Here is a 56,770-nt window from a genome sequence, read left to right on the forward strand (position 1 = left end):
GAACTCGCGGTTGCTGTTGCTATTTCACTGTTTGGTTTGAATTCGCCAGCGGCACTGGCCACGGTAGTGGGTGTACTGGTTGAAGTCCCGGTCATGTTGTCATTGGTCGCCTTGGCGAACAGAACACGGCATTGGTTTGCCTACACGTAACTTAACTCCAGAAGACTCAATAAACCAAAAAAAACCGGCGCTAGGCCGGTTTTTTTATTTACGGAAAGATCACACCAAACTTTTGCTGACAACCTCATAAACATCTTTCGACAAATCAGCAACGAATTGAATACGTTTAAGCTCTTCAATCATTAACGCTTGTCGTTGTTGCGTTTGCTTTTTCCATCGCGTTAACGGCGTTAACAATCGCGCAGCAATTTGCGGGTTTAATGCATTCAATTCAATAATTTGATCCGCTAAGAATTTGTACCCCGAACCATCAATGGCATGGAAGCAGACAGGATTATTGGCGAAAGCACCGATTACAGAGCGAACTTTATTCGGGTTTTTCATTGTGAACGCCGGATGCTCCATTAACGCTTTTACCTGCTCCAAGGTATTTGGATGAGCTTTAGACGCTTGAACCCCAAACCACTGATTCACCACTAACGCTTCCTCTGACCACTGCTGATAAAATTCAGCCAATGCTTTCGAAGCGTAACTTTCTGCCAATTCAGAATCCGAGTGAACCAAAGCACTCATTGCAGAGAATTGATCAGTCATATTATTGGCCGAGCTAAATTGCTCGTAAGCAACACCAAACCATTGCTCCTGACCACTGGCGACCAAATACGATAAACACATGTTCCGAATTGAGCGTAAGCCAATTTGTTCAGCATCAGCCTTATAATCCACCGTGGCCGGTGTTTTCTGCCATCGCTGCGCAAACGACCCACACAATTCTTCAGCGAGAGTCTTTTTCAATTGAGCACGGCACTGATGAATCGCATCAACATCAATTTCCTCAGCCAATTCCGCTAAATACGATTCGCTCGGCAAACTCAACATATTCGCGACCATGGCTGGATCAAGATCATCGTCTTTTAACAATCGGTCGAACGCCGCGACTAAATTAGGATCCACAGCAACTGGCTTTTCAGATTGAAGACCCGACATCAATTCTTGAATAACCTGAACACACAACTGTTGACTTGCTTCCCAGCGATTAAAACCGTCTTCATCGCTAGACATGATCTTAATGAGCTGATCGCGGGAATAATCGAACTGCAATTTTACCGGAGCCGATAAACTTCTCAGCAGCGAAGGTACAGGTTTTTCAGAAACGTTGGAAAACTCTATACATTGAGTTGACTCAGTAATTTCAACAACCGTATCCGTGACACCGGAAATTCCCAAATCACTAATTTCCAACGGTAAAGGTCCAGACTCACCCAAAAGCCCCAAACGCACAGGAATTAAATACGGTTTTTTATCCTCAGATTTAGCTTCCGGCGTATCAGGACAAGATTGAGCGAAGGTTAACGTGTACTTTTGATTTTCAGCGTCGTAATTATCAGCAACGTTTAGAACAGGCGTACCAGCTTGACGATACCATGTCATAAATTGGGTAAAATCTTTACCGCTGGCTTTACTCATTGCACTGATAAAATCATCAATCGTCGCTGCCGTGCCGTCATTTTCGGCAAAATAAATATCTGAGCCCTTTCGGAAAGTTTCAGCACCTAATAAGGTGTGAATCATTCGAACAACCTCAGCGCCCTTCTCATAAATAGTTAACGTATAAAAATTAGATATTTCAATAAATGACGGCGGCTGTACCGGGTGAGCCATTGGGCCCGCATCTTCGGCGAATTGCAGCGTTCGCAAAACATTAGCGTCTTCAACACGCTTGACCGTTCTCGATCCCATGTCCGCAGAAAATTCACTGTCACGGAAAACAGTAAACCCTTCTTTTAAACTTAGCTGGAACCAATCGCGGCAAGTCACTCGGTTGCCACTCCAATTGTGGAAATATTCGTGAGCAACAACAGCTTCAACCCGCTGAAAACCAGTATCGGATGTAGTTTCTGCTTTCGCCAATACACAAGAAGTATTGAAGATATTTAATCCTTTATTTTCCATTGCCCCCATATTGAAATCATCAACGGCAACAATCATGAAAATATCGAGATCGTATTCTCGACCATAGACGTCTTCGTCCCACTTCATGGCATTTTTTAACGACGTCATTGCGTGGTCGCACTTATCCAAATCTTTGGGCTCAACAAAAATTTTTAACGCAACGTCACGACCTGATGATGTGGTGAAGGTATCGTCTAGCACCGACAAATCACCCGCCACCAAAGCGAATAAATAGGCCGGTTTTTTGTGCGGATCGTGCCACGTAACAAAGTGACGATTGTTATCCAACTCGCCTTTTTCAATCGGATTACCGTTGGATAATAAAATAGGATACAGCGCTTTGTCGGCCTCAACGGTGGTTGTGAATTCACTCATTACATCGGGTCGATCGAGGTAATACGTAATTTTTCGAAAACCTTCCGCCTCACATTGCGTGCAAAACATGGAGCGCGATTTATAAAGACCTTCTAAAGAGGTGTTTTCTTGAGGATTAATTTTTCCAATGCACTCAAATTCGAAAACATCCGGCACGGAAAAAACCGTGAGCGATTCTGGATTAACCTGATATTGTTCGTCGGTAAGTTCTTCACCGTTTATCTTCAAACTCTGAATTTCAATATCTTGACCATGAAGCTCTAACGCCGCACTTTTATTTTCTGACTTAGCGTTTCTTTCGAACTGTAATTTACTGGTTACCAGAGTTTCTGTAGGTTCTAAATTAAAATGAAGTTCAGTTTTGGTTATTTGAAAATTAGGAACTTGATAATCTTGTAGACGAATTACCTTGGGTTCTGCATCTCTCATCATCTAATCCTGTATTCGATTATGGGTTTTACAATCATTTAATGATTGGGAATAAGTGATTGTTTTGACTGGGGCGTTAGCGTTAAAGCACTACGCTAACACTTGAATATTGAGGTTGTAACCTGTGTATTTGCGTAAATTAATGACGCCAGTATCAAAAATTAAATACTGGCCCTTAACACCTTTCAATACACCTTCGGCTTCTGGAATTTTATCCAAATTAAAACTGGTAATTTTTTTAGGGTATTCAGCCACAGGAAAATCAAGCGTCACCACGGTGCTGTTGGATAATCGCTCAAGACAATCAGCACCAAATCGATCTTCAAGTTCGGCCAATTCATGGGCACATTTTTCGAATAACTGATCTCTTAGAGATTCCAAATCGAGGGGTTCAGCTTTATTTTTCAGCATGTTTCGCCAATTGGTTTTATCGGCAATATGTTCACGCAAGGCATCCTCAACAAAGCCCGCCTGTTGCCGCGTTGCAACACGCATAATTGGCAGTGCTTGTTCAGCCCCCTGATCAATCCAGCGCGTAGGAATTTGTGAAGCGCGTGTAATCCCAACTTTAGCGGCTGTGGTATTGGCTAAATAGACAATGTGATCAGTCATGCAATTTCGCTCACCCCACTCGGCATCACGACAGGTTCCGGCGAAATAGTGACAACGCTCAGGGCTCATAATGCATTGATCGCACTGCGGCAGAACTTTCATGCACCGAAAACAATGACCTTGAGAGAAGCTCTTCTTGGTTTTTTTACCGCAAGCAATGCAATGAATTGCACCAGGAAACGTGATTTTTAACGTTTTTCCGATGCAGTCATTCAAAGCAAAACTGTGTTCATCAAGCGCAATTTGGTATTCAACTTTGCCATCACTGGCCAATTTCGCGGGCATTTTCTTACAGCTGCCCGATAAATCATGAAAAACGCCCATGTATCAAGACCACTTCAAAGGCGCGGGTTCTTCAGGCTTTGACTCCGTTTTCTTGGAACCACAAGCAGCTTTTGGCGGCACGTAACCGGTTCTCTCTTGCTCCGGGAAATGCTCCTGCTCGTAGGCGATAACCAATTGTAGGCTGTTTTCCTTCTGCTCTTTGGTTAACTTTTGGCCATTTGGCCATTTTCCCAATTCAATCGATCGTTTGAGGTTCTCGTATATTTCAGGGGTAACGGTTTCTAGCAAGTCTTGAATATTCATATCAACCTAACATCAAATTTTTAGATCACTGATCTCAGTGTCTTAATTATTAGAATCGTTCGTCTCTCGTGAGGAACTTCTGTTTAATCTCGAATGGATAAAACCGAAGATAATACCACTAATTACACCGCCTAAATGAGCGCCATTGGCGACTTCTGCACTGGCAAATAAGGTAATGATTGGTGTAAAGCCCAAAGCCAAAAATACCAACAAGAAAATAATCATCGGTAAGGGAATACACAGATTTGAGCGCGGGTGGTTTATCTGCCACATCCAGATGTAACCGACAAGCGCATAGACAATTCCCGACAATCCGCCAAAAAAGGCAATCCCATACCAACTGGCCTGCAATAAATTCGACAAAACACCGCTGACTATCGACAAGCTCAGCAACACAGAGCTTCCTTGTATGAGCTCTATTTTACGGCCTAAAAACCAAAACAGCGCACAGTTAAAAGCCACATGCATGAAATCAAAATGAATAAATACCGGCGTAAACAGCCGCCAAAGTTCACCATTTTGAAGATCTTGATAAACCGATACCAAATCTTTTTGAGCAATAATAACTTCGTGAAACGTCAAAAGATTCAAAATCGGCCCGGCTCCCGATTGCGCTAACTTAAACAGGAAAAACCCGAGAATCCCTAAACTGACAAAACTAACAGTCACCGGAAATTGCCGTATATCACGCCAATAGGATGCCCAGTCTATCATTGGCGTTGATCGGCCACCTGAGATACCAGAACCGCTATTTCCTGACGGGTTCATCATGGATGTTTCAGAGCTACGATCCAATCGGTCAAAAACTTCTGGGCCGTCATCAGACATAAGATCAACAAGCTGCTTAACCTTTTCGACATCCTCTGGATCAACCAACCAAAGCACCTGTAACCCTTTGGTTTGCTCTTCGGTAAAGCGGTGAATAATGCCCTCTTGCGTCAAATATCGATCAAATGGCATTAAGTCGTAGGAAAGAGGAAATGCGACAGCGGCAAACCAAGCACTCATACGCTCGCCTCGGTTATCGACGGTAATGTAGGCATCAGTGGATCGGTAGCTTTCGCCAATTGCAGGTGGATAGGTATCCCAAAGAAAGGCTTGATGATAGGCCCCTAATTAAAGTTCTGTTCGTTGAACCTATTGACAAAATCCCTACTCGCAAGTTCTTTTGTCCGCATTTTTGTATCTTAGAGTGCTTGCGGACAAATTCAAAATAACAGCGTAAGAATTTTGAGAAGTTATTTCCAATACTAAACGTATTGAACCTAATCTGGCTCGGGGTCTCGCCACTCGGGAGGATCAACGTAAATCCAGGTGAACTTTTCTTCGTCTAACACGGGTTCACCGTCATAACGGTAAGCCACTAAGCGACCAAATTTAACGGCGCTGTAGTCTAGACAAGCAATATTGGGCCGAATGGGTTTCGGCTTACCCTGCAACCAGTAGTGACCAATAAACAGAGGAACTTCGTTTTGAGCGTAGGTGAGCAAGCGGGACTTCTCGTCTGTTGACAGAGCCTGGTCTACCAAATCTTCTGGCAGCGGGTCTGGCTGAAAGACGACGTCTGAGTAGGTTTGAGGATTTTCCGACCAAAACTTGGTTCTAAAAAATCTGCGTTGATAACCGTCTTTACTGGTAATCACTCGACCGTCGGGCAACGGTAAATCGGTGCCTCGGGTCAGACGATCCATCAACCGACCCTCAAAGGATTGGCGATCGACCGATCGGGTGATAAACCGTGTATTAACCTTATTTGTGGCGTACTTTTGCAAGTACTCCTTGATCAATTTGTGGTCCCAACAGGCGTGAACCACTCGAAAATGCTCAAAATCAATGAATAAGGGCAGCGTCTTAAACCACTCGATGTATTCTCGCCACTCTTCTGGGTATGCAGCAAATTGCTCCAGCGTCTCGGCAATCAAGCGGTTGTGGTGTTTATTGTGTTCGCGAAGATACGCCCTGCCCAGCGATTCTGGAGCCGGCGTGCAGTAACCGACCGCGTTGTACTCATGATTTCCCATGATGCACACCGCAGACTCACCTTCAACCATGCCATACACAATTGCCAGCGCTTCTCGAATGTGAGGGCCTCGATCGACAATATCGCCCAAAAATACCGCTAAACGGTTTTTGTGTTGCCAGTAACCAGACTTCTCGGAATACCCTAATTTAGTCAGCAAGCGCCGCAAGGTCTCAGCACATCCGTGGATGTCACCTATTATGTCAAAACCATCATATCTGTCGTATTCGTACGTCGTTAACATGGGACTGCTTGCTGAATCTGAAGTCGGTGTTATTTCTGAGTTTTACAGAGCTAAGGTAAGATTTTATAACCAATTATACTATCAAGTACCAGTGATAAGATCGGTAAGCACTACATTATCAACGCCCGACGACTTAGCGTCGAGCGCTTAATGATGAACTTTAGTCGCAAAGCTTCAGATTAACTCGGGGTGTCTCTATTATTCATCGTCAGATGCGAAAGAATCTGTAGGAATGTGGCTCCCCCAACCCAATTTTCGACGGCATGTCTCATAAAAATCATGGTTTGCAGGGTGCACCAGCGTGAGCTGATTGGCTTTTTTGCTGACTCGAACCTCGTCTCCGGGCTGAGTAACAACGTGAGCTTGGCCATCGCAAGTAATGTGAGGAAACGCTGTGTTCTCTGAACCGACAATCAACCGCAGCGAACTTTGCCCCGAAATAATCATTGGACGACTGCTGAGCGTATGAGGATTAATCGGCACAAGCTCGATTGCATCAAGCTTTGGATGCATCAACGGGCCGCCACCGCTTAAAGCGTAAGCAGTTGAACCTGTCGGCGTTGAAATGATAATGCCATCCGACCGCTGGCTGTAAACGAAGGTATCGTCCACGTAGAGCTCAAACTGAATCATGCGGATGAACTTACCAGGGTGCAAAACAACATCGTTTAACGCCGTACCCCGGCTTATAACTTCACCGTCACGTACCACGTCCATTTCCAAGAGGAACCGGCTCTCGCATTCGTATTCACCGTTCAAAACAGCACTGACTTCCTGTTCAATCTCGGCCGGTGAAATATCGGTTAGAAACCCTAATCGTCCACGATTAATTCCCAATAACGGCGTGCTGTGGTCACAAACAGCGCGCGCGGCTCCGAGTAAACTGCCATCGCCACCGACAACAATCACCAGATCCACAACTGCACCCAAGGATTGTTTATCGACGTGTTTTGCTTCCAAATTGACAACACTGCTTGCTGTATCTGAATCTAACACCGATTCAAAACCGTTCGATTTCAGAAACTGATATAAACGAGCGACGGTTTGAGCGGCTAATTCACTACCAGGGCGTCCAATTAAGCCAATGGTTTTAAAAGCTTGCTTCATTATTTCAACCTAAATACAGGCATAGAGGTTCAATCCTCCGGTGAAACCATTTCTTATGATCAAGTGTTTGAATATCGCCTTTCACACACTTTTTCTTATTAGCGATCAGACCGTTGGTATTCAATACTCAAATACTTCTGCATAACCTAATTGGTAGAATTTGCTACAAATCAGTATGCAATTACCCGCAATTGTAAAAGCAAGTATAGTGTTTTACCAACAATAAAGATTTTACGACGATAATTACGATGCTCACGTTAAGACAACGACAACTGCTGTGGATGATTTTTTCACCAGAATTACTCTCTCTAGCGCCGTCAGGTGACAGCCAGCCATTTCAGCTAACAAGCGATTGTCATCAAATCAAATCACTGATTGATAAAACATTATGCAATTCAGAATTACTCAACCTAAAACCCACAATTCGGTTAGGCTTGCTGTTTGAAGCGCTCTTGCACTTTTACCTGTCAAATCTGCAAAACACAACCAACACAGAAACTACTCACCTGTTCAATCACATTATTACTCGCTTGCAGCTCAGCACTCGCACAAAACCTAAAAGAACCCTAGGCGAATTCGATTTTATTTATTCTGATAACAGTACAGCCAATACATACCACCTAGAAACAGCGGTTAAATTTTATTTAGCGGATTGTCGCGTACCAACAGATTTATCGGAAACCCCTACCTGGATAGGCCCCAACAGAAATGATCGGCTGAATTTAAAAATCGACAAACAATTTAATCATCAGCTTGAACTGAGCCATCGACCAGAAGCCAAACAACTGCTAAGCGAAAATGGCATAACGGACAATATCAAGAAAAAATTTTTACTGAAGGGAAGAATTTATTTACCTTATTCCGATATTTTTACAAAACACGAGCAACAATCGAGCTTGCTTCCAAAAACGGTAAACCCAAATGCGGAACTGGGATACTGGGTAAATATTGGAGAAATAAATGAATTATTAAAAAATCTTGATTACGCTAGAATTATTAATCGCCAAGAATGGCTAGCTTACGAATCGTTTTACTCGGAATTTTTATTTAAAAACTGCCAGCAATTAATTCAAGAAAAATTGGGAATACCTCGCGACCTTCCTATCAATAAGGAAACCAACGTTTCTATTACCGAACACTATGTAAATTTACATAACACATCTAGCAATAAAACATTTGTAAATCAACTCAGAGATAAGCTAGTTTACGAAAAGAAGCCTTTTCAAATTTGCGGTATCAAGCACTCACAATTGAATGATAACTTCCAAATGAATTATTACTTCATTGTTCCCGACGATTGGTCAGCAATCACCGAACCTTCATGCAACCAATAAGATTGAGTAGTGATGTAATCAAGCGGCACTAGATCTTTTTCAGATTTAGAAATCAAACCCCTGAGACCTTCAGCTAAAGACATTGCTTTAAAACCCAACTTACTCAGTGCGGATGCTCCGGCATCGCTGCGGAATGCGGTATCCGAATAGAGCACATATTGAATGTCTTTATCCAAACGGGGAATGTGCAACGGCAGTAAATCCAAAGAAATATTCACGGAATTTTTGAGGTGGCCAAATTCGTACTCTGGCGCTGTTCTCACATCTATAAGTACGTAACGCTGCTTTGAATCTAATTTGTTCAGGTTTGACAAAATTAAATCACTGCTAACTTGATCAGAAGATTCTTTTTTCATTAACGGAAAAAAATCATCTTTGGATAAACGCATAAGCACACCGTTTTCAATCATCGTTACGGTTGCATTACGTTGAGTTTTATTCACTAGAGCATCTTCACCAAAGCATCGCCCAGGCCCCAAATAAGCGACGGTCTTTTGGGTATTGGTCTCAGGGTCTATGACATCAACCCGCGCTTGACCTTCCTTGATGAAAAAACAAGCGTTACCGATTTCACCCTGGCGCACCACAATATCGCCTGAACTCACCACCTTGGGAGTTAGCTTGGAGAATATTTCAGAAACGTTGGTGGGAGGTACTTTAAAAAATAAATTCGAATCTAGGATAAAGTTTATCCATTGCGCATCTTCATCACGACTGGGATCACCTGCAATTTGTACCCGTTGAAATTCTGCCATTTGGCTCCAGCACAATTGTTTGCGAAGCTCATCTAATGGAAAAATAATTAATTCGGAATCGATGATTGCCGATATTTTTGCCGGCAAAAAATGCTGGTAAGCCAGAGGTAACAAGTTACCATTCGCATTGACTGTTTGTTCACTACCGTCAGCGTGGCTTATGACTACCTCACCAGAAAAAAGATAGATAAATACGTCACCGCCAAATTCACTCGATTCAACGGTAGATCCGGTAAACAAGAAATGGCTTTGTACCCTTTCCACCAAATATTCCAAGTGTTGTTCTGGAATACCCTGTAAAGGTACAAAAGAATGCAAGCTCTCAATTTTCGTTTTCATATTGCTTAGCGCCACAAAAGTAATGTGCGCACTATTCCACACCTTAATTCAATCTTAGCGTCCCTGATCCATTTTGATTTGGTCAGATAACTCAACCAATAGAAGCTTAATCACACGTGATTATTGAATTGGTCATAACCACGTCGCCCCTGTATTCCTCCCGTATGAATGACGATTACTCGTTCACCCTCACGTATTATCCCGCGATCAATGCGTGCCTTAATCGCAAACAACACTTTAGCGGTGTATACAGGATCAAGCAAGATTTGATGCTCGTTTTCAAAGCATTTTATAAATTCTACAAGCTCGTCAGTTATTTTTGCGTATCCGCCGAGATGATAATCATGATGAACCTGCCATTTTATTTTTGAGGCAGGTTCTAGTTCTGCAACAAACGCTGAAATCGCTTGTGTTAAGGTATTCTCACCTTTTAGTGCACTGATTCCGTGAACTTCAAATGTAGGATCTAAACCACAAATAACGCCTGCCATTGTTGTGCCGGTGCCACAAGCGAGATAAACCTGTACCGGAGAACAATTCTGTCTTTCATTTGTTTGAACGAGCGAATTCCACTGGCGCCTTATTGACTGACCAATCAAAAAACACCCCTTAACTCCGGCTGAATTTGCACCACCTTCAGGAATTATATAGGCGTTGGAATAACTGTCTTTCAACTTTAATTGATACTGTTCAGAATCTTTTTGCTTCCACGTATTTTTAGAAACAAAAATAAGCTCCATTCCTAAATTACGACAGTCAATTAATGTAGGGGTTAGATTGTCAGCATAAAAACCCCGAATAATTCCAACTGTAGTAATTCCTAGCAACTTACCCACTTGTGCAAGAGCATGAATGTGGTTCGAATAAGGGCCACCAAAAGAAATTAAATAATCTGGCGTTTGATCGCGTTCAACTAAATTATAAATTAGCTTATACCATTTATTCCCAGGGCACGCCGAATGAATTAAGTCTTCTCGCTTAATCCAGACACTGACACCACGCTCTTCGGCATAACGCCAAGGCAACTCTTGCAGAGGAGTACTCTTAATAAATGACAGTAAGGAATCGTTCACGGGAAAAATAATAAAATAAATGTTATTCGAATAAACCCGCCAACTATCACATTGACAAATCAATCCAATGATTTTCTATTTTTATAAATACTTAAATTCAATTAATCAAAAGCTATTAGAGTCTGAATTTAAAACCAAACAACCCTTTCAGCTAAATTGACCCAAAATAGAAAACAAAAACCGCCATAAGCATTTTTGAATTTTAGAATGCTTATACTAGCACATAATATTGAATTAAATAAAAATAAGAATTAAGAAAACTATTCTTTTATAGAATAACACTCGAAATGGGATGTTATACGGTAGACGTCATTAATAATTTTAAACGAGAGTCAATAAAATTAAATTGAAAACAGAACTCAATTCACACTTGAAAGAGTTCTTTTTGACGCATCTCACAATTTTTATTATTTATTGTTCACCGCATTGAGTTTAATCACATTATTGTGACAGTGATCACTGCAACGATCACTTTCTCCTGGATGAAAATCTAACGGTGAGGTAACTCGGGTAATAGGCACACCACAGACACTGCCGTCTTTTTGAAGCGCTTGACAGGTAGGCGTTTTGAAATGAGCCAGCCAAGCTTTGTAGGTGGGTAAAGAAACACCGCATTTTTGCGCTGCAAATTCGTCCGGATTCGACATGTAACTGGCAATCTCATCTTTGGAGACATTCAGATGCCCCAAACCAGTTTGATACGCGACAAAGCTAATACCGGCATCGACAATATCTTGCAGAACGTCTTTGCTTTTGTCTTCTTGCAGTTTATCGCGTTCGCGCTGTGCTTGAGCCAATTCGTCGGCGAGATTTTTCTGATGCTCAGAAAGATACATCAGCTCAATCTCACGCATTTGCAATTGTTCTTTTAAATCTTTTGTCGCTGCCTGGATTTTGGTTTCGGATTCAACCTCAAAATGACGATTCAAAATGGATATTTGCTCGTCACCTACATTTTTTACGCTCTTTAATTTTTCTTCGAAGTATTCCCGAACATTAGCCATCTTTAATGATTGGTTATCAATCGTAAGTTTTAATTCAGAAACAAATCGTTCTTGAGCGGCAAGATCGGTTTTCAGCGATTCGATTTCAGACTTATGAAGATCAACCCGACGTTGATGCTCCAAATTCAGTTGATCAATTCTTTGCTGATGCCGATTTTTTAACGTAGCTAATTGTAAACGTTGTTTTTTGAGCGTGTTAGCTAATCGGTTACGGAAACTTTTTTGATACTTTTCACGCAACTCATCTTCGATTTCTAATATTGAAGATTTTTCGTATCGACGCTCGTCGACAGCGTTTAATGTTGGAATATTTTCCTGAATCGGTTGAACCGCAATCGGATTCGGCTGCACAGGCGCCTGCGGCACATAGGTTAAACCCAACCGATTTTTCGCGATTACCTTTTTTAAGGCAGCAAAATTATTGACCCCCGGCGTCATATCCGGGTCCCATAAACTTCGCTGCAACCAGGGCAAAGAACATTGAGTGTAGCAAGACAGTTTTATCGGACCTGCACCAAGATCAGGACCATGGGCAGCACTCTCAACCAATTGAGAGAGAGGAACATTCCAAGATTTATCAGGAAAACCTTCTCTATCAAAATTGATTCGAAAAAAAACCGCTGCTTCTATCAATAACTGAGGATTGATTTCTAAATAGACCGCCGTCGATTGTGACTGAGCCAGTTCAGGAAGTGGAATAAACGAATCAAGCACTGCTTCAAACTCAGAAAACAGCATTTCCCTTTGCACTTTATTGTCTTTCATAAAGACAACGGCTTGTGCATTTTCAACAATGGAATGATTCATGGACCACCGAACTAGGTTTACAGCACACATCAAACTTAGCGCTGATTAAGAATTTACCCTTAAATTATATAGTGATTAAGCGACTATGAAAGTTAGAAATACAAAAGAAGTCAGCATATTAGCAAAAAAAAATTGCCAATCTTCAACTTTTTAACCGATTTTACTTTCACGTAATAAATACAAATCACTAATGAAGGACAAACCACAATTACTAGAAATTAACACGTCACTCACATTAATTGATGGTAACGAGTTAACGTAAAGTAATGTGAGATGATTACGCTAAATATTATCAACCAGCAGCTATCATAATGATGTGACTGATTCAACATTCACAATAAATATTTTTATGCAGCGCGTCACATTATTCAGTATAGCCATAAAAGCTCGACTGGTTACCCTAATATCGGCCAATGACAGCAGATAGATTCACACCAAAACTCTTAGAATACTCAAAGAACCGCACGATGAATTCATTGCACGCTTAGATAATGGCATTTTCCGTAAAAACTAAAATTATTGCATTTAAGCGCCAATGATTTGGCTTAATAAGACAATTAGAATAAAGCGCGGATCAAACTCAGGATGAGCTCGGCATGCACCATTTGAATTCACTTTGACAGAAAGCACACCCAAACGAGAATTAGAGGTATTTTGAAATTAAATCAGAAGAGCAACAATGAAATGAAAAAGAGATTAGATAAAGCGCGAACTCAAAAAGCCCAGACTAACATCATCAGAGAAAAACATTAATAAAGAATACTGCATTACAACGGCGATTCGCTGAAACTGAAACTTCAGTTTCAGCAATTAGTGGTATTACATCTCATCACTATCAACAATGTACTCATCATCGTCGTCGAGTGAGAAATCAATTTCCAGTAATTCTTCCATATAATCTTGCATGTTTAGTTTCCTTCTAATGATCTAGTATTTTTATACTTTTCTTATCTTTAAATATCGATTAATTCTGATCAGGCTACTCAAAGTAAGTTTCATCAAGATGTCAAGAGTGTGAACTGGATATTTCAATTCGCCAAATTAGTCGAAATATTCAACAAAAGTGGTAATTTATCGGCGTTTTTTAACAAAGGTTGAGTAACAAACGGCAAAATAGCGGCAGAAATTTGGGCAGAAATGAACCAAACCCTCAAATGAGGCCTAACCTATCGCAAGATCTATATAAGACAAGATCTGTAAGAAGAGGATCTGGGATGCTAGAAAGATAGAACCAGCCGCTACAAACTTGTCGAAAGTAGCGGCTAAATACTGAGTTGCTTTAACTCATTTTTGGACTCAGTTATATAGGAATGACATATTTGGGAGACTTATTGTTTAAGCAACGATTATTTAAATAACATAGTTTCCAGTTACTGAGTTTCCTGATAAGCCCACTGCAACCAAGGCATCAATGCTTCCAAATCCGAAGCTTCAACAGTGGCTCCACACCATATTCTCAAACCATCCGGCGCATCTCGGTATGACGCAATGTCGTAGGCTACATTTTCTGAATCCAGCAAAGCAACCATTTTCTTTATTTGCTCTGCCGATGCATCAAGCTTTAAGCAAACACTTGTATTAGATACCGTTGCTGAATCTTCCGCTAGAAAATCTATCCAAGGCGTAGCATCGACAAAACCCTTAATCACTGCCAGGTTTTGCTCACTCTTACGAATTAAAGAAGCCAAGCCACCCAAACCAGACACCCAATCTAAAGCATCCAAATAATCCGCCACACACAACATCGAAGGCGTATTAATGGTAGAGCCTTCAAAAATCCCTTCGATTAACTTACCACCCTTGGTTAAACGGAAAATTTTAGGTAACGGCCAAGGCGGCGTGTAAGACTCAAGTCTTTCAACAGCACGCGGACTCAGAATAAGCATTCCATGAGCGCCCTCGCCTCCGAGTACTTTTTGCCAAGAATAAGTAATCACATCCAATTTATGCCACGGAAGCTCCATAGCAAATACCGCGGATGTAGCGTCGCATATGGTTAATCCGGTGCGATCATCAGCGATCCAATCACCGTTGGGCACCTTAACGCCAGAAGTCGTGCCATTCCAAGTGAAAACCACATCGTGTTGAAAGTCGACCGCGCTTAAATCAGGAAGCGAACCATAGTCAGCCACCCTAGTTTTGACGTTATCTAACTTCAATTGCTTGGTAATATCAGTAACCCAGGTGCTACCGAAAGATTCCCAAGCCAACACGTCAACAGGTCGTTCGCCCAACAAATTCCACAACGCCATTTCAACGGCACCGGTGTCTGACGCAGGCACCACACCGACTCGGTAACCCTCCGGCAAACCTAAGATTTTGGCGGTATCAACGCATGCGCGGTTTAAAGCTGCCTTTCCTAATTTACCACGATGAGAACGGCCTAACGTCGAAATATCGAGCTGTTGTAAATCGTAACCGGGCCGCTTACTGCAAGGACCCGAGCTAAAATGCGGGTTCTGTGGTTTAACTAGAGGTTTAGGCAAACTCATGATAATTCAAAATCCTCGATGAAAAATTGTACACGCCCCGGCTTATAGCTAAACCTTGGCGATGGAACTACAGGTTGGCGATAGTATTCGTATGCGATAAAGCAAGCAAGAAAAACCCGCTTAAGCTGCGTACTACTGGTAGCATAAAGCGCGTGGATCGACCGATACAAACTGAACGTCGCGTAATTGTAAGCTAACTTATAATAAGTACCTTGAGAAATACCTGTGTTGAAGCCTTCGCCTATTAAAACCTTCAAAATTAGCCAATTTATTGAGGCATTTGCCTACAGTCGCCAAGCCATTGAATTGGTGTGGAGCACCTCGCGCAAGCTAACAATTGTATTAATGATTGCAACCTTGTGTGCAGGCTTATTGCCGGCATTAATTGCCATACTAGGACAGTACATCGTCGACTCCGTTGTCAGCGCTCATGAATTACGATTAACGGATGACGCCGAGAAAGCACAAACTACCGCTATTTATTGGGTGCTGGCAGAGGCCTGTGTCATTGTTGTGCTGGCCGCGAGCCAAAGAGTAATTTCTGTTTGCCAATCGTTATTGAGAGCCCAGCTGGGAGAAAAGGTCAATGTGTTGATCTTGGAAAAAGCCCAGACACTATCGCTTTCACAATTCGAAGATTCAGAATTTTACGACAAGTTAACCCGAGCACGCAGAGAAGCCTCTGTTCGCCCTTTGGCGTTAATCAACAAACTGTTTGGATTGCTGCAAAATAGCATCTCTCTCATAAGCTACGGAATTATCTTGTGGCACTTTTCGTTTGTTGCCCTCATTATTCTTTTTATCAGTTCAATTCCTGTATTTATTTCCGAAGCCAAATTTTCCGGCGACGCCTTTCGCTTGTTTCGCTGGCGCTCCCCCGAAACACGTCAAAAAATTTACTTAGAAACACTATTAGCTCGCGAAGACAGCGCCAAAGAAGTTAAGTTATTTCAGCTCGGAAACACACTGCTCAAACGCTATCAAGATATTTTTCAAAAGCTGTATGAAGAAGATAAAAAACTGACATTACGACGCGACTTTTGGGGTTGGGCACTGGGCAATCTGGGAACCCTCGCCTTTTATTCGACGTATATTTGGATCATTATCGCTACAATTCAAGGCAGCATTTCTCTCGGCGAAATGACCATGTATTTATTGGTATTCAAACAAGGACAATCAGCCATTAGCGCATCGCTGACTGCCATCAGCGGTATGTATGAAGATAATCTCTACCTACACACACTCTACGAATACTTAAATCAACCCGTAGAAAAACACCTGGGTACAACAACCATTGGCGAAATAGCCAACGACGGTATTCGATTTCACGACGTTTCGTTTCAGTACCCCGGCTCAGAAATAAAGACGATAAAAAATCTAAATTTGCACATTAAACCAGGGCAAAAATTGGCTCTGGTTGGAGAAAATGGTTCCGGAAAAACCACATTAATAAAATTGTTAACGTATTTATACAAACCTACCCACGGAAAAATCACCTTTGACGGTACGGATTTAAATGACTGGCACATACCGACACTTCACAAAAAAATGTCGGTTATCTTCCAAGATTTTATGAAGTACCAATTTATTGTGGGAGAAAACCTTGGTGCCGGTAATGTCGATAAATTTAATGACACTTCCGCCTGGAGCGATGCCGCAGAAAAAGGTCTTTCCGCAGCATTTATTAACAACCTCAGCGATGGCTATGAAACCCAACTCGGACGTTGGTTTAAAGGCGGGCAAGAACTCTCCGGAGGCCAATGGCAGAAAATCGCCCTGTCGCGTATGTTTATTCGCCCCGATGCGGAATTATTGATATTAGATGAACCCACATCGGCCATGGACGCCAAAGCTGAAGCAGAAATATTCAGCCAGCTCAGTAATTATACCGAAGATAGAATTGCGATATTTATTTCTCATCGCTTTTCAACGGTCAGAACAGCCGATCACATTATTGTACTAAAAGACGGAACCATCGAAGAACAAGGTAGCCATGAACAACTGCTAGCACTCAATAAAACCTACGCGCACTTGTTCAAACTGCAAGCCAAAGGTTATCAATAATCAACGGCGTGAAAAGAAGAAAAAACTGCGGCAAACAAACTGTCGCAAAAATAACAAGACAAAATTCAAGAATTGTGGCGTACGACCGAAAATTAATAGGTGAGCTTTAATAGCTCCTCCCTCACATTAGGTTGTTGTAGAGTTATTCCGATGGTTATTGATAATACAACCACTGCGGCTAGCGATTAGCCGCAGTTTTTTATATCGTCTTCAGAAGAGCAGCCTACCCAATAAAACCCTACGCACAGAATCTAGTACTATGGAATCTAACCCAAATGATTCTAACTCAATTCTAACTCAATAAAGTAACGTGTAATATTTACGTTGATATTGTATAGCGAGAGGATCGCCCTTACCGAGAGCGGCTAAAATATCGAGGTAAAATTTCTTGGCATTACCGTCATCAAAATTTAGATCCGATTTTAATACCGAATACAATAACTCCAACGCCTGCCCATGCATTTGGCTCTGATGGTACTGAACTGCAAGTTGCATTTGTAATTGTTTATCATCAGGAGATTGTGCTAACGCCTGTTCCAGAGCGTCAATCTCGGGATTCTTCGAAGATTCTTTCTGCAATTCAAGACGTGCTTGCAATGCGCGATAAGTGTCGTCTTGATCAGCCAAACCAATTCCGCTTAGAGCAGATTCAGAGTCATCCAACCGGTTAAGATGAAGCAACACATCTGCTAACGCAAAAACAATGTTCGTTTGGTTACCCGAATCAGTTACCGCTTTACGTAAAATAGGCAAAGCATCATTGAAGTTTTCTTCATTTATCAGCTCTTGGGCTTTCAATAAATCTAAATCCCAAGCCTTCGGTAAATACTTATCCAACAACTCACGAACCGCCGATTCAGGTTGAGCACCATTAAAGCCGTCAACCGGCTGCCCGTCCTTGAATACCAATACAGTCGGAAGGCTTCTTACACCCAATTGAGTCGCAATCATTTGCATTTCATCGGCATTCACCTTAGCCAGCAGGAATTGACCATCGTATTCATTGGCCAATTTTTCCAATATCGGCATCAACGACTTACACGGCTCACACCAATCTGCCCAAAAATCCACCAAAACGATTCGATTAAAAGACTCATCAACCAATATCTGCTGGGCATTGGTTTGATCGATATCGACTATGTTACTCATTACATACTCCAAAACTAGTTAACTCACTGATTTATAAGGTCTTAAAGTAGCTATTACAAGCCCCAACAGTCGCTTATTCCAGAATAAACGCAATTTTTATAAACCGCGCCGAATGACCTTTCAAAAACAGGGTTAATAAAGGCTGGAAACAAAAATCGTAATAAAGGTGAGAAACGTCGCAGAAAGCTAATAACGACAAACTGAGTACTCATTAAGAAATACGTTTGAATAAGAAGAATAATTCAGTAACGAAGGGTATAAATATTGGGTGAAATTTCGATTAAATAATGATTCAAAAAATCACATAATAAACAATCAAAAAATTAACCAATTAAGTTAATAAAAAAATCCTTAAGCAACCTCTGATTAATATAAAAGAACAACCATTATAAAAACGTCAATTATTTCAACTCGTTATAAATAAAAGCTGCAAAGCTCATAGCGATTAATTGACACTTTTAAAATTGTGTAAGAAAAACAACGAATAAGAACACAACTTAAACACCCATATAAAAACTAGCGGGCTTATACCGGTAAATTGAAACAGCTTTTCACGATAAAATTTAAAATGAAGTTGCATAATCTCCATATTATGCTCTACTTATAAATAGCAACAACGTGATATTTTATAAAGAGGACTTCTGTTATTTCAGTAACGATTAAACCTTCCGAAATCTTTGTATAAACAACTCCCTCGCACGAATAATCTACGTGAATATCGGCTTGCACGTAACACTGCTTGATGTAAAACAAACCCGACTTTAATGTTTTAATATTTAATTATGTATAGATTTTTAAATTTTAGTAATGTTATTCTTTAGCAGCAAAGACGTTAAAAATATTAACAAAGCACACTGTTAATTTTTTCTGTTGCATAACAGTGCAAAACTATTAAATTCAATACTTAACAAGAACTATCACTTATAACTAAAAATAAAAGTTAGGTTTAATAAAGGCAAAACTAAGCACTGTACGTCAATGCAAATTAATCAACACATATTAACAATATATTTAACATTAAATTATTCTCGACACTATGTAGAGACATAAACCCTTAACCAACATAACATCAATAAATAAAAATAATTAATAAATTGGAAATTAGTAACTTAACCAAAGCTACTTACGCATCATTTCCTCATTTTTAAATCAGCATAAAAATAGATAGCTATTTTAATACCTAACCATCAAATTCAGGAGACACTCCTATGGGAAGAGTCGCTGTTGTAACAGGCGGAACCAGAGGTATTGGTGAAGCAATTTGCGTTGAACTTAAAAACATGGGCCACCAAGTCGTAGCCAACTACGGTGGAAATGATCAAGCTGCTAAAGAATTTACAGATCGAACTGGAATTCCTGCCTTCAAATTCGATGTAGGCGACTACGACGCTGTTGAAGCTGGACTAAAACAAATCGAATCTGATTTTGGACCTATCGATATTTTGGTTAATAACGCGGGCATTACTCGCGATGGCGTCTTAGCTAAAATGAATTGCGATAACTGGAACGCAGTATTAGATACCAACTTAAAATCTTGCTATAACACTTGCCATACCTTAGTTCCTGGCATGAGAGACAGAAAGTTCGGTCGTATTATTAATATCAGTTCCGTCAACGGACAAGCAGGACAATACGGACAAGTAAACTACACCGCAGCCAAAGCTGGCATTCTCGGTTTCACCAAAGCCCTAGCACTAGAAACAGCAAAATACGGCATCACCGTCAATGCAATTGCTCCAGGCTATGTCGATACCGAAATGGTGCGCGCAGTACCTGCAGATGTTCTTGAAAAAATCGTAAGAAGAATTCCGGTTGGAAGACTTGGCAACACGGGCGATATTTCACGAGCAGCAGGCTTCTTAGCCGATGAGCAAAACAGTTTTATTACCGGCGCCACCTTGTCAATTAATGGCGGCCAATTTATGGCCAACTAAAGATTTACTCTGTAACAATAAAAATAAAGTACAAGCAGCTACCCCCAATTGCGCCTTTAGATGAAATTCAAGCATTCATCTAAGTGTTAAAGAAGCAAGCTTCAGTGAATCCACCGGCCTGAAAAGGCCGGTTTTTAAACGCCAAAAATCTTTCCTCTCTCCAATCTCTCATCCACTCTCAACTCATTGCGCCATACAAACGGGCAAATTTTAGACTAGTTGTATGCAATTTGAATCAAACCGAAATAAAGTAAAAAATTTTTGCGAAACACGCTTGACTAATCGATCTGAAAGCATAGAATGGCGCCCTCGTTGTGAGAGGTGCTTACCAGTTAGCTTTTAGCCATCGTTTGGATAAGCTAGCTAAGTATAAGAAAACACTAGGAATTTTCTTAAACTTAGTTTAATATTCGCAACCATGGCGCGATAGCAAAGCGGTTATGCCACGGATTGCAAATCCGTTGAGGCCGGTTCGACTCCGGCTCGCGCCTCCAGCTAACTTAGTTAGCACGTTGAGCTACCACTCAACTAAAAAAATCGCTTCCCTTGCCCGGGTGGTGGAATTGGTAGACACAGGAGACTTAAAATCTCCCGACTTCACGGTCGTGCCGGTTCAAGTCCGGCCCCGGGCACCACTGACATTCTTGTCATTTCTGGCTAAATCCAATTATTCCTTACCAATCATAGAGTTAGCGTTGCTTTAAGCAGACACTTTATTCACCATAGTTTGCCATATTCGTCCCTTTTCGCATGAGTTTTACGAACGAATTACGATTACGGAGTCCCGTATCATGGCATCGATCAGAAGACTTTCTACCAAAAAATATATCGCCGAAATACGAAAAGGTGATTTCTACAAAAGCCAAACCTTCCCCAGCAAGATTCAAGCAATGGCCTGGGCCACGGAGCTAGAACAAAGCCTTTCTACAGGCAATATCGTTAAAGGAAAAACACTGAGAGACGCTTTTATCCGTTATCGAGATGAAATTTCACCCAAGAAAAAAAGCTATCGCTCCGAATTTAATCGCATCAATAAATTCTCTAGGCATTGGCTAGCTGAGAAAAAACTCTTTGAAATTACCCCAAAAATTTTCTATCAATGGATGGATGAGGTCAGTGACCAATTAAAAACCAGCTCTATAAATCGAGATTTAAATTTGCTCAGTGCTATTTTTGAGCAGGCAAAACGATGGGAATGGACAGACAAAAACCCCATTCGTGGGCTACGACGTCCAAAAAACCCACAACCCAGAGATAGGCGCATTAGTGATTACGAAATTAATAAAATCACGGACACACTAGAATTCGACGGGACTTGCGTTACACATTCACGTCATGAAATTGCTGTTGCTTTTTTATTCGCCATTGAAACAGCTATGCGCCAGGGAGAAATTTGGGCACTAACTTGGGATAATATTTTTTTAAATAAACGCTTTCTTCGTTTACATGAAACGAAAAATGGTACCAAACGCGATGTACCCTTGTCTCAGAAAGCCATTGACTTGCTTATTTTATTAAGCCCCCAAAGCTCAGGAAAAATATTTAAAAGCCAACAACATTCTAGCGGCATTATTTTTAGACGTTATTTAAAAAAAGCCGGGATTTCTGGGCTAACTTTTCACGACACTCGCCATGAAGCTTTAACGAGACTTGCTCAAAAGTTACCTGTGCTAGATTTAGCACGAATGGTAGGACATCGAGATCCTCGGTCGCTGATGATTTACTATAATGCGACAGCAGAAGAAATTGCTAACAAACTAAATTAATTGTACCTAGTAGGTTGTTATTTTCAAATGATATCAAAAATCATAAGTAACAACCCTACTTCTAGAGATCGAGATCTAAATAGACCTTTAACCGCTTTCTCCATTCTTGTAGCGCTTCTTTAATACCTTCCGGCCAATCATATTCTCCAACTGGTTTCTTATCTCCTGATCCAACTACTGCAATACTCAAAGCTCTTTCAGAAAACCAATTAGTAATATAACTAGGCCCAAAGTAAACTCCAGATGCAGGTACGGGAACGTCAAATATCATTACTGAAGTGGGTTCTTGGCCCAAACTAATTATTCCAAGAACCGTCGACTTAAAGCCTATTAGAGTACAAGTATATTTAGCATCTTTTTTCACAAGATTTTCAGATGGAAAATCATAAATCACCATCTTTTTTCCAACCTCAACCCTTTTGGTTATATCTCGGAACCTCCAATCCATGTTTCCTTGACCCTCACTTGGTGAGGATGTCAAATATGCAACCCATTTAAGATTCATAAATTCAACAGGAAGCTCATCAACACCATCAACGTCAATTGTTAGCTCTTTCAACAGATCAAACTGATCTAGACTTAATGCTTTAAGAGATGAAGCTTGCTCATCCGACACATACAATTGCACCATAACAGAAGCAAGAAAACTAACTGATGCACCAGATAATAGAAGAAATAAACTGTCTACCCATTCATATCCATCTGGGTAAACATCCAGAACAGAGAGCGTACTAAAGAGAATAGTACTAAACAATGAAATGAATAAAATAATTTTAAAAACCTTTCGAGTTTCATTTATCTCACTAAGCCTTCTCACTTACAAACTCCTAACGGAAAATAATTAACCAAATTATTATCAGGACCATAAATTTGGAGAAAATTACGTATTTGTTTTTATACGAGCTTCGTAAACAAACCATTTAACTCCAAAAGTTTCCACCATATGAGAATTCACTTTGAACCGATCATCATCAAGAAACCTTGAAGCAATTTCGTCTGACCCAAACGACGCCCACACAAATATTAGAATACCGGCCTTAGCTTCTAGATGGTTTGTTACTCCTCTAATGCAATTACTAACGACATCTTCAATTGACCTACCAATGCCCTGCCAATACTTAGCTTTTGATGAAATAGGAAGGTTTGCAATAATATAGTCATATTCCCCTCTAACATTTTCAAACAGGTCTGATTCCACAATTTCAATTATTCCTTGCGTCAACCGACCTTCTTTCACTAATCTTGAAATGTTATTTTGGGTATCCTCGATTGCTGATTTACTAATATCCACTGCCGTAACAGACTTAGCTCCTCGCTTTGCAGATAGGATAGATAGGATTCCACACCCGCATCCTAAATCTAAGACTCTTTTACCAGTGAGGTCGCTAGGTAAAACATCTGAGATAGCTAAAGTGGAATATGTTAGTTTTACATCAGGAGAAAAAGTACGTGGAGAAACAAATATTTCTGTTCCATCAATAGACTTTATGACGATCCTGTCTTGCCGGTTGGAATTTTTTTCTTCCCACCACTTAACATATGAATCCTCAACGGAAGATGAATCATATTTAGAAGGATTTAAACATAGTTCTTCAATTCTATGATAAATTTCCTCACACTGCCCCCTCAACTGATTAATTAAATTAGTTTTTTCAGGAGTTTTGTACCGCGCAATAGTAATACCATCCATATCAGATGGTAATTTAACATCATCATGAGCAACAATATAGGCTCTATTTTTACCAAGAATCCCCATGAACAAACCAAGTTCAAATACTACATTATCTCGTGCTGTAAAGTGCGTGCCACCACGCTCTTTAACAATCGAATCTCTCCCAAAAACTAGGACAGCGAAATCACATTTGCCAGCAGCTTTAATTAATTCGTCAAGAGTATTTTCTCCGAGATTAAAAACACCTTTGTCCCAGGCCAACCCCTCTATATTTATGTGGTTATGATGCCCTCTATTTTGAAGATTAGATTGTATAGCACCCATCACCTCTTTTGATTCAGATGACGAACCAATGAAAACCAAAACAGTTTTTTCCATGACTCACCTTAGGATATTTAAAATTAAATAGAAATAAATTAACCGAAAACCTATATAACTGTAACATTAACAATACACACCACACGCTAATCTGACAGTTGACACATCAAAAAAATTTGAAAATTAATTTTTGAATATTTTATTCCTTACAAGAGAAAACCTTTAAATATAAAAAGGGCACTGCGTCCCTTCAAAATCAAGATTAATGACGGTTTCTAACCTCAGTTAGACACTCCGTAATTAATCTTGATTTTTTCATCCCCGCCTAGTCGGCCTAGTCGCCAGAGGTTCATGAGCTACGCAAGCAAGCGTGCTTATTCATAAACCTTAATAGCGAATATAGGTAAACAAAATGACAACCCCTCGAATTTATATTGCAGATCTAGCTGCCTACAATAATGGTTATTTACATGGCGTTTGGATTGATGCAACAGATGAGCTTGATGAAATATACAAGCACATTAGAACCATGCTATCGAAAAGCCCCATAGACAATTCTGAAGAATGGGCTCTGCATGATTACGAATATTTCGGAAATGTGAAATTAAGTGAATGGGAGAATCTTGAATCCGTACAAAAAATGGCATGCTTTATTGAAGAACATGGAGACCTTGCCATCGAGTTAATTCTGCATTTCGATAATATTGATGAAGCTATAACCGCTCTATCGGAGCACTATGTAGGTGAATTTACATCACTCGCCGAGTACGCAGAAAACACAATCTTAGACACTTCCGAAATTCCCGAACATCTTAAACATTATATTGATTATTCCTCCATGGGACGCGATTGGGAAATGTCAGGCGATATTTTTACGATCGAAACCGGATTTGAAGAAATTCACGTCTTTCATAATCTGTAACGCAAGGAGGCTTTCACATGAGACAAGAAGTGATAATCTGGCGTGATATAGAAATACAATTAGTGACCCAAAAGTCCAGGCATTCTAAGAACTTTAAGAAAAAATACGGTTATAATTTATTTCAGATCCAGCTCAAAATCATAGCTCCCAGAAAAGCAATATTACCTATTTGCTCAACCAATAATTGTTTAATAATAGCCACTCAGCCAACGTTGAACCGCTATGGCGGCCCCGCCCCCATGTTAACTGCAGTATTAAATGACAAGGCAAATAAGAACCCTTGGGATAAATTTGATTTTACAACAGGTCAATACCGCCTGTTTTAGGCGGTATTTTCGAGATGCTATCACTTACGCTAATCACGACACCGCGCTTTTCTATACCTCAATAATCCCCCCAACCCCTAGGGCCTATAGCCAATGTGACGAAAATCTCAGTGCAGTAATTTTAATGAGGCATGTCGCTTATAACCTCACGCTAAATCTGTACAAAGTGCTAGAATAATCATTCTATTTTTATGTCAAATAACTTCATAAGGATAAGTAATGTTTCCCCATATCAGGCCCCCGCGAACACATGTAGAAAGGATTCTTGTGCAATTCTCAAAAATTAAGAAACCAACCATCGCCGACTTCATGGCGTTTCGCACCCGCGCACAAGTTGGAGATTATTTAGACAAATACCGTGCAAAAGCAGCCACAATGACCAATGGGCAGCTGCAAGGGGAAACACATTCGTCAAACCGTATGGCCCGCTACATGCGTCGAGCAGGTGATCCTAGACCATCAAAACGTTGTGACGCACACGCCATCATTTCCGGAAATCACCGGGATGCATTAACACTTCGTTTATTGATGTCCTGGGCCAGAATACGAATAGATGACCCCTTCAATGGCTGTTGGTTACCTAGAGATTGGGATGATCGGCGACATATGCCTAACCATCTACGTGAAGCGGTTCCTCACCGGCGCATTCATCACGAACAGTATTATTTTTGGCTACGTAACCGCATCAATCCAACGGCCATTAGATCACCGGATCAATTGATAAATGCTTTACGTTTGATTAGAGTCGCCTTGCAAAGCGGCGCTGTGCCGCCATCCGTCATGCCACAAACAGGCCGATAAGAGTTAATAGTTATATGTCGCTTTACACCATTGTTTTTGATAATCGCCGCTACCTCTCTGCAATATGGGACAGCGACCAGATCATACGGCTTTCCAATAACGATCTGGATCATCGTATAGACATGAATGGGGCTCCTATTCGACATGCGGATGTTTTTAAAGAACCATTGCATGTAAGTTTTGAAAAAAAGTTTGATGGTGATGAAAAGCTGAGCAAACCTGACGTAACTGTGCAAGAAGGCCGATTGTACTTAAACGAGAGAGCCTACACGGCATTATTCGACATTATCAAAGAGGATGGTGAATTCTTACCGTTAGTAGATGAATGTGGCAATACGGGATATGTATTTACACCTTTAAATATTGCCGAAGAAGTCGACGCGCTTGATAATAATTTGAGTAAAAAGAACGACTGGGGAGACATAGAACATATGGCCTTTCATGAAGACAAAATTAAAGACTGGTCGATATTCAGAGCAGAATTTAATACGTACATGACTCCCCAATGTAATCAGTTTGTAAAAGAAGCTATTGAGCATGCTAATTTAACGGGAGTATTTTTTACCACTGACCTCGGTAATGGATACTCCAACCAATTTGATGAAGGGAAAAGCTCGCTTAACTGAAAGTCATAGAATGTACTAATTTCCAACAATTATGAGGGAGTACCTCCCCGCCTCCATCTTTCAGAAACAAACTATCATACGGAAAATATAAAAATAGACCTTTGCTAGGACATTCAACCCGATATAATCTTGATATGAAATATCAGGATTAAGTTGCTGACGTCCCCCTGCCAACCCTTACAAATAGGGCTCTCGGTGCTTCCTAGCCCAATCTCTTACCTCTTTAGGGTACCAACGTCTGCCCCCTAGGCCTTTTTCTGTAGGGATTCGTACAGCTCTAGGGAAGTTATTCCTGGTAATCACGCGTGATTGCACGGAAGACGTGCTCAAGCGCATGTAACGAGCAATGTCTGAAGCCGTCCAAAGGCCATTATCATTAGCCGCATTTTGCGCTTTTAACTCATTTAAAATCTCAAGCAACAGTTTTTCCATATTGAGTACCTATAGGAGTTCAAGACCAATCATCGGAAAGAACATGATTGTGTGAGTCACACTTTCTTCGTTCGCCGTCTCTGCGGCTTCTCTTCGACAAAAGCGACTTTAATTCCTGCATCCTTAGCAAGTTGTTTAATATTTTCTTTAGCGACTTTTTCTCGCTCTAATTTCCGTTGATCCAGAATCTTATGGCACAGAGTAATGTAATTCTGAATATCCTCATCGCTTACTTTATGCAATATTGCTTCTGATAAAGGTGAATGTTCTGTCGTTGATGTGGGGGTAGATTGAGTCATTGTTATACCTTTTCGTTGGTGGTGATAATAATGGATTCAATAAAACTAATGCCTTCTCCTTTAGCTAAATCAGCCTTGCTTGATACGGCTAGATCTCGAAGCTCAAATTGACTGATCGCGTCGAGCACAGGCTGTAAATATTGCCCGACGACTGTAATAATCTGATCGCCTATTTCTAAGGTAATAACACCTTTTTTAAGCTCTATCTTTCGGAAATGTGCATAGGGTAGAGCTACAATTTTATCAACGTAATGGATTTTTAACGTCGGCGTTGAATCTCTCGAATGAGAGCGATTTAATCCTTGTGTAAATCGTTTTGTTTGGTCATTAGCGTATAGCTTCTGACTCATTGGTGTCATAAATTCAGGGGAATCTGCGGTCATCGTTCGAGCCCTTTGTGATTGTGTTTTATTGGTCCCCTATCCTGCACAATTTCGTTTGACGCGTGTTTATACGCCGACCATGACCTATCGTTAAATAAACCGCTATTCGCGTAATGTGTCATAACCTGAATGTCTTCAATCTGCTTCTGCCAGCGCGCACTTCCATCAGGCTGATTCTTCGTAAGTTCAATTACACTCACTCGTGCGTGACTAGATTTAATTTGTTCGCTTAACAGAGTTTTATCATCTGTGAAAATCTCAACAGATTGCTTCCCTCTAGAGACCGACACATAAAATTGTTCCTGGCTGGCTGCACCATCATATTCAGTATTCTGTGCGATCAATACGTGATCAACTGTTTTACCTTGGCTAGCATGGCTGGTAGTGACATAGCCATAGTTAAAATTACCTTGGGAAGCATCTAATGTACGTCCGTTAAGCAATTCAATATCGCCATTCTTTTTTACGTTTTTGACAGTCTGGATGGAGCCATTATTTAGCCGTCCTCCATCCTTTGAAGTGCCACCCTCGGTGATACGGATTTTTTCACCGGGACTTAAGTGAATGTCACGTTGTTCATATAAGTTGAAGCGAGGCGCTAATGACAAATCAAGCGCAAATGCTTCACCGCCCCCATCACTAATAATGACATCATTGTCGGTAATGTCTGCAACAGTATATTGTGCACCACGAACAATGCCGCCCCTTGCATTTTGCTGAAAACGAATCATTTGCCCAATATGATACGAATCAATGTTCCCACGTTCTGCTTCCGTCAGCTGGAGATTGTGGAATCGAGTCGCTTTCTGCTCTTTTTTAGACAGTAATTTTTCAGCATGCAAAGCGTCACGAATTGCCTGTGTAACTTGAGCACCTTCTGCATGAGTTGGAGCGACTGCAAGCACAGTCTTGTCATGTTTTAAGTGCTCAACATATTTGTTCGATAATGCTTTATAACGTGTTTCAGAATCCGTCTCTTCATGGATAGCATTTAATTCATCCAACTGGTTAAATCCCTTTTCCAAATTGCCTTTGGAGACATAATCAACCGCTTGCTTAAATACACCTTGTTGACGTCTAATCTGTTCGAGCTGATAGGTTTCTAATCCTGCTTCTTGTTGAAGTATTCGAAAAGCATCGCCACGATTTACACTGTTATGTTGTCCACTGTCTCCGACCAAGACAATACGATTATTGTAGTTTTGGGCGATAGAAAATAACTTATGCATATCACCTACGGATAAAAGCCCTGCTTCATCCACGATAATTGTTTTGTCCTGATGCTTTTCATGTTCACGCTCATTGACAATAAATCTTGCAAGCGTTTGTGCTTGTTGCATAGCAGAATTTTGATAAGTTTCGCCGTCCTGGCGCAAGGTGTTATATGCAGCGTCAGCACTTGGGGCTAAGATAACAGCCTCATTACCACTTGCTTCAATTCCCTTAATTAGTCCGGCTAATAACGTAGTTTTACCCGTTCCGGCTTTTCCTTGTATGCCATCTACACGATGGCGACTCGCTAGCAAACTTTGAATAACTTTTTTTGCTCATCACTTAATTCAATGTCAGTATTGCGTGAGTGATCGACAAGCTTTGGAATAACATAGTTATCGTGATATTTTTGCTGTGTAGCATAACCATTAACCACAAACTGTGTGATGGCTTCCTCTTCGTGTAATACATCGAGAGTAGACACCATTACACGATCTTTTAACGGCAAAATTATAAGATCTTTACGTTGTGCTATCGCGCGATCAATATCATGGGCGGTGATATCACCAAAACCTTCTCGTAACGCAGATTCTTTAAGTCTCGACAGCGGTAATACAGATTGTCGCTCCAGGTGCAACCTAAGCGCATAATCGAGATATTTATCGGCATTAATCATTCGTTCTTGTATTTGTTTTTGCTGGGTTTGAGCGTCAGTATCATCCGGTTTAAACGCACTCAATCTATCAAGCGTTTCTTTTTCCTGATCATCCAATCGATTCCACCAAATATCTCGTAAATGATGTTTGCTTAGCCCCTCGACTTTCGCTGTACGCAACTGCGCGCCAACCTGATCTTTTGCTTTATCGTCCTGGATGTTATTGGCAGCTATATATTCTTCAATCTCCTTAGTACGATTAGAAAATTTATCGACGGTTTCTTTGGATATTCCAGCAATTTTCCAATACTTTCCGTCACTCTCAATATCAATACCCAGTTCTGTAAGTCTGTTGGATAAATAGGAATGGAAACGTGCTTCATAGTACGGTGCGTCACGTCTAATATTAATTAATTCAGCGGCTTTCCATTGTTGCTCAACCTCATCGAACGTCAGATTCGGCACGAAGCAATGCATATGACAGTTCATATCCGGTACATGCCCTTTCACGGCTCTGGAAGTGTAATGCTCGAAAGCTGAGTATACTAAGTTGCCTGTGCGCCGAATTTCATTCGAACCATCTTTTCGTACCCGCGTGTATACCTCCGTTTCAAGCTCTTCCATAGTACTATGTACAGCGTCACGAAATGCTTTCAGCAAACGCTCATCCCCAGAATATTCCGCGAGAATACTAAATGATTTTGGCGTATTAAAAGAAATATCAAAACCTGCCCGTCGGTTTATCCTGTGTCTGGCCGTCATCGTGTCACCCGTTTCTGGGTGAATATTATCAACCAGATTATTGAATACCGATTGCTCAGTATGACCAGATAACCCAAGTATTTGAGCCGCTTTACCTCCCCAAATACCTGGCACATCATCTTTGCCAAAATAGTAATCTCCACGTGAGAGTTCCTTGGCAAAATATGACTTAGCCTGAGCCGAATTTTTTGACGTATAGATCCGTAACATAATACCCATTTACCTGCGAGAAGATGTATCATTTCGGTTTAGTAGATACAAACATTAACACCCAAATATAAGATTCAGACATCACCCTTAGGCAGAGCCTAGAGATATTTTTGCCACAAAATAGCTGCGGCAAAAATTGTAATAATGAACCGTCACCCGGTACCAAAACTATTAATAATTAACGTTATTTATGGTCTTTATTCGTAATGTGTTTTCATTAGGAGAAACATAGTCATACTCACTGGCGAGAGTCATGAATTGGTCTCGAATGTCTTCAGGTAATTGCTCACAGAACTGGTCAATTTTTTCTGAGAATATTACTCGAATATATCCATTTGCGGCATTCTCACATTGCTTGTGAAGTGAATAAATAATGCGTTCCATTTCTTCATTGTCTGGACAATATTGATTGCTCATATCAACGACCTCATGCGGTAAAAATGATTACGAATTAAGCTCTGGATATTGATAGAAAGTTGCGTACATATAGTTGGTTTCAGTGGCACTCCATATGCGTCCAGCCTGAGTCACTATGGCCTGTGTGTAATAGTTATTTTCTTTTCCGCCATTGGTAAGAAGCGTGAAATCTCGTTTCTCTACTTCTGCCCGATGTTGTTCACTGTAACTAACATTTTGATTATCTCCAGAATTGTAAGAAGAGCCTTGTTCGTTACTCGAATAACCCGATGAGTCTCCGTGACTGGTAGAGGCCTGCATTGACCAATTCGATCCAATGATGTCGCTTGCCCAGCCGTTGGTTTTATCATGAGTATTTGCATGGAAAATGAGTGTTCCAATGTTTCCAAAAAGAGATTCGGTTTGGTTTACACCATGCTGGCCGTCACCGAAAGCAATATGATAATTACTAATGTTTTGGCTGATTAACGTTGTAATGACACGTGAGCTTCGAGCCGTCTGGGCGAACTCAGCATCTTTTTGAGGAAGAGTCACTATTTGAGCCTCATCAGCGAATAAAAATACTCCTCGCCCACCATCTTCATTGATATCACGGCGTTCCATCTGACGTTGCCATATCAGCTTATACAGGCTTTGAGAAAGCTTCCCTACATAGCTTGTCTTAGCTGGGTAATCAAATAAAATAATCGCGCCTTGAACACTGTATTGAGGTTTTAAGACAAAAGGTTTTTTTCCTGTAATAGGGTTAATTTCTTCATCTGAACGACTAAATAATTCCCACAATTTCCCACGAAGCCATGGATCGATACTGGATGAAAAAATACTAGTGATTGATGATCTCAACCGGTCACCCATGCCCGGATAACTTAATAAGAAATAGTTTTTACTTAGTATAAATTCTTGCTCCCAGGGAACATGCTGCCCTTCATGTAATTTGTGCCGTAGCTTATCAGCGACAAATGTAATCGCTCTCCCGCAATCACTCTCTTTCATCCAGCTTGCAGACTCAGCTTCTTCCTTAGACATTGGAGCACTTCTGACAATGTTATACATATCAAGTAACGTCACTTCTCCATAGGCAAGTTGAGATAAGGTGATGGCATTTCTAAGAAGTTCTTGATTGGCTTCATAAAAATAACTATTCTCGCCTTTGGATAAATCTCCCGCTGCAGTAATTTCCATAACGCGGTTAAATATCTCTAGAATATTTTCCAGCTCATCCCCTCCACTAACACTCATTTCATGCTTGAGGAAATTGAACACAATATCTTTATCTGGAGTAACGTGAATGATGCTTTTCTCACGTTTCTCTTGCTTTGCCCACCGTAACCACTGCTTTGCTTCATCGTGCTTGCTACATATAACTAAACCGCCCAAATTATGCCGCAAAAATGCACGGGCGATTGCTTGTCCACTGGAGGAAGTTTTACCCGACCCTGTTGCACCGAAAATACCTATGCCCATATAAGCGTCACGTAAGGTTAAAGGGTCATTATCGGAGAAATACAATAACGGCATATCCAACGGCCACTCTTGAATATCCTCTGGATTCCAGTTGTGGTTATTCTCCAAGTGGTGCATAAAATCACTCTCGAATTCGCCTTCTTTCAGTCTCGTTAGCAACCGATATAAATACCTATACCACGGTTTTAATTGCATAGCCTATCTGCCTCGTTATCCAATACGATGGTTTGCTTCATCACGACAATTTGACGGGGTTCGAATCAACCTTTCTAAGGGTGGTAATTAACGCTCAAGCCCCGCTCCGGTATCAGGAGAAACATAGTGAGATCTATCTGAACTACTAGTTGCGCCTTGCATAAATTCAGGCATTGGACGAGGTACTTCTTTAACGACTTCACCTTGTTCATATGATGGGAAAAAACCGTCGGGGATATTCTGTGCAATAACATCACGTGCCTGCTCATAAGACTTTTCGGCAATCATAGAGCCTGCGAGTGTGACACCGTATATCGCACCGGCCATAAGCTGTCCCATCGGACTATTATCCATTTCCATTAATCCTTCATAAATTCCTTGAGAAATGACCTCCTCAAGGGAACGTCCTGTTTCTTCAAGATAGCTTTGAAGCTCGTGATAGCGTGTGTAAATTTCGAGGTCTAATTTTTCAATTGGCGCTCGTAAAATGTCGGTAACCATCGTGGAAATTTCTTTTTCAAAAGACATAATTTTAGCTCCCATACACCGCACCCATCATAAGGCGCGGCAGTATCGCGTTTAGTGGGTAAGAGAAGAGAAATCAGTGTTCTGTATGGTTTTACCTGATAAGATCTGGCGATCCATCTCAGAGAAATTGGTAGCGTTTCGTACAACGAACCCTTTAGTATCTTTCGAGGGTTTACCATTAAGTGCGTCCATATGGTGATTAGCCTCAATATGGCGGTCACGAGAATCGAGCAGTTTCTTGCGATAAAGGGTGTAGTAATAACGCACTCGTAATACCATCCATGCCGAAGAAAATATCAATAATCCACCGAGCCCTTGGTCAAGAAATAGATAGATCGCCATGCCTGCTATAACGACTAATAATGGTTCGTACACGCCCTCTAAAATCCATGCATTTGACCCACCCGGAAACATTTTGATTAATCGCTCCAATATGATGTTACCCTCAAAATAGCTGTGAACAATTTCTTGATTGACATTCCTTCGCCAAATAACAAACAGGTGGAAACTTGTCGCTAGACACAAAGAACCGAGATATAAGGAAAGATAAAATGACTCAACTTTGTGTAAGTGGCTAACAATCAGCACAGTAATGAACATCGCAATAATGTAGGTTAAATTAAATCTACGCTCCCCCATGCCATAACGTGTTAATGGATAAACCAGCGCAGTGCCTAAATCGCACAGTAATCTCGCTATAAAAAATGCAAATCGAACGTGCATACTTTCTTTAAACGCATCATTAACGGTATGTATCGCTGTGTTTCTGGCGTCCATAAAAATTTCCTCAAAAAAGAATTAAACTGATTGGTTAAACTCGGAACCTGAATGTATTGAAAACCGTCTATGGGTGCTAATTACCTCCTTATAAAAATATGGAAATATGAACTAAGAACGCTGATGAACTAGGAATGTTAACCATGCGGTTAATAGGCAGAAAATTACATTTACAGCACTGATAGCCATAAACGCAAAATATTCCCCATTAACAAAAAATGCATAAAAAAACGTAACGGAACAGGCCCAGTTCCACATCAACCATGTCGCGAGGCTTACGGATTTATCTACGTTGCCGGATTTGAGCATTTTCCAAAGAGACATACATTGTGGGGCGTAGGCAAAGGTGGCTACACCTGCGTTACACAAATATAAAAAAGTTATGATGTTATTCATGATTTCCTCACTTGTATTTTTAAGCGCCGACTGTGGAATGGCTACAGTTAACCAAATGTATGAAAATTACGTAAGTACTTGTTTCATAAAACTTTTTTATGTAGTAAACGCTGATTTTCTTATGTAAAAATGAGAGATCTAAGGCGTTGTAAGATCGAGGGGAATTTTTACTTTTTAACAACCGACGGCCAGTCAGTTCGGCTAGATATTATGGTGAAATAGAAGCATAATGGCGTTAAATATCGCCAATTTATCCAATGAGAACAAAACCGGTACTCAAAGCAGAATTGGCAATAATATCGTCCTGGTAGGTATTATTGTGAAAAGTACTCAATAGTTCATAATCTTGTGTATTAAATACTGATATTTGAAATTTATGTCTAATTCTCAAAAACACCCTAATTATGGCAATCTTCTCGATATCATTAGCACAGAAGAAGATTAGCAGCGTTCTTTTAAAATAGCTAAATTTGAAGGTCTCTTTGATGGCACATTTGAAGAATTTAAGGAAGAAATAGGTGAACCATTTGACCTAACTGATTCCGGTAATCTTACGTTAGAGGAGGCCTATGATATCGCTTGTGAAGAGGATCTGTTTCAGGGCAGCTTTGAGCAATTCGTCGAATTTCACCAAGAAGCGGTAGATCATGACACGATAAACTTCGCGAATGAGATTTTCCTTAAAGAATGGCCTATCCACCCTATGGTGGCTGTATTTATTGCTTTGCCTCTTGAACAGACTGATTTTGAGGAGCAATTTTTCACTCTGAATGAATATTGTATTAAGGCGACATCAACTCCAGCTGAAATATTTGCAATTGGCCGTGTATGCGGTGTACCTGCAGGTGTAGTAGCAAGAAGAATCTTGTTATATTTCTTCTCTAAATTTTATCAAGATGAGCTTTTTGAACTCAATATTCGAGTCGACAGCAAACAATTTATTAACCTTTTTGGGTACAACACTAAGAGTTACAGGGTTCAGAACCCAGTTATACAAGAGTTTACTCGGCTGACATCTTGTAAATTTGAATTAAGCTCTCTGGGGGATTTAATTCGAGCGGGATATAAGACGATAAAACAAGCTTATATTGCAAACGACATGCTTATTGTTGATAAAACCAGCATTGTCGAGGGAAGAACCACCAACATATTTCTTAATCCAGCCTTTATGTTTAAAGCGGCATTTCCTGTTGACTTTAAACACGTAAAAAGCACAAATAAGAGATCGGAGTTTTGGAATGTTTATCTCTTACTGGTAGATATTTTACCACGTATCGAGCCACGGAAGACATTAAAAGTCCCTTGGACAACACTAGAAAAAATATTCTGCAATCGATATAGCACACTAGAAAACTTTAAATATTTCTTCAAAAAAACACTTGAAGATGTCATTGAAATTTATCCGAAATCAAAAGGGAAAGTCATTACTCAAAACAAAGATCATGTAGTTTTTTGTCACACTCCTGCCCCAATTTAAAACTATCCAGTAATATTTATGAAATAGAAAAAATTCAATGTAGCGGGTTACTGAATCGGAGCAGGTAGACAATCGTCACCCACTCCGAATATAAATAGTTAAATCGGTCGGCAGCTGGTTCCTACAAATCTACCTGAGTCTGAACCGTTAGTAAAAGTTCCAACGGCACCTGATACAGGACCTAAATCTGCGTCATTACTCGAATCCATTCCATCGGAGTCGAATGTTAGATTGAAACTAAAATTCCCTCCAGTAACACTGATTATACCGTTAGAGAGCATTCCACTCAGAGAAGTTTGATTACCACGAAGAGTGACTGCAAGACCCGTTACACTATTATCGTCCATGATATCCAATGCAACTAAAGCAGATCCGTCCGGCGTATTGGGCATGGCATTAGAATTGGCTAGCCCGGATAAACGATATCGTGCAGCTGGGTTTCCAGCTCTTCGCTCACCAGTAAATGTCCCATTTTCACTGGTTAAAAAATTATTCCATGCACCGTCTACTTGTGTGTAAGTTACATTGAAGCTACCAGTAAACTCTGCTCCAGATGAGACGCCCCCTGCGATCACATCACGCTGAGGAGTAAAATCTACCCCTTCTCCAGGATTAGCAGTAAGCACTAGATTCTCAACGGTACTGAATACCAGTCCACTAGTAACGGCTTCTCCCACACCATCCCCAAAGAATGTACCGGGCTCAAACCGCTCATGCTGTACCAATAATAAAAAAGTGCCTGCATCATCACCAGTGAATTCCCCACTGTAAACCCCTGATGCGAGACAGGCCAACGACAAGGAAAGAGCTTCATCGGATTCTCCAAACCCCGGTAATACTGGCGTGCGATTATCAGCGGTGGCAACGTCCGATAAAATCGTACTCACCTCACCGCTAAAGGTTTCTATCGTGAAATCTGGTTGCGGAAAATTATTTGCTATAGCCTGAACAGCCTCTGATATTTGAATACCGTTACTGTTGTCGTTATCAGTGTCCAAGGCTAACAGTAATCTATTGATATTTTGGACTCGAACATCACGGATACCTGCGCCAACAAGATCCACCAAGGTTACCAACTCTTGTCCGGTAACTTCCCCAAATTCGATGCCACCTAGCGAGAAGGTAACGGTGCTTCCGCCTTCATACATAAAGCCACCATTGGCATCTGTAATACCTTCAGTACTCCCAGATACGAAGCTTAGCCCTTCAATTGGAGACGAGAAATTACCAGAAAGTAAATCCGCCGTGGGTTGAGGATCATCTTCAACAGGCGGCATGGTTGTCGGAGTTTCCGATGGACCGGGCGCAGGAACAGGGTCTCTAGGACCATCGCCACCGCAACCACCTAAGCCCAGTAAGATTGCCAAACTGACACCGTGTAAAATCGTTAATCGCATTCGAACCTCTCCTGTGTGAGGAATTATTTTTAGTCTAAGTAGATAGAGCAAAACCCACGGTGAACGCGGATCACAAAGAATACAGAACCGTATTTGAGGTAAATATTAACTTCTAAGAAGAAGTTAATTTCTTGCCTACACTAATAAATCGCAGTACATCAATTATTTAGAATCAGTTTTTAACGCATAAAAACCGTAGTCACACACGAAGTATTAAATTGTTAAAAAAGTTAATGGTCATATAATGGCAATGGTAGCAGGCCAAAATTTTAATCATCCCGAAAAAGGCAGTTCGATCAAAGTCGAGCCCATTCGAGATATTAAATCCATCAAACGCATTAAAAAGAATTTAGAAAAACAACCAAGAAATTATTGTTTATTTACCCTGGGAATTAATTCTGCTTACCGAGCTAATGAATTATTATCGTTGACTGTTGATCAAGTCGATTATTTACGCCCCGGTGATCGACTGGAACTTAAGCAAAGCAAAACGGATAAGCACCGAGCCATCACCGTTAATAGTACTGCTGTTGATGCTATTGATTTTTGGCTGAGGCATCATCCACGCCCTACCAGAGGACAGCCATTGTTTATTTCTCATAGAAAACATACGGCCATTGGCGTACCAACCGCGTGTAATTTATTAAAAAAATGGTGTCATGATATTGGCTTGCACGGTAATTTCGGTAGCCATACCCTACGAAAAACTTGGGGCTATTTTCATCATTTAAACGGCACGCCACTTCCATTATTGATGGAAGCATTCGGGCACAGCACACAAAAACAAACGCTGGATTATTTATGCATTCAGTCTTCTGAAATCCAACAGCTATATACCGATCTGGAGCTGTAAATCTTGTGCAGTAAGCATATCGATTTTAATCCTAAAATTCGGTTGATTTAGGTGTCATAATCAGATTATTAAGGAGCCGATAAGAAGAAAAATTAGGAAATTACGTTATATGGACAATATACGAGATCAAAAAAATCAAGAGGCTAATAATTTACTTGTGCAATCCATTGCTGAAAATAAATGTTCGTCTTTAACCAAAGTTGATCTACAAGGCCTTCGCAATTTAATTAATGATTAGATACAGCGCATAATCTTAAAAACATTTATTCAAAATCACATGGCGCCTGATATTGCATAATTTTTAGCGCGCCTCTTTACTAACTTCTTCTTAGAAGTTAATGAGACATAGAGAAAAGTGATCTAATACCGGTATTTATATATAAATTTTTATCAGAATGCAGATATGGCGAATATTGACAATATTCGCCATATCTAGTATAAATATTAATCAAACAGTAACAATTAGAGTTCAGCATCATGGCAAATAGCTTAAATCTGTCCCTCACCGATGAATTACGTGACTACGTCAATAGCCGGACGGGAGATAAAGGGCTGTATGCTACGCCTAGTGAATATCTGCGTGACCTTATTCGCCGAGATATGGAATCACAAACTACTCTGCGTCATATCATCAGCGGATTAGACGATATCAAAGATAACAGGTTTTCAAGCAAGTCCATCATGGATATCGCTGATGAGGATTAACCCAAATGGATTCGTCTCCTGCCTACATTCTTACATCTACAGCGGAACGAGATTTTCGTAACGCTAAACGATGGTCAAATAAGCGATGGGGAAAAGAGCAAACAAGACTCTATTTTAAGGAATTGGATAAAGCTGCCAACTATATTGCAGAAAACCATGAATTTATTGCAAGAAAAGATTACTTAACTGGATCCACGGGGCTTGGTGTTTATCCTGCCAAAGAACATTATATCATTTACATATCTGTAGATCGAAAAACCATAATAATTGTAGCGCTCATCCGTCAGAGCTGCGATGTTCCTGCAATTCTGGAGGCTAATAATTTCCGAATAAGCCGAGAAATTGCAGAAATCAAAACCTTATTAAGGTCCGAAGATACAACTGACGTAATGTGAAACTTAAAAAATTTGACCTTTTAGATAATCCTCTCGGTGATCTGCAAAAGGCATTTTCATATTAGAAGCCCCCCTTCGAATAAAAGCTTGCCTGGAAGATCTAATATAATTAGGTTTCTCGGTTCGTGTTACATTTACCTTCACAACAGGAATATGCCCCATCATGATAAATGTAACATCAAAACAAGAATTAAATACCAGCTCTTCAGATAAATATTTTTTAATATCTTGACAATATAAACCCAGCGCTTCCGTTAATTCTGCCTTATAGGGAAGTGACTTTTTAAAATCATACAAACTACCATCGTCGTTAACACCAATGAATAAAGTACCATTATTGGCGTTACTAAAAGCACATACAGTTTTAAGCAGCTGATCACTCTTACCGCTTTGTATATCAATGTAAGATTTAAATTCTACATGTAACCCCTCGCCCAGACTAATGGTTTGGTAAACATCGTCAACAGGGTTATTCTCTTCAGGCAAAGCAAGTCTATAGGGATAAGATAATAAAGACCGATAATCTATTACTTCATGATCTCGATTTACCAACCATATTTCAGCACTCAGCAACTGTTCATCAGATAAAAGCAAAGATTCGCGATTTGTATAGAAAATAAATGGGTCAACGCCTGGACCTCGACCTGTTAAACAAACATCATCACAACGCCCACCTATCGAAACTGTATTATCGCGAATATCAATGTATGAGTCAGGTGAAGAAAATATAATGTGAAATCCCTGTTTATATTGGTAGTTAACTTTTTCACCTTCAAGCATAAATTCTTTTATGTAACAGTCAGCTGAATTATGTAATGGCTCGCCATAACCAATGAGGACCACATCCATATTATTATTTTTATTACATGATAAAGTATAGCAATGGGCTGGTCGATTATTACAGCGAATATAACTCGGAATCAAAGTCCACTCCCATGACGTAGAGCTAGCTTCAAAATTTACCTTCGCCAACGACTTATCATCAAGAGCAGAAAATAAAGTCCCGTTGTGGATTTTTTCTAATAACTCACTCTGATCGATAGCCTCGATATGAAAGGAAATAAAAGCGTATGTCGGATAGATAGACAATACGTCATCCAATGGATCTACATCAATTTCGCAACGACCACAACATACTGACCACTTGCCATTCTTGTCAGGTCTTTCCAGCACAGCGCGAATTGAAACTGACATTAGTGAAGAAGATCCACAATATCGTTCAACATCTTGTTTAATCTCTTCGTAATTAAGATATCTACTGTTAACTATATATGGTTGAATATTCACACTAACCCTCTTTTGTTTGCAATAGTGCGTAAGTCACGAACAAGATCATTGAAATCTCTCCCATATATAGGAGCAGAGGATAATATAATTTTTTGAGATCCAGGTGTAAAACTCGAATTTGTTACCAATATACCTCGATCCGCACGCGTATCTTCTAAAGAAATTGTTCCCAATAAACTCCTAAGGTGGCTAGGGCCTATTTTTTCATTACGACGTTTACATTCAACGGCGACATAAACTGGGAAACCATTTTCAATTATTGTGGCTGTAATATCTCTCCCTCCGTCACCACTTTGTGGGGTTACGTTAACATTTAAAAACCCGAGTTCATGTAATATTTCCGCAACGACATATTCGAAATCCCGGCCATTCAAACCATGCATCAAGTTCGGGTCACGGCAGATTCTTTCGAAAACACGCATCGGAATAAAGTTGACGCGCTTTAACTGACCATTTAAATCGGCAATTAATGAACTATTTTCACTTTCTTCTTCAAGCTCTTGTTCGTATTGATCAAGGGACAATTCGAATAGGAAAAGATGTCTTCCTCCTAATTGTTCATTAATTCTAGCGATACGGTCGAAATTAGTCTCAACATCCGCAATCCCATTTAGAATAGTTGTAGGAATTTGAAACCCAGATAATATATTTTCAATATACGAAGGAAATCTCGATGAGTCTTGTAATTGTATAGCCTGATCCCAGGCACTAGTTGAATTTATAAGGTTAGATAAGCTAGGATATTTTAATAATGGATCGTACAATTCAATAGTTTCTAGTAAATTTTGAAGCCTTTCATACTCAAAGGGCAACCTATAATTAATGTCAAAATTTCTAACTGAATCTAATACATTAGAATGTGCACTTAATTTGTCAAAAGGTTGTTGAAACGAATCAATGACTTTTTTGATTTCTTCTTCATTTTCATCATCTTTAGCCATAAGGTCTACTCTCAAATTTTTACGTATTTCATGAGGTCATTCCTTTTTTTACTCGTGCGATAGTATGGTCCGAACATCCGAGTAAATTGCGAATATAAGCGTAACTTTTTCCATCTCGTAATAGTCCAGCAATGTCACCATGTAGCTTCTGATTTATTGGACGGCCTTTATATTTACCTTCCGCTTTAGCTCTCTGCACACCTTGTGCTTGCCTGCGTCGGCGGTCTTCGTAGTCTTTACGCGCTATCGCCGCCAACATATCGAGCATCATTCCGTTGATAGCCTGGACCATTCGGTCAGTAAAAGCATCGTCGGTGTGAATAAATTGATGAGAGGTTGGTAAATCTTTGGATACGATCCGAATATTTTTCGCTGCAATATGGGATTTCAACCGTTCCCAGTCTTGAAAATTTAATCGGCTTATACGATCTATTTGCTCTACAAGCATAACATCGCCAGACTGAGCAATATCGATTAGCCGAAATAATTCCGGTCGATGCAAATTGGCACCCGATTCATTTTCGACAAACCACGCAGAGATAGGAAAACCTAGCGAAGCTGCAAATTCTTCCAGTTCTTCTTTTGCTCGATAAGCATCCTGTTCTTCAGTTGATGCTCGTAAATATCCATATAAACGCATTCACCCTCCCTATTCGTGGTAATTATTGTCTACGCCTAGTGTAAAAAGAATTAGATAAAAGGAAAAGAGCGCTAATGTTTATTGAGGGAATACACGAAAAGAAACTATTGCTAGTGATGCAATGCTGCATTACACATTACTGCTCTATTTCCACTGCGTTTTACATAGAATTCACGATTTACTGCAGTGAAATGAATCAGAGATTAAGTTACTGCTGTTTAGGTACATCCTATTTAAAGCTATCGGAGCCATGCAACAGTTCGTTTATCACCTCGTCTTAAAAAGCCTAAGCTGGGTGTCTGTCTTGATAACCTGGGTAATGACCTGCTGGATAAACGGGAGGGTTTGCAATGAGCACACAAACCCGGCACATCAAGGTCAATCACATTTATTACGACTACAAACCTAAGAACGCCGAGCCTCATTCGGTAACGCCGCCGGTGCCCTGGATTCAGATGAAGGGCAAGTGGTTAGCCAAAGCGGGATTTACCATCGACACACCAATTAAGATTGAGGTGTCCGAAGGGCGGTTGGTGTTAATCGCTGAGTAAAAATAAATAACCCCGGTAGCACAAACTAGCCAGGACTTTTGTTCAATTTTCGGAAAGCTATAAATTATTAACGGCCAGATTTTTCTAACTCATCAATAATAGAGCCTACTTTTTTCAGCAAGCCTTTCACATCTTCGTGGCTTGCCCCCATACGAGTTTCAAATTCAAACTGATCCAGCCCATGACACACTTCATTAAGTGAATTATTGAGAATCAATAATTCATCTATCGATACTTTCACATCAGCAGTGTTTTCTGCCGTTTCAATTAAATCCATAGTAATCACCGCAAATTATCAAAGTAATCTCGCCCACCAGTAGGCTGAAAAGCTGTTCCACCATCAGCAGCTTTAGGGTTACGAATCACAACTGTTCTAGAGCCTTCATGCCAATAAGCGGATCGGCCATTACTCAGCTGTCTGGTCGCACTTGGGTTCGTCATAACATTTTCAATATGCTCGGCAAACTGTTTGCGAGTTTTAATGAAACCAGCAAACTCTCCTTGTTTGAGTACATGCTTTTCAAATGCATGACCTCCTGCTATTTCTTGAGAAGCGAGCTGCTTATTTAAGCGGGCGGAATTTGCTGCACTTCGAGCGCTGCCTGCTCCCTTTGTAACATAGCCATCTGATTTACTGGCATTTACCTCACATTGTTTCTTTTTTAATTTAGATTTAAGCTTTCCGGCAAGTGATCCAAGAGCTCTTATACCATTAGATACTATACCTGCTGTAACAGTGGAGATTTTCCGTATACTTCCTCTAACTGCTACACTGGCGAGAATATTAGTTCCGCCTACTACGAAAAGCGGAATAAATTCTCCCGTAGGATCATAGAAACGCAGGCTATTGCTGTCAACGTAATTATAGGTATTTAGGCCAGCATATAATCCTAGCGGGTCGGACGTGATATATCTTCCACTATCAGGGTCGTAATAACGATTCCAGTTATAGTAGAGATCCGTCTCACGGTCATGATATTGCCCAGGAAAACGTAGATTAACTTCCGCCGATAATATGTCATCGGGCGTTTCGCCAAATGCCTCTCCCTCCCACAACCACGCTATATTGCGATTTGAGTCCGTTGCAAATCTCGGCGTCATGAGGTGATCAGCATGGAGATAATAGAGCGTTTCCTCCCCCAAAACCGTGTCAATTTGTGCTAACGGATCCCCAGATTCATGCCATAAATATTCTTTCTCTGTAACGCCACTTTCAGCGGTTTCAGCAATCAACATGCCGTACATATCATAGTGATACAGCGTAACTGCAGTAGCGCCTTGGCTGTCAAAGACCGTTTTGCGAGTGCGTTGCCCTTGGTCGTTATAGATGTACTCTGCGGTCACAACGCCATCGTCTATTACTTGGAACAGGCGATTAGCATCGTTGAAAATTAATTCACGTTCAGTAAAACGAGATTCTGATAATAACTCGGTTACGGCAGAAACTCGGGATAAGCGGTTGCTTCCTGACTCATATAAATAATCATTTGCCGCTTCGCTTGTTTGGAATTCATCATGACGATTAAAGTTAAGATCATAATTGAGCGTATTTGCCAATCCATTATCGATTTGATCCGAGACGATTCTGTCTAACGCATCGTAAGCATATACGCTTAATTGTGGTGAAGTGTCACGCTCAATTACATTGCTATTTAGATCATAGCTGTAACGCCTGCTATCAATCGCAGAGTTACCATCCAACAGATCTTGCGTTTGTAGCCGTCCTTGTAAATCATAAGACCGAGTGTCTTCTAGCCCATTGCCAAATCGGCACTGAGTCATGGCATTATCACCACGGTATTCAATATCACTTATAATAGTTTGCGCTGCCCCATTAATGGTAGTGCTTATGGATTGGGTACGCCTCACACCATCACGGCTGATCGATATAACCTTTCCGGTAGGGTAAGTTTTTTGGATGACATTATCGCCGTCGTCATAAACATATTGGGTAGTGAAGTCTTGACCTTGTTCATTTCGTGTAATCGAAACCACATTACCAAACGCGTCATAGACATAATCCCATATGCCTGTTTCGTCGACACGGCGGCACAAGCGCCCTACTCCAAACGAACAATCATCATAAATATAGGTAACGTCTTCTATTTTGCCGGGGATGCTGTTAGGAAAACGCTTTGAAATAGGACGCTCAAGTTCGTCGTAGCTATAGTTCATAGTAATGCCACGACCGTCGGTCATGCTGAGCAGATTATCATTACGGTCGTAGCTGTAATTTAATCGCCCACGATCAGGACTTTCTTCAGAAAGCATACGCCCCAAGACATCATAGGTGTAAAGCGTTTCTACACCGTTAGGTGCCACTATGCGAGTAACGCGGTCATTTGTGTCATAGTCAAACTCGGTAATACCATCCAGCCGATGAACAGATTGTGTCACTCTGTCCTCGGCATCAAATTGCGCTGACGAAAATTGATTTTTAGGATCGCGTGCAATTCTCGGCAAGCTATTTCCATCTAAAGACCAACGCGTTACAGAGAATTGATCATCTTCATGGGGAGCACTAACAGAAATTAATCGATTGCGAGAGTCATAATTTAAATCAACCGTACGTGCTAACAAGCCGTTACTACTGATCGTATCAGCCCTTGTAAGGTTATTATATGCGTCGTAAAAATAATTCACGATCTGATTTAAATTATCAGAAATCTGAGTAATACGACCTTTTTCATCATAACGAAAACGATAGGTGATATTGTCCGGAGTAAGAATTTCCGTGGTCTGTCCGGCCGTATCGTAGCTATATTGCGTCACCCGCACATTACCAGGACTGTCATCGGGGGGAATTTCTGTCTGTGTTACAAGTAACCCTTGTTCGTTATATTCAAATAAAATTTCTAAATTATTAGGCGTCAATAGCCGTGTAATTAAACCGCGACTGTCATACTCCATAAAAGTAGTATGACCCAACTCATTAATAACATTCAATGCGTTACCACGTTCATCGCGGTTATAGATCATTTGATGATTATTAGGATTGACGTAACGCGTTACCAAACTAAATTGGTCATATTCAAATACATCAACAGCACCGTTAAACACTTCACGGCGCGATAACATATTGCCTAAATCATCAAATATTTTTTGGATAACCGAGTTGTTAGGGCGTGTTGTCGTAATGGGGTTGCTATCATTATCTCGCTGACTCCGATAAATCCTCCCGACTGCATCACGGAATTCCGTGTGGACATTTAATCCGTCGGTAAATTCTAGATCAACATTACCGTTCTGATCGGTATAGCGATTGGACACATTACGTGCAAAAGGCGGAGAAGGAAAAATAACATCGGACGAATCTTCGTTAGATGTGATTTGCCTAAAATCAGGTAATCCCTGAATAACGCCTAAATCAAATTCTTGTGTGCTGCCATCAGGTAATTGCGTGCGTTCAATTCGGTCTGCAAAAGAATATTCATAGGCCTTACGGTTCCCGCGCTGATCAAATTGAGCCGACATTAAATGTCGTCGTTGTGCATTATATTCAAAGCGGCGACGGTCACCATTAGGTTCAATTATAGTAATTAAATTACCATTACTATCTTGTTCGAACCGAGTCGTTCGACCCATAGGATCCACAATTCGGTCGAGCCTATCACCAAAGAAATAGAAAAATTCAAACGCTTGACCAACAGGATCAGTAATACGAACAATGCGTTCACTTTCATACTCATACGTCGTTCGATTTCCATTTCTATCTATTTCTTCAACCATAAGCCCATCTTGGTTAAAGAGATAACGTGTTCCATCCTTCATCACACGTTCCCACGTACGATCTTCAAGGAAGGTTAGGGTTGAGAATTCTCCTGGAGGTGACTCGTAACTATAAGGTGGAATCGGAGCCAATATCAGCTGCGCTGTGCCAGGAGCAGGCGGAAGTGCTTCGGCTACTGCAGGCCCTGTAAAGACGTAACTGGCAGCAGAGCCATCGGTCAACATAACATCCACGGTTTCCCCTGAACGTATGGAAGTTTCTGGGTATATACGCTGCAATCCCACAATATTCCATCCAGCACCGTAAGAACTGCGTCGCAAATTATGGATAGGTAAATCAACAGCTAATCGTGTTTGCCGAAAAGACCCATTAACAAAATGTGTTCCTCGAAATTCATGGCGATACAGTCCCGATGAAATATCAAAAGCATCAAATTGTATGGCTGGCCTCAGGGGTAGAAATTGCCCCGCTATTCGCCCACTTACAGCCACATTCGTGCGATAACTATTAACGTCTCTATTGCCAACGCGGCCTTCAAGTAAAAACCGCGTGGGTGGAGGAGATTGATTACCAAATTGAGATTGCAGTGGAATGATAGGATTTGGGTTCGCTAAATTACTGTTATATTCCAACCGGACAGCGCGCTCTGCTCCCAATGAATAATAAGAAGGGATGTCATGCCATTCTTTTAAATTACCGGTTTCGCGATCAACAGAGCAGGCACCGCGCACTTTCCGACTGCAAACCGGCTCAATGACGTTGCCAACGAAATCTAGCCCTAATGTAGCTAATTGCAGTGCCCATGCGTGCCAGGAATTGGAATCAACGACACCACCAATGGAATCAATCGTCGCTCCATTAGCGCTCACTTCGCCTTCACCAACTACCTCAAACTGACCAGTCTCATGATTAAGAGCGAAAATATCGACACGTGAACCTGGAGGTAAATTCTCTGTATTTGGAAATGAAATAGGTACCGGCTCTGGGTAACTCACACCAAAGGGCTGAATGGAAATATAACTACTTGCACCGATACCTTCAGGTAAAGGTTGAGGGCTGCGTGTAATATCCTCCAAGAATGTTATGGTGATATCACCTTCAAACGGTTGGCCTGTTGCATCGTCAATAGCTGCACCTGGTGGTATGGTTAGCCTTGCAGGTTCGAGTAAACTCAGCCCATCACGAAAACGTGAACTGGTAATAATTGATGTGCGTTCAGGATCAACGGGATCAGCACTTGCTGTATCAAGTGGTAATAGAAATATAGGCGCGGGCAAATGGTTTATTGCACCAGCCACCAAATGCACTACTTCAGGTACAGTGGCATAGCTACCCAAAGAAGGATCAACTGTACTTCCATCTACTAATAATCGTTGATCGCCAGCTTCAACAATGCCATCAAAAGTGAAGCTACCATCGCTGTCTGTAAATTGCGCTTCACCATTAATTTCGAGGCGGACACCAGGAAGCGGCTGATCATTCTCGGTGAGCACCCTGCCACTTAATGCGGTTTCTTCCCCAGGAGCTGGGACGGTAAAAAGCACTGTTTCACTGTCATTAAAGCGCCCATCCGACGCACGGAATGTTATTTCATATTCACCGCTTTGCCCTTCAATAGGGGCAAAAGTTAGCTCCCCTGATTGCGCATCCAGCAACATATTATCCGGTAACGGTAATGGCTCCGCTTGGTATGTGATCGGATCGCCATTAGGGTCAGTAGCATTAAGCTGTAGTGATAAAAATTGCCCTAAAAACGCTGTTTGATCGCCAATAGCTTCTAATACTGGTGAGCGATCATCTAACCCGTTGACGGTAATCTCAAAACGTTGTTCAACTGGAGGGTTGATACCGTCTGATACACTGAGTACGACTGATGACACACCACCATCTACAGGTAACCATGAAACCAGCTGTTCTTGTGCGTCCAGCCGCATTCCTAGTGGGCCTTCAATAATAGCGAAAGTTAACGTGTCACCATCGGGATCAAAGGCAACAAGCTCGTATTGATAATCTTGGTCAATCTCTGCCTCAACAATAGGAACAGACACAAATCGAGGAGCACTATTACTCGGTGGCGGTGGTTCAGATACTTCTATAATGACAGTATCGGGATTGCTGGATAACGCACCATCACTCACAATGAGCTGTGCGACATACAATCCGGTAAGGTCAGGCGTAAATTCCGAAGAAAGATTAACCACTTCCGATATTTGCGCAGCACTTCCCTCAGGTCGAATCGTTAACGTCCAAAAGGCAGTAAGTAGATCAGTATCAGCGTCAAAAGATGCATCTCCATCTAGTGCAACAACGTTGCCCAATGAAGCAAAACGCTCAGCACTAGCTATAGAAGTTGGCCTAGAATTATTAGTGGAGATAAGTACGGTATCGGCAGCACTTCGACCTGCTGGGCTGCTAATAATCAGTTGAACAACGTAATCACCTTCTGCGTCAATTAGCAGCTCGGGATTAAATCGATCATCGCCCTCCAGTAGCGCTTCACTGTCCTCAGGCCGACTTAATATATGCCATTGATAATCATAAAGCCCGGCATCTGGATCCAATGCATTAGGAGACGATAATTGTACCCTCTCTCCGGATAACACAGATTGATCCACTCCGGCATTTGTATCTACCACTAAAGGGGCGGATTGCAGTGTTAATTCCGTGGGCTCTCCGTCTCCTAAAGCATCGCTAACGGTTAACTCGAAACGATACTCTCCTTCAATATCGGGTGTTAAATTAGGAAATAAGCTTTGCCTATTATCTAATTCGGTAGAACTTCCAATAGGCACGGATACCAAATTCCAGGTTACCGTAAATGCTGAGCCATCCACGTCAAAAGAATTACTTGCGTCTAAAGTAATGGTTTCCCCAGGAATGATAATTTGAGGTAACCCTGCAAGCGCTACCGGACGCACACTCTGTGTAGATACAATAACTTCGTCGACGGTCAGTTCAAATCCATCCGAGACCGTGAGCATAAAACGATAATCACCTGGTATATCAGGCGTAAAAAATGGTCGCACAAGCTCTGGATTATTAAGCTCAGCACTACTTCCTTCAGGGCGTGATACAGCTAACCAATTAAATTTAAGTTCATCACCGTTACGATCAGTTGACGCACTTCCATCCAGTGTCACGACTTGATCGATCTGTGTGAAAATATCTATTCCGGCATTTGCATTTGGTGCGACATTATCTGCGGGGGGAACTACTGGACGTGGTTGAACCGTAACAGTGATAGATGACTGCGCACTTTCATTAGCATCATCTGTGACGGTAATTTGAAAATTAAGCGATGTTGCTTCACTAACGTCAGGTGCAACAAAAAAGCTGGTCGCCTGATCGGCGTCCATTAAAGTAATGGAGCTATCAAGTGGCTCCCATAAGTACGCCACCACCCGACCATCGCTATCTTCAGCAGTAACAGAAAGTTGTACTAATTCGCCGGACTGAACAGTTTCAGGCGCAGTTATATCGGTGATAGTCGGCAGAGCATTAATACCAAAACAACCAACCAATAATGCAACACTGGCAAAAATCCACGCTTTTAATAACCTCATCCTTTCCTCCCGGCTTACGATTTTTGTGATAGAGCTTGAAGTAATGCGTTACTGGATGATTGAACTGGGAACCTGAAAAATATCGCCGGTCACAGTATGAAGCGATAAGACCGATGGCATAGCTGCAGACTGACTCACTTTAATTGCTACAAGTTTTTGTCCGTCAGTAAATGGCTGTAAAAGTGCTATTTGTTCCTCAGTCGGAGTAAAGAGAACCGAAGCTAACAAACTGGTCGCACCAGCTGGCAAACGCACCTCAACACGAGTAGACGCAACTTCGAAAGTGCCAATTAGCGGTTCACTCAGGACATTAGTTACAGAACCAGCATTAGGCGTCACTAATAGCTGTACTTGCGAACCAGGAGGTACATTATTGGTTTCAAACTCAATTGTTACTGATGTATCTGCAAGCGCCGTGGGCAGTATTACATCGTTATTTCCGGTAGGATTTGCGGGCACGGCCACACCAGCAATAGAAGATATTCTGATATCAGGAAAATCGGCTAAAAATAACGGTTGGGGCGCGGAGGATGAGAGTGACGAGGCGGGTATTACTCTGCCATCAAACAATAGCTCATCAACCTCAATTCGTACTCTACCCGGACTACCATCACCTCCTCCTTCACCTGCCGTGCTTCCATCAGAATTTAACCGTCCACCGTTGCCGCCATTTACATTAATATCACCGTTCCCTATAAGGCGCGTAGCAACAATACGTACAGCACCACCGCTGCCACCTCCAGCGCCACTAAAGCCACCAGAAGGTAAATTCCCACCAGCGCCACCTTGCCCCAAAATCTCGCCGTTTAATATTAAATTTCCGGTGACCGCCAGGAGCAATGCTCCCCCACCACTTCCTCCAGCAGCCCCTAAAAAAGACTCACTGCTATCAGCGCCTGATATGCCCGCCCCACCACCGCTGCCACCGACTAGTGGTTGCAGGGTAGATGAACCGTAGGGTGATCCAACTCGAATCCCATTTCTGCAACCACTACCGCCACTTCTTACCTGCCCACCAGCTGCCAAATAGCCGGCTCCTGCGCCACCGCAATCACGATTACCGCTCGACATGCCACCACTGGCTCCACCTGGCCCTAAACCATTGCCACCTTGAAGCCTTGGACTGCGCCCTTTGCCTCCTGCAAACGCAGCAGGAGGTACGAAGCCAACACCGTCACCGTCCAGTCCACTGAGATCTAGCGTGCCATCAATGGCCGCATCGCCTTGAACCAAAATGATTGCTGGTGTATTGGAGCTATTAGGTACAAAACTGATGGTTACATTCTCGGGAATAGTAAATGTCCGGTAATTCAATATGCCGCTTTCAGGTAACGTGATTTGACCGCTAATTTGCGGATTAAAATCACCATCCGAGCCAGTGCTACCGCTATCAAACGCAAAGGCTAAGGAGGAAAAAATTAAACAAGTTAATGTGAGAAAAATTGATCGGCCTAAATATTTTCCGAACATAATATGCATCCTCGCAATTAATGTAAGTCACCGCCGTTGATGAGTAATTATTGAATATCTAAAAATAAATTAGATCCAAAACGGGTACGAACAGTTGTACTTTGCGTACGTAGAATTAGTTCTCTCAACCCTATGCTCGCACCCTCTTCTATCGTTAAAGAAAAACTCAATACAGATCCATTGTTTGTAACCGAAAGATCATTAATATCGATTCCATCCGCCGGTAAAACAGATGCCGACAATATTTCACTCAAATTAACGCCATGGACTTCGACTATCTCTGAGTCACCAGATTGAAGTACTAACGGTCTTTGTGGTTGGTTATCGAAAAAAGGATCAATAACCGGACCAATTACCGATTCAGTAATTGCGCTAAAGGAAGATAATGAAGAACGAAAGTTAATGCCTACCAAAGATGATAATGCAGGGAATTGGTCTGTAACTTGTACGCCCACAGCATCAGATAATGCAGAACTATTAGATACTGCTGCACTCTGTCCTACAAACACACCTACGGAATCGGAAAAAATATTGGACTCCGTAAGCCCAGTCAAAATATCTGGCTCATCAGAAAAATTAGATAAAAAGTTTGAAAAGCTTGGTGATACATAAACAGGAAATGAAAAAAAGAAAAATTGTTCATCTAACACCAGATCTATGGCGGTTACACCTTCTTGAAAACCGATAATATCAATTGAAGCCGATGCCCCTCCTGCTGCTATATTTACAATGTCGGCATCAAGAGACGCAATGGACGAATCTCGTGAAGAAATGGTGTAAATTTCATTCTCAGGACGCGCAGGGGAAAAATTTAAATTAACACTCTCATCGTTCGACTCAGCATTAAGAACAACTGGGCTGGGAAATGTAAGTAATTCAGGTCTAGGACCAGCTACAAAAAATGACTGTTCCACCTCACCTAACTGATTACGAATAATAATTGTGCGAGCACCAGAAGAAACATTTGAACTTACACTTACGCGAAAACTCAGTCGGAAAAATTCAGCCTCCACCTCTGAAATAATGATAGAAGGGTCATCCGAAACAACCTGTGCAGTTAGAAAATTACTCCCCTCAACCGTAACGAAAAAAGATTCACCTGCATTAATGAATTCAGGCTCAAATGATGTAATGGATGGAAATTCAGATTGGACAGTATTAATAATTCGTATCGTATTACCCGAATCATCGTACTCTCTATCCTGAACTATTTGTACCTGCGCATTGCCGATACAAGGCAAAAACAACACCGATAAAAAAAACAGATAAAATAACTTCCTCATAGCATATCGACTCCTTGCGATTCGACGGCTCCGTAACAGAAAAAGCAATTTACAATTTAGGACGTTAAAACATTAGGGGCGTACTAATACTTCCTCAAAAAGAAAAATTATTTTTATAGAAAAAACTAAATTATATGTATAACAATTTTATGACAAAGATTTATGCGTGGAGATAAATTCACCTGCTACCCACAGGTGACTACAACTTACCATAGCCAATGTAATAATCCAGTTACATATGAATTATTTCTAATATTTTTTAGCTATAAATTTATCATTTAGATCAAACATTGACGTTATTTAGTTATATCAATCTACACCTATATACCCTAATCACCAGACTATTAGTATATTTAATGCCAGCATTAAAAGATTTAATAAAATCACCAACCTAGCAATCCAACTCAGAGCAACATCAAGTTATATTTACTCTCACATGCCCAACAATGAATTTCATGCCAAAGTTTAATCATTAACGCCAGTATAAGATTTTTAGTTGAGTGACGGGTTTTTATCTAATATTGTACAACCAAAACCTATAGATAATATTCGTAATCACCATTATTCCATTAAATTATTAACTGGACTTCAGGGATGGCAAAGATAAAAAGCATCGACATTGAAAACTTTGGTAGTTACAGAGGTTTTTCATGGAACAAATCTGTTACCCGAAAAGGTGAACCACAAGAATTTAAACGCCTAAATATCTTATACGGCAGAAATTATTCAGGAAAAACAACATTATCACGAATAATAAGCTGCATTGAAACCAAAAAATATCCAGACAATTATAATAATCCGTCATTTTCTATCACTACTGAATCCGGCGTCATTAGCACAAACAATGTTTTCTCCGTCAACGAAAATGTTCGAGTTTATAATAAAGATTTTATAAAAAGAAACTTGAGCTTTCTCGAAGACCACCACAACGGGCAAATAGAAACATTTGCAATGATCGGAAGCGACAATCAGAAATTAGAAGAACAAATCAAAGTACAAGAGAGAAATCTCGGCAACATCGAGGAAAGATCTGGATTACTCTATGAGAGACAAATCAAACTAAATAATATGAACAAAGCCAGAGAATTGGAAGAATCACATAATTCTGACATCGAAAAAAAACTTAAAAATCACGCCAACAATAAAATCAAGAAAAACAGAACATATGGCCATGCCAATTATAACATAACAAAAATTAGAGCCGACATAGATAAAATCCGCAAAAACTCTATTGATATACTATCAGATGAGGAAGTATCAAACCTCAAATCTCTAACCAAAGAAGAAACTCTGAATGAGATTATTATAAACTCTCCATATCAGCCACAATCATTACACTTTCACAAAAAAGTAGAAGATATTGTAAGTAAAAAAATTAATCCCACCGCACCAATACAGGATCTCCTGAATGACTCCATACTACAAGCATGGGTAAAGTCAGGAATAACCCATCATAAAGGTAAAAGAAATACGTGTGGATTTTGCAATCAAGAATTACCCGCTGATATATGGCAGAAACTTGACAAACACTTCAATAAAGAGTCCGACGATTTAGATAGAAATATAACTGAAGTATCGAATTCTTTAAAATCAGAAATATCAAATTTATCGAACATTCTTGGATTGACAAAAGATCAATTTTACTCTTCAGAAAAATCTAACTTCGAAACTTATTATAAAACATACGATAAATCTCTAAATCTATACAAGAAGCAACTTCACAACCTTTTAAATGTTTTGGAGAAAAGGAAAAATGATATTTTTTCATCAATCCAAATCAGCCCATTAGAAAATGATGGAAGAGACTTAACCTTAATCATTAAGAAGATGTATGAGTTGGCTAGGAAAAATAACAATAAAACCAAGACACTTGCTCAGGATAAAGCCGAGGCCATTGAGAAGCTAAGGATTAATGACGTCGCCGCATTTATTCAAAACATCGATTTAGCAAAGGAAGAACAAAAATCATCCGAACTAAAGAAGAAATCAGAATCTGAAACCAAAGATTTAAATGAGATTGACAATAAAATTGAAGAAATAAAAAAGAGAATTGAAGAACTAAGAATACAACAAAATGACGAAAGAAAAGGGGCAGAAAAAGTAAATGAGTATTTAAACCACTTTTTTGGACATAAGGGATTATCTCTCAAAGCAGATGAGGATTCAAAAGAATCAACGTTCATATTTAAGATTATGAGGGGCGACAATGAAGCTTACAATCTCAGTGAAGGAGAATGCAGTCTAATATCGTTCTGCTATTTCATTGCAAAATTAGAAGATACGAAAACGAAAGGAAAAGATCTCATCATATACATAGATGATCCAATATCTAGTCTCGATAGCAACCATATATTCTTTGTTTACAGCTTAATTGAAAGTGTCATTGCAAAACCATTGAAAAACTCTGATGGTTCAAACAACTACAAATATGAACAATTATTCATTTCGACACATAATTTGGATTTTTTCAAATATCTCAAAAGGCTTTCCCATCCTAAAAGAAAAAATAGTAATAATGGAGGCAAATCTAAAGCTATTTCCGACAGCCAGTATTTTATAATTGAAAGTGGAGAGCATAGTAGCAAAATAAGCTTAATGCCTAACTACCTAAAAGACTATACTACCGAGTTTAATTATCTTTTTCATCAAATTTTCCTGTGTAGAGATTCTATTAATGCAAATGAAAATCATGAAAGATTCTATAGCTTTGGAAACAATCTAAGAAAATTCCTTGAAGCATTTTTATTTTATAAATACCCTTATCAATATGATAAAAACAATTCGCTGGAACGACTTATAAAATTCTTTGGTGAAGATCCCACCTCTACAACCCTCACAAATAGAATTAGTAATGAGCTCTCACATTTGGAAGAGATATTTGACAGAAGTATGAAACCGATTGAAATTCCGGAGATACCTAAACTCGCAAACTTCGTACTAGATAAGATTTATGAAAAAGATCCCGATCAGTATAATGCGCTTCTAAAAAGTATCGGAGAACCAGAAAGGGTACCATAGGAGAACACCAACTTCAGAACTTACAAAGCCTTCTTGATTCCAAACTCATGAAGGTAAGCGCCGCTCTAACTCGACAACCTCAAACTGCCTACCCGAATTTTAATCGATAGAGCTGATGTGAATATACCCAATGCATTGACCTGCCATAAAAACCACCATCTGATTATGTCAGGTTAATGAATTACTAGGTAGATGAAATATTTCTACGAGTATGACATCATCGCATACAGAAATCGAAAGGCCTGATTTAAATCACCGAGAGCTCAACGTGGAATCATTAAAAAAAATATCTAAGATTATTGAAGAGAGTCACGCATTAAGTAAAACTACGCTATTTTTTATGATGTCAATTGGAGGCATTTACCTAAATGGCTTTCTAAGCGAGTTCAACATACCATTCCCTCTTGAAATTTCCGTACTGCCAACCATTTTATTCTTAATTGGTTGGTGTGCCCCACAAAAAGTAGACAGTTATCTAAGCAGCTAATACCGTTTTGTCCTCGAATGCTACTGGACTTAGGTAACCATTCGCTGAGTGTCTTCTTTTTCGGTTATAAAATATTTCGATGTATTCAAAAATATCAGCCTTCGCCTCTTGAACACAACGATAATCTTTCGCGTAGATCAACTCGACTTTTAACCGACTAAAGAACGACTCCATCGGCGCATTATCCCAACAGTTTCCCTTGCGACTCATACTCAACTTTAACCCGTTTTTTTTGGCGAAGTCGATATATTTCTGAGCCCGATATTGAGTGCCTCTATCCGAGTGGACGATTAGACCTGGCTCGCACTTACGCCGCTTCAAAGCATCCTCTAACGCCCTTTTCGTCAGTGCCTCTGTCATAGTATTATCCAACGCCCAACCCACAATTCGACGACTATAAAGATCCATCACCG

The 56,770-nt window shown here is 40.6% G+C and carries 48 protein-coding genes and 2 tRNA genes (1 of these 50 only partly in view); 18 read left to right on the forward strand and 32 right to left on the reverse strand.

Annotated elements, in window-relative coordinates; all coding sequences use genetic code 11:
- Positions 1-150, forward strand: partial view of an ACR3 family arsenite efflux transporter gene (gene arsB / locus LU361_RS16420; protein WP_233089976.1) — the 3' end only. 867 nt of this gene lie to the left of the window's left edge; 150 of the gene's 1,017 nt are visible here — the last part of the coding sequence; the start codon falls outside the window, past its left edge; its stop codon occupies positions 148-150.
- A gap of 69 nt (positions 151-219) precedes the next feature.
- Here arsB and pepN read toward each other — a convergent pair whose 3' ends face one another.
- The 6 genes from pepN to LU361_RS16450 all read right to left on the reverse strand — a co-directional run bounded on the left by pepN (position 220) and on the right by LU361_RS16450 (position 7,448).
- Entirely contained in the window at positions 220-2,877 is a 2,658-nt protein-coding gene (gene pepN, locus LU361_RS16425) for an aminopeptidase N (protein WP_233090044.1), read from the reverse strand.
- A gap of 90 nt (positions 2,878-2,967) precedes the next feature.
- Positions 2,968-3,813 (reverse strand): DUF2797 domain-containing protein, encoded by an 846-nt coding sequence (locus LU361_RS16430; RefSeq protein ID WP_233089977.1) that lies wholly within the window; start codon positions 3,811-3,813, stop codon positions 2,968-2,970.
- A gap of 3 nt (positions 3,814-3,816) precedes the next feature.
- Positions 3,817-4,077 (reverse strand): YeaC family protein, encoded by a 261-nt coding sequence (locus tag LU361_RS16435; RefSeq protein ID WP_233089978.1) that lies wholly within the window; start codon positions 4,075-4,077, stop codon positions 3,817-3,819.
- Between the two features lie 42 nt (positions 4,078-4,119).
- On the reverse strand, positions 4,120-5,085 hold the full coding sequence (locus LU361_RS16440; RefSeq protein WP_233089979.1) for a rhomboid family intramembrane serine protease: 966 nt from the start codon (positions 5,083-5,085) through the stop codon (positions 4,120-4,122).
- Positions 5,086-5,342: 257 nt separating this feature from the next.
- Entirely contained in the window at positions 5,343-6,341 is a 999-nt protein-coding gene (locus LU361_RS16445) for a metallophosphoesterase (protein ID WP_233089980.1), read from the reverse strand.
- Between the two features lie 198 nt (positions 6,342-6,539).
- Positions 6,540-7,448, reverse strand: coding sequence for an NAD(+) kinase (locus tag LU361_RS16450; protein WP_233089981.1), 909 nt, complete (start codon positions 7,446-7,448; stop codon positions 6,540-6,542).
- A gap of 248 nt (positions 7,449-7,696) precedes the next feature.
- On the opposite strand from LU361_RS16450, the gene LU361_RS16455 reads away from it, so the two are divergent.
- Complete coding sequence (locus LU361_RS16455; RefSeq protein ID WP_233089982.1) at positions 7,697-8,782, forward strand: DUF1853 family protein; 1,086 nt, start codon at positions 7,697-7,699, stop codon at positions 8,780-8,782.
- Here the strand turns inward: LU361_RS16455 and LU361_RS16460 are convergent.
- The 4 genes from LU361_RS16460 to LU361_RS16475 form a co-directional block, all read right to left on the reverse strand.
- The gene (locus LU361_RS16460; RefSeq protein WP_233089983.1) at positions 8,725-9,876 is read right to left on the reverse strand and encodes a cyclic nucleotide-binding domain-containing protein; all 1,152 of its coding nucleotides are present in this window, start codon (positions 9,874-9,876) and stop codon (positions 8,725-8,727) included. The two genes, LU361_RS16455 and LU361_RS16460, sit on opposite strands and share 58 nt — an antisense overlap.
- Positions 9,877-9,986: 110 nt before the next feature.
- The gene (locus tag LU361_RS16465) at positions 9,987-10,949 is read right to left on the reverse strand and encodes a 1-aminocyclopropane-1-carboxylate deaminase/D-cysteine desulfhydrase (RefSeq protein ID WP_233089984.1); all 963 of its coding nucleotides are present in this window, start codon (positions 10,947-10,949) and stop codon (positions 9,987-9,989) included.
- A 407-nt stretch (positions 10,950-11,356) separates the two neighbouring features.
- Positions 11,357-12,760, reverse strand: a complete 1,404-nt coding sequence (locus LU361_RS16470; protein WP_233089985.1) for a hypothetical protein — start codon at positions 12,758-12,760, stop codon at positions 11,357-11,359.
- A gap of 1,370 nt (positions 12,761-14,130) precedes the next feature.
- Positions 14,131-15,252, reverse strand: coding sequence for a phosphoserine transaminase (locus LU361_RS16475; protein WP_233089986.1), 1,122 nt, complete (start codon positions 15,250-15,252; stop codon positions 14,131-14,133).
- A gap of 225 nt (positions 15,253-15,477) precedes the next feature.
- Here LU361_RS16475 and LU361_RS16480 point away from each other — a divergent pair, with 225 nt between their 5' ends.
- Entirely contained in the window at positions 15,478-17,316 is a 1,839-nt protein-coding gene (locus LU361_RS16480; RefSeq protein WP_233089987.1) for an ABC transporter ATP-binding protein, read from the forward strand.
- Between the two features lie 297 nt (positions 17,317-17,613).
- On the opposite strand, the gene trxA is transcribed toward LU361_RS16480, so the two are convergent.
- Positions 17,614-18,465, reverse strand: coding sequence for a thioredoxin (gene trxA / locus LU361_RS16485; protein WP_233089988.1), 852 nt, complete (start codon positions 18,463-18,465; stop codon positions 17,614-17,616).
- A gap of 1,208 nt (positions 18,466-19,673) precedes the next feature.
- Between trxA and phbB the strand changes: the two genes are divergently transcribed.
- The 4 genes from phbB (at position 19,674) to LU361_RS16505 (ending at position 22,165) form a co-directional block, all read left to right on the forward strand.
- Positions 19,674-20,399, forward strand: a complete 726-nt coding sequence (gene phbB / locus LU361_RS16490) for an acetoacetyl-CoA reductase (protein WP_233089989.1) — start codon at positions 19,674-19,676, stop codon at positions 20,397-20,399.
- Positions 20,400-20,819: 420 nt separating this feature from the next.
- Positions 20,820-20,893: transfer RNA gene (locus LU361_RS16495), tRNA-Cys, on the forward strand.
- 54 nt (positions 20,894-20,947) lie between these two features.
- Positions 20,948-21,034: transfer RNA gene (locus LU361_RS16500), tRNA-Leu, on the forward strand.
- 156 nt (positions 21,035-21,190) lie between these two features.
- Positions 21,191-22,165 (forward strand): tyrosine-type recombinase/integrase, encoded by a 975-nt coding sequence (locus LU361_RS16505; RefSeq protein WP_233089990.1) that lies wholly within the window; start codon positions 21,191-21,193, stop codon positions 22,163-22,165.
- Positions 22,166-22,226: 61 nt separating this feature from the next.
- On the opposite strand, the gene LU361_RS16510 is transcribed toward LU361_RS16505, so the two are convergent.
- Together LU361_RS16510 and LU361_RS16515 are read right to left on the reverse strand one after the other, a co-directional pair.
- Positions 22,227-22,982: a hypothetical protein gene (locus tag LU361_RS16510; RefSeq protein WP_233089991.1), complete on the reverse strand. Its 756-nt coding sequence runs from the start codon at positions 22,980-22,982 to the stop codon at positions 22,227-22,229.
- 63 nt (positions 22,983-23,045) lie between these two features.
- Positions 23,046-24,215, reverse strand: a complete 1,170-nt coding sequence (locus LU361_RS16515) for a TIR domain-containing protein (RefSeq protein ID WP_233089992.1) — start codon at positions 24,213-24,215, stop codon at positions 23,046-23,048.
- A gap of 352 nt (positions 24,216-24,567) precedes the next feature.
- On the opposite strand from LU361_RS16515, the gene LU361_RS16520 reads away from it, so the two are divergent.
- The 4 genes from LU361_RS16520 to LU361_RS16535 all read left to right on the forward strand — a co-directional run bounded on the left by LU361_RS16520 (position 24,568) and on the right by LU361_RS16535 (position 26,830).
- Positions 24,568-25,077 carry an antirestriction protein ArdA gene (locus LU361_RS16520; protein ID WP_233089993.1) on the forward strand — a complete coding sequence of 170 codons (510 nt, stop codon included), beginning with the start codon at positions 24,568-24,570 and terminating at the stop codon, positions 25,075-25,077.
- Positions 25,078-25,094: 17 nt separating this feature from the next.
- Positions 25,095-25,403, forward strand: a complete 309-nt coding sequence (locus LU361_RS16525; protein WP_233089994.1) for a hypothetical protein — start codon at positions 25,095-25,097, stop codon at positions 25,401-25,403.
- Positions 25,404-25,670: 267 nt separating this feature from the next.
- Complete coding sequence (locus tag LU361_RS16530; protein ID WP_233089995.1) at positions 25,671-26,204, forward strand: AHH domain-containing protein; 534 nt, start codon at positions 25,671-25,673, stop codon at positions 26,202-26,204.
- A gap of 14 nt (positions 26,205-26,218) precedes the next feature.
- Positions 26,219-26,830: a hypothetical protein gene (locus LU361_RS16535; RefSeq protein WP_233089996.1), complete on the forward strand. Its 612-nt coding sequence runs from the start codon at positions 26,219-26,221 to the stop codon at positions 26,828-26,830.
- Between the two features lie 177 nt (positions 26,831-27,007).
- Here LU361_RS16535 and LU361_RS16540 read toward each other — a convergent pair whose 3' ends face one another.
- The 10 genes from LU361_RS16540 to LU361_RS16585 form a co-directional block, all read right to left on the reverse strand.
- Positions 27,008-27,262, reverse strand: coding sequence for a hypothetical protein (locus tag LU361_RS16540; protein WP_233089997.1), 255 nt, complete (start codon positions 27,260-27,262; stop codon positions 27,008-27,010).
- A 56-nt stretch (positions 27,263-27,318) separates the two neighbouring features.
- Positions 27,319-27,561, reverse strand: coding sequence for a hypothetical protein (locus LU361_RS16545; RefSeq protein ID WP_233089998.1), 243 nt, complete (start codon positions 27,559-27,561; stop codon positions 27,319-27,321).
- A gap of 2 nt (positions 27,562-27,563) precedes the next feature.
- A complete protein-coding gene (locus tag LU361_RS16550) occupies positions 27,564-27,944 on the reverse strand; it encodes a hypothetical protein (protein WP_233089999.1) in 381 nt (126 codons plus the stop codon).
- Positions 27,941-29,470 (reverse strand): ATP-dependent DNA helicase, encoded by a 1,530-nt coding sequence (locus LU361_RS16555; RefSeq protein ID WP_233090000.1) that lies wholly within the window; start codon positions 29,468-29,470, stop codon positions 27,941-27,943. The genes LU361_RS16550 and LU361_RS16555 overlap by 4 nt, the downstream gene beginning before the upstream one ends.
- Positions 29,464-30,792, reverse strand: coding sequence for a MobF family relaxase (gene mobF / locus LU361_RS16560; RefSeq protein ID WP_233090001.1), 1,329 nt, complete (start codon positions 30,790-30,792; stop codon positions 29,464-29,466). The genes LU361_RS16555 and mobF overlap by 7 nt, the downstream gene beginning before the upstream one ends.
- Before the next feature lie 162 nt (positions 30,793-30,954).
- Positions 30,955-31,200 (reverse strand): hypothetical protein, encoded by a 246-nt coding sequence (locus tag LU361_RS16565; protein ID WP_233090002.1) that lies wholly within the window; start codon positions 31,198-31,200, stop codon positions 30,955-30,957.
- A gap of 27 nt (positions 31,201-31,227) precedes the next feature.
- Positions 31,228-32,859: a TraM recognition domain-containing protein gene (locus tag LU361_RS16570; RefSeq protein WP_233090003.1), complete on the reverse strand. Its 1,632-nt coding sequence runs from the start codon at positions 32,857-32,859 to the stop codon at positions 31,228-31,230.
- An 87-nt stretch (positions 32,860-32,946) separates the two neighbouring features.
- On the reverse strand, positions 32,947-33,402 hold the full coding sequence (locus tag LU361_RS16575; RefSeq protein ID WP_233090004.1) for a hypothetical protein: 456 nt from the start codon (positions 33,400-33,402) through the stop codon (positions 32,947-32,949).
- Positions 33,403-33,438: 36 nt separating this feature from the next.
- Positions 33,439-34,164, reverse strand: a complete 726-nt coding sequence (locus tag LU361_RS16580; protein ID WP_233090005.1) for a hypothetical protein — start codon at positions 34,162-34,164, stop codon at positions 33,439-33,441.
- 111 nt (positions 34,165-34,275) lie between these two features.
- Complete coding sequence (locus LU361_RS16585; RefSeq protein WP_233090007.1) at positions 34,276-34,560, reverse strand: hypothetical protein; 285 nt, start codon at positions 34,558-34,560, stop codon at positions 34,276-34,278.
- A gap of 703 nt (positions 34,561-35,263) precedes the next feature.
- On the opposite strand from LU361_RS16585, the gene LU361_RS16590 reads away from it, so the two are divergent.
- A complete protein-coding gene (locus LU361_RS16590) occupies positions 35,264-36,037 on the forward strand; it encodes a hypothetical protein (RefSeq protein WP_233090009.1) in 774 nt (257 codons plus the stop codon).
- A gap of 98 nt (positions 36,038-36,135) precedes the next feature.
- Here the strand turns inward: LU361_RS16590 and LU361_RS16595 are convergent, their stop codons facing one another.
- A complete protein-coding gene (locus tag LU361_RS16595; RefSeq protein WP_233090010.1) occupies positions 36,136-37,434 on the reverse strand; it encodes a hypothetical protein in 1,299 nt (432 codons plus the stop codon).
- Positions 37,435-37,678: 244 nt separating this feature from the next.
- Here LU361_RS16595 and LU361_RS16600 point away from each other — a divergent pair, with 244 nt between their 5' ends.
- From LU361_RS16600 to LU361_RS16610, 3 genes are all read left to right on the forward strand, one after another.
- The gene (locus LU361_RS16600) at positions 37,679-38,287 is read left to right on the forward strand and encodes a tyrosine-type recombinase/integrase (protein WP_233090012.1); all 609 of its coding nucleotides are present in this window, start codon (positions 37,679-37,681) and stop codon (positions 38,285-38,287) included.
- Positions 38,288-38,764: 477 nt separating this feature from the next.
- Complete coding sequence (locus LU361_RS16605; RefSeq protein WP_233090013.1) at positions 38,765-38,992, forward strand: ribbon-helix-helix domain-containing protein; 228 nt, start codon at positions 38,765-38,767, stop codon at positions 38,990-38,992.
- Positions 38,993-38,997: 5 nt separating this feature from the next.
- Positions 38,998-39,387, forward strand: coding sequence for a type II toxin-antitoxin system RelE/ParE family toxin (locus LU361_RS16610; protein ID WP_233090016.1), 390 nt, complete (start codon positions 38,998-39,000; stop codon positions 39,385-39,387).
- Positions 39,388-39,390: 3 nt separating this feature from the next.
- On the opposite strand, the gene LU361_RS20410 is transcribed toward LU361_RS16610, so the two are convergent.
- The 3 genes from LU361_RS20410 to LU361_RS16625 are packed head-to-tail and all read right to left on the reverse strand — an operon-like array spanning position 39,391 to position 42,255.
- Positions 39,391-40,674 carry an AlbA family DNA-binding domain-containing protein gene (locus LU361_RS20410; protein WP_233090018.1) on the reverse strand — a complete coding sequence of 428 codons (1,284 nt, stop codon included), beginning with the start codon at positions 40,672-40,674 and terminating at the stop codon, positions 39,391-39,393.
- A complete protein-coding gene (locus tag LU361_RS16620) occupies positions 40,671-41,615 on the reverse strand; it encodes a restriction endonuclease (protein WP_233090019.1) in 945 nt (314 codons plus the stop codon). The genes LU361_RS20410 and LU361_RS16620 overlap by 4 nt, the downstream gene beginning before the upstream one ends.
- A gap of 28 nt (positions 41,616-41,643) precedes the next feature.
- Entirely contained in the window at positions 41,644-42,255 is a 612-nt protein-coding gene (locus LU361_RS16625; protein WP_233090020.1) for a recombinase family protein, read from the reverse strand.
- A 350-nt stretch (positions 42,256-42,605) separates the two neighbouring features.
- On the opposite strand from LU361_RS16625, the gene LU361_RS16630 reads away from it, so the two are divergent.
- A complete protein-coding gene (locus LU361_RS16630) occupies positions 42,606-42,806 on the forward strand; it encodes a SymE family type I addiction module toxin (RefSeq protein WP_233090022.1) in 201 nt (66 codons plus the stop codon).
- A gap of 67 nt (positions 42,807-42,873) precedes the next feature.
- Here LU361_RS16630 and LU361_RS16635 read toward each other — a convergent pair whose 3' ends face one another.
- From LU361_RS16635 to LU361_RS16655, 4 genes are read right to left on the reverse strand one after another with little or no spacing between them, the layout of a single operon-like run.
- Positions 42,874-43,083 carry a hypothetical protein gene (locus tag LU361_RS16635; RefSeq protein ID WP_233090024.1) on the reverse strand — a complete coding sequence of 70 codons (210 nt, stop codon included), beginning with the start codon at positions 43,081-43,083 and terminating at the stop codon, positions 42,874-42,876.
- Positions 43,084-43,088: 5 nt separating this feature from the next.
- Positions 43,089-50,099, reverse strand: a complete 7,011-nt coding sequence (locus LU361_RS16640) for a PKD domain-containing protein (RefSeq protein WP_233090026.1) — start codon at positions 50,097-50,099, stop codon at positions 43,089-43,091.
- A 48-nt stretch (positions 50,100-50,147) separates the two neighbouring features.
- Positions 50,148-51,569, reverse strand: a complete 1,422-nt coding sequence (locus LU361_RS20235; protein WP_286206510.1) for a hypothetical protein — start codon at positions 51,567-51,569, stop codon at positions 50,148-50,150.
- 47 nt (positions 51,570-51,616) lie between these two features.
- A complete protein-coding gene (locus LU361_RS16655; RefSeq protein ID WP_233090030.1) occupies positions 51,617-52,852 on the reverse strand; it encodes a hypothetical protein in 1,236 nt (411 codons plus the stop codon).
- A gap of 594 nt (positions 52,853-53,446) precedes the next feature.
- Here LU361_RS16655 and LU361_RS16660 point away from each other — a divergent pair.
- Together LU361_RS16660 and LU361_RS16665 are read left to right on the forward strand one after the other, a co-directional pair.
- Positions 53,447-55,870, forward strand: coding sequence for an AAA family ATPase (locus LU361_RS16660; protein ID WP_233090032.1), 2,424 nt, complete (start codon positions 53,447-53,449; stop codon positions 55,868-55,870).
- A gap of 268 nt (positions 55,871-56,138) precedes the next feature.
- Positions 56,139-56,357: a hypothetical protein gene (locus LU361_RS16665; RefSeq protein ID WP_233090034.1), complete on the forward strand. Its 219-nt coding sequence runs from the start codon at positions 56,139-56,141 to the stop codon at positions 56,355-56,357.
- On the opposite strand, the gene LU361_RS16670 is transcribed toward LU361_RS16665, so the two are convergent.
- Positions 56,346-56,770, reverse strand: a 425-nt coding sequence (locus LU361_RS16670) for an IS3 family transposase (RefSeq protein ID WP_233089505.1), incomplete at its 5' end; no start/stop codon positions are given. The genes LU361_RS16665 and LU361_RS16670 overlap by 12 nt on opposite strands.

The sequence above is a fragment of the Sessilibacter corallicola genome, assembly GCF_021290925.1.
Classification (GTDB): Bacteria; Pseudomonadota; Gammaproteobacteria; order Pseudomonadales; family Cellvibrionaceae; genus Sessilibacter; species Sessilibacter corallicola.

Bases quoted from the DNA above. Each gene is read 5' to 3' on its own strand.
- pepN (WP_233090044.1), bottom strand. From the start codon at position 2,877: ATGAGAGATGCAGAACCCAAGGTAATTCGTCTACAAGATTATCAAGTT.
- LU361_RS16430 (WP_233089977.1), bottom strand. From the start codon at position 3,813: ATGGGCGTTTTTCATGATTTATCGGGCAGCTGTAAGAAAATGCCCGCG.
- LU361_RS16435 (WP_233089978.1), bottom strand. From the start codon at position 4,077: ATGAATATTCAAGACTTGCTAGAAACCGTTACCCCTGAAATATACGAG.
- LU361_RS16440 (WP_233089979.1), bottom strand. From the start codon at position 5,085: ATGAGTGCTTGGTTTGCCGCTGTCGCATTTCCTCTTTCCTACGACTTA.
- LU361_RS16445 (WP_233089980.1), bottom strand. From the start codon at position 6,341: ATGTTAACGACGTACGAATACGACAGATATGATGGTTTTGACATAATA.
- LU361_RS16450 (WP_233089981.1), bottom strand. From the start codon at position 7,448: ATGAAGCAAGCTTTTAAAACCATTGGCTTAATTGGACGCCCTGGTAGT.
- LU361_RS16455 (WP_233089982.1), top strand. From the start codon at position 7,697: ATGCTCACGTTAAGACAACGACAACTGCTGTGGATGATTTTTTCACCA.
- LU361_RS16460 (WP_233089983.1), bottom strand. From the start codon at position 9,876: ATGAAAACGAAAATTGAGAGCTTGCATTCTTTTGTACCTTTACAGGGT.
- LU361_RS16470 (WP_233089985.1), bottom strand. From the start codon at position 12,760: ATGAATCATTCCATTGTTGAAAATGCACAAGCCGTTGTCTTTATGAAA.
- LU361_RS16475 (WP_233089986.1), bottom strand. From the start codon at position 15,252: ATGAGTTTGCCTAAACCTCTAGTTAAACCACAGAACCCGCATTTTAGC.
- trxA (WP_233089988.1), bottom strand. From the start codon at position 18,465: ATGAGTAACATAGTCGATATCGATCAAACCAATGCCCAGCAGATATTG.
- phbB (WP_233089989.1), top strand. From the start codon at position 19,674: ATGGGAAGAGTCGCTGTTGTAACAGGCGGAACCAGAGGTATTGGTGAA.
- LU361_RS16505 (WP_233089990.1), top strand. From the start codon at position 21,191: ATGGCATCGATCAGAAGACTTTCTACCAAAAAATATATCGCCGAAATA.
- LU361_RS16515 (WP_233089992.1), bottom strand. From the start codon at position 24,215: ATGGAAAAAACTGTTTTGGTTTTCATTGGTTCGTCATCTGAATCAAAA.
- LU361_RS16520 (WP_233089993.1), top strand. From the start codon at position 24,568: ATGACAACCCCTCGAATTTATATTGCAGATCTAGCTGCCTACAATAAT.
- LU361_RS16525 (WP_233089994.1), top strand. From the start codon at position 25,095: ATGAGACAAGAAGTGATAATCTGGCGTGATATAGAAATACAATTAGTG.
- LU361_RS16535 (WP_233089996.1), top strand. From the start codon at position 26,219: ATGTCGCTTTACACCATTGTTTTTGATAATCGCCGCTACCTCTCTGCA.
- LU361_RS16540 (WP_233089997.1), bottom strand. From the start codon at position 27,262: ATGGAAAAACTGTTGCTTGAGATTTTAAATGAGTTAAAAGCGCAAAAT.
- LU361_RS16545 (WP_233089998.1), bottom strand. From the start codon at position 27,561: ATGACTCAATCTACCCCCACATCAACGACAGAACATTCACCTTTATCA.
- LU361_RS16550 (WP_233089999.1), bottom strand. From the start codon at position 27,944: ATGACCGCAGATTCCCCTGAATTTATGACACCAATGAGTCAGAAGCTA.
- mobF (WP_233090001.1), bottom strand. From the start codon at position 30,792: ATGGGTATTATGTTACGGATCTATACGTCAAAAAATTCGGCTCAGGCT.
- LU361_RS16565 (WP_233090002.1), bottom strand. From the start codon at position 31,200: ATGAGCAATCAATATTGTCCAGACAATGAAGAAATGGAACGCATTATT.
- LU361_RS16570 (WP_233090003.1), bottom strand. From the start codon at position 32,859: ATGCAATTAAAACCGTGGTATAGGTATTTATATCGGTTGCTAACGAGA.
- LU361_RS16575 (WP_233090004.1), bottom strand. From the start codon at position 33,402: ATGGGAGCTAAAATTATGTCTTTTGAAAAAGAAATTTCCACGATGGTT.
- LU361_RS16580 (WP_233090005.1), bottom strand. From the start codon at position 34,164: ATGGACGCCAGAAACACAGCGATACATACCGTTAATGATGCGTTTAAA.
- LU361_RS16585 (WP_233090007.1), bottom strand. From the start codon at position 34,560: ATGAATAACATCATAACTTTTTTATATTTGTGTAACGCAGGTGTAGCC.
- LU361_RS16590 (WP_233090009.1), top strand. From the start codon at position 35,264: ATGGTGGCTGTATTTATTGCTTTGCCTCTTGAACAGACTGATTTTGAG.
- LU361_RS16595 (WP_233090010.1), bottom strand. From the start codon at position 37,434: ATGCGATTAACGATTTTACACGGTGTCAGTTTGGCAATCTTACTGGGC.
- LU361_RS16600 (WP_233090012.1), top strand. From the start codon at position 37,679: ATGGCAATGGTAGCAGGCCAAAATTTTAATCATCCCGAAAAAGGCAGT.
- LU361_RS16605 (WP_233090013.1), top strand. From the start codon at position 38,765: ATGGCAAATAGCTTAAATCTGTCCCTCACCGATGAATTACGTGACTAC.
- LU361_RS16610 (WP_233090016.1), top strand. From the start codon at position 38,998: ATGGATTCGTCTCCTGCCTACATTCTTACATCTACAGCGGAACGAGAT.
- LU361_RS16620 (WP_233090019.1), bottom strand. From the start codon at position 41,615: ATGGCTAAAGATGATGAAAATGAAGAAGAAATCAAAAAAGTCATTGAT.
- LU361_RS16625 (WP_233090020.1), bottom strand. From the start codon at position 42,255: ATGCGTTTATATGGATATTTACGAGCATCAACTGAAGAACAGGATGCT.
- LU361_RS16630 (WP_233090022.1), top strand. From the start codon at position 42,606: ATGAGCACACAAACCCGGCACATCAAGGTCAATCACATTTATTACGAC.
- LU361_RS16635 (WP_233090024.1), bottom strand. From the start codon at position 43,083: ATGGATTTAATTGAAACGGCAGAAAACACTGCTGATGTGAAAGTATCG.
- LU361_RS16640 (WP_233090026.1), bottom strand. From the start codon at position 50,099: ATGAGGTTATTAAAAGCGTGGATTTTTGCCAGTGTTGCATTATTGGTT.
- LU361_RS20235 (WP_286206510.1), bottom strand. From the start codon at position 51,569: ATGTTCGGAAAATATTTAGGCCGATCAATTTTTCTCACATTAACTTGT.
- LU361_RS16655 (WP_233090030.1), bottom strand. From the start codon at position 52,852: ATGAGGAAGTTATTTTATCTGTTTTTTTTATCGGTGTTGTTTTTGCCT.
- LU361_RS16660 (WP_233090032.1), top strand. From the start codon at position 53,447: ATGGCAAAGATAAAAAGCATCGACATTGAAAACTTTGGTAGTTACAGA.